This window comes from Bacillus sp. SM2101, assembly GCF_018588585.1.
GTDB lineage: Bacteria > Bacillota > Bacilli > Bacillales > SM2101 > Nanhaiella > Nanhaiella sioensis.
This window is the reverse complement of the sequence record NZ_JAEUFG010000006.1, coordinates 15,670-73,340: the sequence shown is the minus strand read 5'-3', so window position 1 is coordinate 73,340 and position 57,671 is coordinate 15,670. Positions and strand designations below refer to the sequence as shown.

Genomic DNA, 57,671 nt, shown 5'->3' with positions numbered 1-57,671 from the left:
AAGAGGTAGGCGTATTTGAGCTACCTCTTCTTATTGTCTAATTCCCTTGAGGACGCTTCGTCATCGCATCTGAAGGCAAAGAACGCCTTCGCATGCGATGACTCCAGCGCTTGTCGGGAATAACCAAGGTGCTTGCGCATTTCGCAATTGTCTAGCTCCAGGCGCCATCGGCTCGAGGTCATAAGCTAAATTGTCAAGAAGGTTAGAAAGCAACCTTCCCGCCAGCTTAACTTATGCTTGTCGCCGATAAGCAGTCGCCTTGCGCATTTCGCAATTGTCTAGCTTCAGCACCCATTCCCTCGATGACTCCAGCGCTTGTCGGGAATAACCAGGGTGCTTGCGCATTTCGCAATTGTCTAGCTCCAGGCGCCATCGGCTCGAGGTCATAAGCTAAACTGTCAAGAAGGTTAAAAAGCAACCTTCCAGCCAGCTTAACTTATGCTTGTCGCCGATAAGCAGTCACCTTGCGCATTTCGCAATTGTCTAGCTTCAGCACCCATTCCCTCGATGACTCCAGCGCTTGTCGGGAATAACCAGGGTGCTTGCGCATTTCGCAATTAAAAACACTTCGCCATTCCCCAAAGTGAGTGGGATTGTTATATGTGGAATGGGGTGTTTATGTTTTTTATGTTTGATGAGGAGGAATTATAAATGAGAGTTGATGGACGGAACGAAGATCAATTAAGAAGAATACATATTGAGTCAAATTATTTAAAGCATCCTGAAGGTTCAGTACTAATCTCTGTTGGTGATACGAAAGTTATTTGTACTGCGAGTATTGAAGATCGAGTTCCACCGTTTATGAGAGGTGAAGGTAAAGGGTGGATTACAGCAGAATACTCAATGTTACCTCGAGCGACTGATTCAAGAAACATCCGGGAATCTAGTAAAGGGAAAGTATCGGGAAGAACGATGGAGATACAACGCTTGATTGGAAGAGCATTGCGCTCAGTTGTTGATTTAGAAAAAATTGGTGAAAGAACAATCTGGATTGATTGTGATGTCATTCAAGCAGACGGTGGTACGAGAACTGCGTCCATTACAGGTGCTTTTGTTGCTGTTGTGTTAGCAGTTGGGAAACTAATGTCTGAGAAAAAATTAACAAAATCACCAATACAAGACTTTTTAGCAGCTACCTCTGTTGGGATAGATGCGAAGCTAGGGCCTATTTTAGATTTGAACTATATCGAGGATTCATCAGCACAAGTAGATATGAATGTTGTTATGACAGGGTCAGGCCAATTTGTTGAGTTACAAGGAACTGGAGAAGAAGCAACTTTTTCAAGAGATGAGCTAAACAATTTATTATCTTTAGCTGAAGAAGGGATTCATGAGATCATTCAAAAGCAGCGCGAAGCATTAGGTGAATTCGTCCAACATATTAAATCAGCTACTGATGAAAGTGGGAACTAGAGTGAACCAAGTATTAATTGCAACAAAAAATATGGGCAAAGTAAATGAATTTAAGTCCATGCTAGAGCCTAAAGGAATTGAAGTACAGTCTTTGTTCGATATTAACGAGCCGATAGATATTGAGGAAACAGGACAGACTTTTGCTGAAAATGCAATCATAAAAGCTGAAGCTGTAGCAAATCGGTTTCATACTATTGTCATTGCAGATGATTCAGGATTAGCAGTAGATGCCCTTGACGGTCGCCCTGGGGTTTATTCTGCCCGCTATGCTGGAGAACATAAAGATGATCAAGCCAATCTGGAAAAAGTATTGCAGGAGCTAGAAGGTGTACCAACTCATAAAAGGACTGGACGTTTTCATTGTGCCTTAGCTATTGCTTTTCCTAAAGGAGAAACCCATGTAGTTGAAGGCACATGTGAAGGTAGAATTACGGACACCCCTGTTGGACAAAACGGTTTTGGCTATGATCCTATTTTTTATGTAGAAGAGAAAGAAAAGACAATGGCTCAATTATCGAAACAAGAAAAAAATGAAATGAGTCATCGAGCCATTGCATTAAAAAAGCTTTCACATTTATGGTCTGAGATATTTGCTGATGAGGACAAGTAACATGAAAATTTTAGTCGTAAGTGATAGCCATGGCTTATCAGAAGAGCTTACACAAGTTGCTCGTAGACACGAAGATGATGTTCAAATGATGATTCATTGTGGAGATTCAGAGCTCCCAGCTCATGCTGAGGCAATGCAAGGATTTAACTCTGTTAGAGGAAATTGTGATTTAGACTCAGCATACCCTGATCATTTAGTCGAAAAATGTGGACAGCAACATTTATTTGTTACACATGGTCATCTATATAATGTAAAAATGACTTTAATGAATCTTTTATATCGTGCTAAGGAAGTTGATGCGAAGGTTGTTTGCTTTGGGCATTCACACATAGCAGGAACAGAAATGGCTGATGGAATTTTATTTATTAACCCGGGGAGCCTCCGACTCCCGAGAATGCGCAAAGATAAAACATATGTTATACTACATATACAAAATAGACATATCCATGTCAATTACTATAGTATTGAGGGGAAGATTATACCGTCTTTATCAAGCGAATTTATCCTTGAATAATAAAATGCATAGTTCTATATATGCTTAGTCTTGAGAGTCACCTTACTATAATATAAAAATGGTAAGGTACTCTCTAAGTAGAATAATGGGGATTATACATAATAGCAAATTTGAGTGAGGAAATTTTTTTTATTTACTCCTTAAAAATGATTGACAAACTATACTAATATTTATATAATAAATTTTGTCGTTAACAATTAATCAACTTATTTTGTCCCAGTAGCTCAGCTGGATAGAGCAACGGCCTTCTAAGCCGTCGGTCGGGAGTTCGAATCTCTCCTGGGACGCCATTACATAGCAATGTAACCCATGATGGGTTTTAACAGATAATGGATAATCATACAGTGTGAATACTGTATGATTATCCATTTTTTTATACTGCTATTGATATAAGGAAACAGATATTTTTTGAAGTAGTTATGTGGATATTTTGAAAAAGTTGATATTTTATATAGCTAGAAAAATATTGTTCTTTTTTTAATGTATACGAAAGTAAATAATAGTATATCAACTAAATGATGTTACTCCAGTAAAACCAAATATGAAAAGCTCCTCTGTTGATTAATGAAAATCAACATTAATTTTCTTCTTGGTGCCTTGGTTTTTTTTTGGCATAGTAACCTCTAGAACACCATTTTTGTATGTTGCTATCACTCCCTCAACATTTACAGTTGTTGGTAGAGTTACTGCTCTATGAAAGCTACCTGTATGTCTTTCTCTTCTGTATAAATTCTCATCTTTTACATCGTTAGTCCCATTTATAGAGCCACTAATATTTAAAACATTGTTGTCAATTTCAATATTTACATCCTCTTTTTTTTCTAATCCAGGAATGTCACACGTAGCCACAACCTCATTATTTGTCTCATAAACATCAACTCTAATCATTCCTAAGTAGTTTTGCTCATTGGTATAGTCGAAAGGGAAGTTTGAGAAGTTAGTAAATAGCCTGTCCATGTCCCTTCTCATGTTTGATAAATGTCTGAACGGGTCGTGAGGTATTAATGTCATTAGTTCTCCTCCAAATGTGTAAAATTTAAATTATATAGAAATATTCTCTGCAGTAGTTATAGAAATATGTAATATGGATAAGAAATAATTAATACTGCTTAAATATGTAAACTGATTTGAGGGAAGATCATGAATAAAAGTTATGTATTGGAAATTACTTTAATTGCATAAATTTTATATTGAATAAATGAGGTTGGATTGAAGGCTTCACATTTTCAGTTTCTCTTTCTAACTTTTTGAACCTATTTTTTAAAAAGTTTTACAAATTTAAAAACCTCATAATAACAGTGATGTAAGCGTATTCAAATTGAGTGATAAATACAAATTTTCAAATAATTCTCCAAAAGACTATTGACTCTTTAAACAAATGAGCGTAAGATAGTCCTCAAATAAAAAATTGTCACAATATTTATTAGTTTTTAAAATCTATATTTTTACATGATTTTACGTTAAAATTCCTTAGTTTTTTGTCGGTATAAATACCTAGTGTTGGTTCATTCAAAAAGGTACATTTTAGGATATTTTTTTATATCTATGTATTTATCGATTTAAAGCGTCTATATAATAAAGGGAAGGAGGATATAAGATGGGTGATCAGTGGATTTTTTTAGGTGATACTTTTGTAAAAAAAGAAGATGCAAAAATTTCAGTTTATGATCATGGCTTTTTATACGGAGATGGTGTATTCGAAGGTATTCGAGTGTATAGCGGAAACGTTTATCGGATGAAAGAACATATGGATCGTTTATATCGCTCAGCTAAATCAATTATGCTAACTATTCCTTATACAGAAGAGGAATTGACAGATCTAGTTGTTCAAGCAATCCAAAAAAATAAGTTTGAAGATGCTTATATTCGTCTTGTGGTTTCTAGGGGTGCTGGTGATTTGGGTCTAGATCCGTTTAAATGCAGTAAACCTCAAGTTGTTATTATCGTGGAGCCTCTTGCACTTTTTCCGAAAAAGCTGTATGAAACTGGCATAGAGATTATTACTGTTGCAACTAGACGAAATAGACCTGATGTTTTAAGCCCTAAAGTTAAATCGTTAAATTATTTAAACAATATTCTAGTGAAAATTGAAGCGCATTTGGCAAATGTAAGTGAAGCTTTAATGTTAAATGATCAAGGATATGTTTCAGAAGGGTCAGCGGACAATATTTTTATTGTCAAAGATAGCACCCTCTATACTCCTCCAGGTTATGTTGGAGCCCTTGAAGGGATTACGAGAAATGCAATTTTAGAAATTGCTTCTGAATTAGGTTACGAGCTCAAGGAAGAGCCATTTACTCGTCATGATGTATACACATGTGATGAAGTGTTTCTCACAGGAACAGCAGCAGAGGTCATTGCTGTAGTCAAAGTTGATGGCAGGGAAATTGGTGATGGAAAACCAGGAAAACATACTAAAAAACTGCTTGAGGAGTTTAGGAAAAAAGTCGTTTCTGATGGAGTAAAGGTTTATCAATCAAACCAAGAAGTAACGGCGGGCTAGTATATATACATCGACTTAGAATTGTAACATCTTTTGTATTTTGAAAATTTAGAAAAAAGATAAAATGTTGAAGAGGATAAGTAATCTTCGAGTTAGGAAGCTACAGAGAGCCGGAGTTGGTGGAAACCGGTGCTACTATCGAAAGGTGAACTCGCCTCTGAGTGTCAACTTGAACGTCATAGTAGGGTTGGCCGGGTGAAATTAAAAATTTACCCGTTATCAAAAGGAATAGCATTAGACTATTCATGAGATGATCTTATGATCATGAAAAAGGGTGGTACCGTGGAAAGTAAAGTCTTTTCACCCCTTACACTTACTGTTATTGTGAGTGTTTGTTGGGGGTGAAGGGGCTTTTTTTATTACAAAGGTTCAGTATACATTGTTGCTATTGTCATTAATTTAAAAATCTAGAACAGTTACTATGCAATTATTATCACGAGAAGATGCCACAATACTTGTCTTATATATTTTCTTAATGCGAAAACAGCAATTACAAAAGAGTGTTCAAAAAGGAGGAAATTACGTGGGCGCAAAGGTAAAGGTAGGTGTAAGAAATAACGTTAAATCAAAGATGAGCGGATCTTATATGCTAATAGAAGCGTTAAAGAAGGAAAACGTTGAAGTGATCTTTGGTTATCCTGGTGGTGCTGTTCTCCCAATTTACGATTCACTTTATGATTCTGGAATAGACCATGTGCTTACTAGACATGAACAAGGAGGCATACATGCAGCTGAAGGTTATGCAAGAATTTCTGGAAAGCCAGGTGTGGTTATTGCGACTTCTGGTCCAGGAGCAACGAATATCGTAACTGGCTTAACTGATGCAATGATAGATTCATTACCACTTGTTGTATTTACTGGTCAGGTAGCATCTTCAGTGATTGGAACAGATGCATTCCAAGAAGCAGATATTCTAGGAATCACTACACCAATTACGAAGCACAATTATCAAATTAGAGATGTTAAAGACGTACCCAAGGTGATAAAAGAGGCATTTCATATTGCAACGACAGGTCGTCCTGGACCGGTATTAATTGATATTCCGAAAGATATGGCAATACTTGAAGGTCATTTTGATTACGATCAAAAAATATCTCTTCCAGGGTATCAGCCTACTAGGGAGCCAAATCATCTTCAAATTCGTAAGTTAGTTGAAGCAGTCAGTCAAGCGCAAAAACCGGTTATTCTTGCCGGAGCTGGAGTTCTTCATGCAAATGCTTCAAACGAATTGAAGGCATACGCAGATCAACAAAGCATTCCAGTTATTCACACGCTATTAGGTTTAGGTGGCTTTCCAGCAGAGCATGAGTTATCCCTAGGCATGGCGGGGATGCATGGCACATATACAGCCAACATGGCTCTATATGAATGTGATTTACTCATAAGCATAGGTGCTAGGTTCGATGATCGAGTAACTGGTAATTTGAAGCATTTTGCACCAGATGCAGTTGTAGCCCACATCGATATTGACCCAGCTGAAATCGGTAAAAACGTACCGACGCAAATTCCAGTAGTTGGAGATGCAAAAGAAGCATTAAAAGAACTCATTGCTCAAAATGGTAAATGTGGACCTTCAAGTGAATGGCGCAAGAAGCTAGCGAACCGAAAACTAGAATATCCGCTAGTTTATCAAAAGAATACGAACGAACTTAAACCACAAAAAGTAATTGAATTAATCTATGAAAATACAAATGGTGAAGCAATTATTACGACTGACGTTGGGCAACACCAAATGTGGACTGCACAATACTACAAATTTAAATATCCAAATAGGTGGGTCACATCTGGAGGACTAGGTACAATGGGTTTTGGTTTACCAGCAGCTATAGGTGCCCAGCTTGCTGATAGAGAAGCAACTGTCATTTCAATTGTCGGTGACGGAGGGTTTCAAATGACCTGTCAGGAACTTTCAGTTATGCAGGAGCTTAATTTACCTGTCAAAGCTGTAATTATTAACAATCAATCATTAGGAATGGTTAGACAATGGCAACAAATATTTTATGATCAACGTTATTCCCATTCACTTATTCCAAATCAACCAGATTTTGCGAAGCTTGCAGAAGCATACGGAATTAGAGGGTTAAAAGCAACAACGGAAGCAGAAGCAAAAAAAGTGTTGCAAGAAGCTTTAGAAATTGATGGACCAGTTCTCATCGATTTTCATGTTACTTCTGACGAGAATGTTTATCCAATGGTAGCCCCAGGCAAAGGATTACATGAGATGGTGGGGGTGAAATTGTGAAACGTATTATCACATTAACTGTTAATAATCGATCTGGTGTTTTAAATCGGATTACAGGCTTATTTACAAAACGTCATTATAACATTGAGAGTATAACAGTTGGAGCAACAGAAGTAGCTGGAGTTTCTCGGATAACATGTGTTGTTCACGTTGAGGATCAGCGAGTAGCTGAGCAAATTACAAAGCAACTAAATAAGCAAATTGATGTCTTGAAGGTAATGGACATAACTGATCAAGCTATCGTAGCGAGAGAATTAGCGTTAATTAAAGTAGTTGCACCTCCAGCAACTAGGAATGAAATATATGGTTTAATCGAACCATTTCGAGCATCAATCCTTGATGTTAGTAAGGATAGCCTAGTTATACAAGTAACTGGAGAATCATCAAAGATTGAAGCACTCATTGAATTAATAAAACCTTATGGAATTAAAGAAATAGCTAGAACAGGAACAACAGCATTTGCACGTGGCATGCAAAAAGCTGTAACAAATATAAAATCACATTCAATCGTCTAAAAAGGGAGAGATTAAATCATGGTAAAAGTATATTATAACGGGGATGCAAACGATAGTTATTTAACAGGAAAAAAGGTAGCAATCATCGGGTATGGTTCTCAAGGTCATGCACATGCCCTAAATTTAAGTGAAAGTGGAGTAGATGTTGTAGTAGGTTTAAGAAAAGGTGGTTCATGGGACAAAGCAGTAGCAGATGGATTTACGGTACAATCGGTTAAAGAAGCAGCCGAACAAGCTGATATTGTCATGGTTTTATTACCTGATGAACTTCAAACGAAAGTATATAAAGAAGAAATTGAACAAGGTCTTAAACCAGGGAATGCTTTAGTATTTGCACATGGATTTAACATTCATTTCAATCAAATTGTACCACCAAGCTTTGTGGATGTATTTTTAGTAGCACCAAAAGGTCCGGGACATCTTGTTAGACGAACGTACAAAGAAGGTGCTGGAGTGCCAGCGTTATTCGCTCTATATCAGGATGTATCAGGGGAAGCAAAAGAGGTCGCTTTAGCATATGCCAAAGCAATTGGCTCAGCTCGAGCTGGGGTACTTGAAACAACGTTCCAAGAAGAAACAGAAACAGACTTATTTGGTGAACAAGCGGTTTTATGTGGAGGTTTAACATCACTTGTCAAGGCTGGATTTGAAACATTAGTAGAAGCGGGATATCAACCAGAACTTGCGTATTTTGAATGTCTACATGAGCTCAAATTAATTATCGATTTAATGTATGAAGATGGTTTAGAAGGGATGCGTTACTCAATTTCTGATACAGCACAATGGGGAGATTTTGTATCAGGACCTAGAGTAATCACTGATTCCGTTAAGCAAGAAATGAAAAAAGTATTAGAAGATATCCAAACAGGTAAATTTGCAAAAGGCTGGATCTTAGAAAATCAGGCGAATCGCCCTGAATTTACAGCGATTAATAAACGGGAAAATGAGCATCAAATTGAAGTAGTGGGACGCGAATTAAGAAAAATGATGCCATTTATTAAACAAAAGAAGGAGGCAGTTGGAACAAGTGCAGACAATTAAAATCTTTGATACAACGCTTCGAGATGGTGAACAATCTCCTGGAGTCAATTTGAACTTATCTGAAAAGATAGAAATTGCTAAACAGCTTGAACGTCTAGGTGTTGATATAATTGAAGCGGGTTTTCCGGCTGCTTCAAGCGGTGACTTACAATCAGTGAGAGAAGTTGCAGCTGTTATTAAAAATAGTTCAGTTACAGGACTTTCACGATCAGTTCAATCAGATATAGATGCAGCATGGCATGCGTTAAAAGGTGGAGCTCAGCCTCGACTTCACCTTTTTATCGCAACATCTCCAATTCATATGAAATATAAGTTAAAGCAAAGCCCAGAGCAAGTACTTGAATCAGCAGTGGAGGCTGTTAAATACGCCAAACAGTGGTTTCCTATCATTCAATGGTCAGCTGAAGATGCATGTCGATCAGAACTCCCATTTTTAGCAAAGATTGTAACAGCAGTGATTGAAGCAGGAGCAAGTGTCATTAATATTCCAGATACAGTAGGATATATAACCCCGAAGGAATACGGTGAAATATTCAGCTATCTTAAGAAAAATGTTCCGAATATTCAAAAAGTTTTATTGTCCGCTCATTGCCACGATGATTTAGGGATGGCAGTCGTTAATTCCCTTAGCGCCATTGAACACGGTGCAACACAGGTAGAAGCAACATTAAACGGGATTGGCGAGCGTGCTGGGAATGCTTCTTTAGAAGAAATCGCTGTAGCTCTTCATATTCGAAAAGATTTCTATAATGCTAAAACAAATATCCAATTAAATGAAATAAAAAGAACAAGTGACTTAGTAAGTAAACTAACAGGCATGGTAATACCACCAAATAAAGCTGTAGTTGGTAAAAATGCTTTTGCACATGAGGCAGGAATTCATCAGGATGGTGTGTTAAAAGAAAAAACAACGTATGAAATTATTTCGCCTGAACTAGTCGGTGTAAATACAAATGCAATGGTGCTTGGTAAACATTCAGGACGACATGCGTTCCGAACGCGTATCCAAGAGCTAGGGATCTCAGTGAAGGATGAAGAAATTAATTCATTGTTTAAGTTATTTAAAGATTTAGCGGATAAGAAGAAAGACATTACTGATGATGATTTAATTGCATTAGTACTAGAAGAGAGATTCGGGAAGGGAGATACACAATATGAATTAATCTCTCTACAAGTTCAATACGGTACCAACCAAGTGCCAACTGCCACTATTACCCTTAAAGGATTGGAAGGTGAAATCATTCAAGAGGCTGCAACTGGAGCAGGTAGCGTAGAGGCTATATACAATACATTGGAAAGAATGGTCCATGCTTCTGTAAAGCTATTAGATTATAAAATACAATCAGTTAGTGGAGGTAGAGATGCGTTAGCACAAGTATATGTGAATGTTCGTGTAAATGGTGAAGAGACGAGTGGAAGAGGCTTGGATCAAGACGTGTTAGAAGCTTCTGCGAAAGCATATATTAATGCGATAAATAGAGTATTTTACCTACAAAAATATAAGAATACTGATGAAGAAGTGACGATGAAATAACAGCTTAACAAGAGAAAACGATCGTATGCCCTCTAAATAAACCAATAAGTTAACAATGATAATTTGAGATTGGAGGAATAAAAAGTGAAAAAGAAAATTACCGTTTTACCCGGAGATGGAATTGGTCCAGAAGTTTCTAGAGGGGCAGTAGAAATATTAAAAGCTGTAGGAGAGCGATTTAATCATCAATTTGACTTTATATATAGCTTAATTGGTGGAGCAGCGATTGAACAAACAGGTAGCCCGTTACCAGATAAGACGTTAAATGATTGCAAACAAAGTGATGCTGTATTGTTAGGTGCTGTTGGAGGACCGCAATGGGATCAAAATCCACCTGAACTTCGTCCTGAAAAGGGCTTATTACAAATTCGTAAAGAATTGGAGTTATATGCAAATTTACGACCTGTTTCATTTAACCCTAGTTTAATTGAGTCGTCACCAATAAAAGAGAATATAATTACAGGTGTTGATTTACTCATCGTACGAGAGCTTACAGGAGGATTGTATTTTGGAAAACCAAGTGCTCGAACGATAGACAGAGGAGAAGAATCTGTCGTAGATACACTTTATTATAAACGAAAAGAAATGAAGAGAATATTAGTCACAGCATTTGAATTGGCTAAGAACCGTCGGAGCAAAGTTACTTCTGTTGATAAAGCAAATGTACTTGAGTCTAGTCGCATGTGGAGAGAAGTGGCTGAGGAGGTAGCGCAAGATTTTCCAAATGTTCAATTAGAGCATATGTTGGTCGATAACGCAGCGATGCAATTAATAAAAAATCCAACACAGTTTGATGTCATTGTAACTGAAAATATGTTTGGTGATATATTAAGTGATGAAGCATCAATGTTGACTGGGTCTTTGGGAATGCTTCCATCGGCAAGTTTGTCAACTACAGGTCCATGCCTGTATGAACCAATACATGGGTCAGCACCAGATATAGCAGGGCAAAATAAAGCGAATCCGGTAGCAATGATATTGTCTGCTGCTATGATGCTGAGAAATTCCTTTCAAATGGATGAAGAAGCAAAAGCAATTGAAAATGCTGTGAATCAAGTGCTTGCTGCTGGACATCGTACTCCTGATGTTGTACAAGAAGGAAAAAGAGCGGTTAAAACAGAGGAAATGGTTGAACGTATTAAAGCAGCTGTACTAGACCATGCTGCAATATCAAACATTATGTCAATATACGCGTAAATCATAGGCAGACATTAATAGGAAACCCTTGCACACCCACTAGATAGGTCTAAAGACCTATCTAGTGGAAACTTATATAGGGTCTTTACACGAATAATGTTTGATTAACATTTGACAATATTGAGAGGTGAATTTATTCGTGGAACCAAAAAATATTATAGAAAAAATATGGGAAAAAAATATCGTATATCAAGAAGAAGGCAAGCCTGATTTATTGTATATAGACCTTCATCTCGTTCATGAAGTTACTTCTCCACAAGCATTTGAAGGGTTACGTTTAAATAATCGGAAAGTAAGACGCCCAGATTTAACATTTGCAACGATGGATCATAATGTACCTACATTCAATCGCTACATCATCCAAGATGAAGTAGCACAAAACCAAATGACTGCTCTTGAAAAAAATTGTGAAGAATTTGGCATTTATTTGGCGGATTTAAACAGTCCTGATCAAGGTATTGTTCACGTTATAGGTCCTCAATTAGGTCTCACACAGCCTGGGAAAACAATCGTATGTGGTGATAGCCATACATCGACTCATGGAGCATTTGGAGCGTTAGCATTCGGTATTGGAACTAGTGAAGTTGAGCACGTATTGGCAACTCAAACATTATGGCAACATCGACCTAAAACATTAAAAATTAATATAAATGGTAAGTTAGCTGCTGGTGTTTCCGCTAAAGATGTCATCTTATCTATTATCGGAGAATATGGTGTAAATGTTGGTACAGGTCATATTATTGAATTTACAGGTGATACAATCCGTAATATGTCGATGGAGGAACGGATGACCATATGTAATATGTCAATAGAAGCAGGTGCAAAAGCTGGCTTAATTAGTCCAGATAGAACAACATTTTCGTATTTAAAAGGAAAGAAGCATATTCCCAACGGTGAAGAGTATAATAGACTTGTGAAAAAATGGGAAAAATTAGCAAGTGATTCAAATGCAACCTTTGATAGAGTCATTGAAATTGACGCAAGTGAAATAGCGCCAACTGTTACATGGGGAACAACACCGGGGATGAGTGTGACGATCGAGCAAGTAATACCATCACCTCTAGACTTCGATGATGAAGCAGATCAAAGGGCTGTAGATAGTGCACTACAATATATGGGCTTACAAGCTGGTACACAAATTTCTGATGTAGAAATTCAACATGTATTTATAGGTTCATGTACAAATTCAAGGATAAGCGATCTTCGCGAAGCTGCTAAAATTGCGCAAGGTAACAAGGTGTCAAATCAGGTAAGAGCGCTAGTTGTACCAGGTTCACAAGAGGTGAAGCGTCAGGCGGAAGAGGAAGGTTTAGCAGATATTTTCATTTCAGCAGGTTTTGAATGGCGTGAATCAGGATGTAGCATGTGCTTAAGTATGAATCCAGATGTTGTACCAGAGGGAGAACGCTGTGCTTCAACATCAAATCGAAATTTTGAAGGAAGACAAGGAAAAGGTGCTAGAACTCATTTAGTTAGTCCTGCGATGGCAGCAGCAGCAGCTATATATGGTAGGTTTGTAGATATTAGAAAACTACAAAAAACTATTGTGTAACGTAGTAAGTGACATAGTAGGTAGTTGGCATTACTCACATATATTAGTTGAAGTGAGCATTCCTGAAAACTTAAAGTTAAAGGAGAGATAGGGGTATGGAACCATTTCATATTCACACTGGTAAGGTAGCAGGGTTAGATCGTGTAAATGTTGATACCGACCAAATCATACCTAAGCAGTTTTTAAAAAGAATAGAGCGAACAGGATTTGGTCAATATTTATTTTATGACTGGCGGTATCTTGATAATCATACATTAAATCCTGATTTTGAATTAAATAAACAGGAGAACGCTGGTGCAACAATACTTGTAGCAAATGAAAACTTTGGATGTGGTTCTTCTCGCGAACACGCCCCGTGGGCATTACAAGACTATGGATTTAAAGTAATTATCGCTCCATCATTTGCAGATATATTTTATGGGAATTGCTTAAAAAATGGTTTGCTCCCAATTAAATTAGATAGAGAAGATGTAAAGTATATATTATATGAAGGAAATAATTCTAACTATACTTTACAAATAGATTTAGAGAATCAAACTATATCGGATGAGAAAGGCTTTAGTAAAGGATTTCTCATTGATCAATATAGAAAAGAGTTGTTAATTAAAGGTTGGGATGAAATAGACTTGACTTTTGTTTATGAAAAACACATATCACAATATGAGATATTAAATAAGTAGAAGAGGCGCCTAGGTTCGTTCCGAGGCGCTTCTTGTTTTCTGTTCACTTACTTGATAAACTTAATAACACAAAAGTACGAAAATGGCTATAGGACGGTAAAATTGATGGCAGATATCAGAAAACAAAGTGAAAATATTCTTCCCTTCCCTAATCTAAAAGAACGACTTATTGAAAAGGGGTTCGATCAACTACAGCATAAGCAATTTCAAGAAGCACTTTTGTTGTTTGGTCAAGCAGGTGAATTAGAAAGTGACCACCCTGAAATTGAATTAGGTACTGTGTTATGCCTGTTCGAATTAAATAGATTTGAGGAAGCAAAAGAAATATGTAATAGCATGCTGCAAAAAGGAATTGGCGATTATTATCAAGTATTACAAATATATACGTCTATTCTGCTCCAGCAAGGGCATTACAATGAAATCATTACAACGATTGAGGCTATACTTCAAGAGGGGAATATCCCTTCAGAATATGCTGAAAATCTATTTAAACTTCTAGACTTCAGTAGAAAAATGAATGTCAATAATGTGGAGAATAGTAATACCGATAATATTGCTGAAGGTAGCACTTTGGATCAAATGCTCAACCAAGGCGATGATATTGAAGAACACTGGACAGCAATTCAACTTCTTCGTAATCAAAATGTTCGTCGTGAGAGACAGACAATAGAGACTTATTTTGCTAACCCTAAAAAGTCACCGCTAATTAAATCTGCTTTATTACAAGTTTTAATGGAGCAAGAAGTAGATTTTGATATAAGTATCAATAAATTTAATCGAGATATAACAATAAAGCCAACCGAGCTTTTAGATAGTAGAGAGGATCCTTTTACAAAAGAAGTTTTAACAATACTGGAAAAGAATGTTTTGAATGAAAATCCGACTTTATATGAAGTAATTAAAGAGATTTGGTTTAGACATTTGTTCATTTTATTTCCTTTATACCCGGAACCAAGGGAAGCAAATCTCTGGGCTGCAGCATTACATATAATAGCTTTGGAGATGCAGGGGTTTGATCATGACCGACATAGTATAGTATCCAAGTATAATGTAAATAATGAACAATTAATGCAAGCTTGTGAAGCCATCTATAAGATAGAGGACATTTCTTCATAATAAATACACACTACCTACATAGCTGGGAATGTTTAACTGCTAATTAATTTATATAAAAAAATTAGTTTGTGTTGAAAGCAAATTATTCTGTGTTATAATGTAGTGGTTGTATTGTAGTAAATTTGAAGCTACATATAAGTGCGCAAAAAGATAATGATATAATCAATTCGTTATCTATCATATTTGATTAATGAAGCATATAAATAGATGTTGGAGGGAATTTTTATGTCTGCAAAATGGGAAAAATCAGAAGGGAACCAAGGTGTCCTAACTGTTGAAGTAGATGCAGAAAAAGTTAATGAAGGACTAGATGCTGCGTTTAATAAAGTTGTGAAACAGGTGAACGTTCCTGGTTTCCGTAAAGGTAAAATGCCAAGAAGTCTATTCGAAAAAAGGTTCGGCGTAGAGTCTTTATATCAAGATGCTTTAGATATTTTATTACCTGAGGCATACTCAGCAGCTGTAGAGGAAACTGGAATTGAACCAGTTGATCGCCCAGATGTTGATATTGAACAAATGGAAAAAGGTAAAACACTTATTTTCACAGCCAAGGTAACAGTGAAACCGGAAGTTAAATTAGGTGAATATAAAGGCTTAGAAGTTGAAGAAATTGATGCTACTGTAACTGATGAAGATGTTGATAATGAGCTTAAGCAACTTCAAGAACGCCAAGCAGAATTAACTTTAAAAGAAGAAGGTTCTGTTGAAAACGGTGATACAGTAATCATGGATTTCGAAGGTTTTGTTAATGGTGAAGCATTCGAAGGTGGAACAGCTGAAAATTATTCATTAGAAATCGGCTCAGGTACATTTATTCCTGGTTTTGAAGATCAGTTAGCTGGTTTAGAAGCAGGTGCTGAAAAAGAAGTTGAAGTAACTTTCCCTGAAGAATACCACTCTGAAGAATTAGCTGGCAAGCCAGCAACGTTTAAGGTGAAAGTTCATGAAATAAAAGCAAAAGAACTTCCTGTCTTAGATGATGAGTTTGCAAAAGATGTTGATGATGAAGTTGAATCTTTAGAAGAATTAACAACAAAAACGAGAGAAAAATTACAAGAAACTAAAAAGCGTGAAGCAGAGGATAGCCTTAGAAATTCATTAATAGAAAAAGCTGCTGAAAATGCTGAAGTAGAAATTCCAGAAGCCATGTTTAAAACTGAGACAGATAGAATGGTTCAAGAGTTTGAACAGCGTCTACAAATGCAAGGCATGAACCTTGAGCTATACACACAATTCTCTGGTCAGGATGAAGCGGCACTCAGAGAGCAGATGAAGGAAGAAGCTGAAAAACGCGTTAAAATTAACTTAACTTTAGAAGCAATTGCTGCAGCTGAGAATTTTGATGTTACAGACGAAGAAATTGAAAAAGAACTTGAAAATATGGCAGGTATGTACAACATGCCTATAGAAGAAATTAAGAAGATGTTAGGGAATTTAGATAGCATCAAAGGAGATTTAAAAATTCGTAAATCAATTGATTTTCTTGTAGAGAATCGTAAAGATGTTGCATAATAATAAGTAAGAAGTAAAACAAGGCACGAAGTACTTCGTGCCTTGTTTTATCTAATCAGAGGAATATTGCATGCGTCTTATTTTTCCATGTATTGCTAACAATAATGTTATTTTTTTTAAATGAGTATGGGTAAAGTAATTATTAATGGCTCCTTTCTAACCATGTTGCTAATGTTCATAAGTTGGAAGAGCTCGTTTTAAAAAAGGCTCTTTCGTAAATTTGTTGCTATTATCACCAAATTAGACCCATAAGATGTGGCTCTAGATGTTAGTCATCACGTTTCAGAATAAAAGGTGCCAAGAACACTAGTTGTGTACGTGTTTATTTCTCTGTAGGAAGAAAACAATGAGAAAACTGCTTATTCATAAACGATAAGTAGGTCAATGCATTCTACTGTTATTATTTATCCGTATGAGTTATAATGTTGTATTAATAAAGATGATCAGTTGTTATACATAGTGTTGAGCGCATTATTTTTGTTAGCAAGTACATTTGTGATAAAATGCAATACATAACTTTTTTAAAATCGGTAATTTTGATTGTACTATGAGGATAACAAGAACATAGAAGGATAAGGCGCTGTTGCTTTGAACATCCTCCATAAGAAAAAATGAAATAAGGGGTGAAAATATGGGATTTAAATTTAACGAAGAAAAAGGACAATTAAAATGTTCGTTTTGCGGAAAAACCCAAGATCAGGTTCGTAAATTAGTTGCCGGTCCAGGTGTATATATATGTGATGAATGTATAGAATTATGCACTGAAATAGTTGAAGAGGAATTAGGGACTGAAGAAGAAGTAGAATTCAAAGAAGTTCCGAAACCAATTGCAATTCGCGAAATCCTTGACGAGTACGTTATTGGTCAAGATGCTGCAAAGAAATCCCTTGCGGTAGCAGTGTACAATCATTACAAGCGAATTAACTCAAATAGTAAAATTGATGATGTTGAACTTTCAAAAAGTAACATCGCAATGATAGGCCCAACTGGATCAGGTAAAACTTTGCTAGCTGAAACATTAGCAAGAATTTTAAATGTACCATTTGCTATTGCTGATGCAACATCACTTACTGAGGCTGGATATGTAGGTGAAGACGTTGAAAATATTTTGCTAAAGTTAATACAAGCAGCTGATTATGATGTTGAAAAGGCTGAAAAGGGTATCATTTATATTGACGAGATAGATAAAGTTGCTCGTAAATCGGAAAACCCTTCTATTACTCGTGATGTTTCTGGAGAAGGCGTGCAACAGGCATTGCTGAAAATTTTAGAAGGCACGATTGCTAGCGTTCCTCCTCAAGGTGGAAGGAAGCACCCACATCAAGAGTTTATTCAAATTGATACAACAAATATTTTGTTTATATGTGGTGGTGCCTTTGATGGCATTGAGCCAATTATAAAACGCCGTTTAGGAAAAAAAGTGATCGGTTTTGGTTCAGACATGAAGCAAAAAGAGCATGATCAGAAGGAGCTGTTATCAAAAGTTCTACCTGAAGACTTGCTGAAGTTTGGACTAATTCCAGAGTTTATAGGTCGATTACCTGTAATTGCAAGCTTAGAACCACTTGATGAAGATGCATTAGTAAAAATTCTTACATTACCTAAAAATGCACTCGTGAAACAGTATCAGAAAATGCTTGAGCTAGATAATGTAGAGTTAGATTTTGAAGAAGATGCTCTGATTGAAATTGCCAAAAAAGCAATTGAACGTAAAACAGGGGCTCGTGGTCTACGTTCAATTATTGAAGGTATTATGCTGGATGTTATGTTCGAGCTTCCTTCTAGAGAGGACATATCAAAGTGTATTATAACAGCAGATACTGTTATGCATAATACTCCACCAAAATTAATACTTGATGATGGTTCAGAATTAAAAGATCGAAAAACATCAGCTTAAAAATTGTCTGGAAACATAACAACCTCTAAAGGATTTTACTTACCTTTAGAGGTTTTTGGGGTTTTAATCCCAATAATATTTTAGGATAGTGGGCAGCTAATTTACCGATGAATGAACGAGATGTTCAGTTGTCAGTGACTTATTTCCATTAATTTTAATGTATGAAAAAAATGTGTTTATACAAACTTCTGCACGGAGATACTATCAATTAATGATGGATTCATACGTTCAGGAGGGAATTGATATGAGTTGGACTAGCATCGCCTTACTCGTCCAGTTATTTTTTGGTGTAATTATTGGGCTATATTTTTGGAATTTATTAAGAAATCAACGCACTCAAAAAATATCAATTGATAAAGAATCACGTAAAGAAATGGAACATTTGAGAAAACTTCGTTCTATTTCATTGACTGAGCCATTAGCCGAAAAAGTTCGGCCGTCAAGTTTTCAAGAAATTGTCGGACAAATCGATGGAATTCGTTCTTTAAAGGCTGCTTTATGTGGGCCAAACCCTCAACATGTCCTTATATATGGCCCACCTGGTGTTGGAAAGACGGCTGCGGCTAGATTAGTATTAGAAGAAGCAAAAAAAAGCACTAAATCACCATTTCACCAATCTTCGGTTTTTGTTGAACTTGACGCCACTACTGCTCGTTTTGATGAAAGGGGAATTGCTGACCCATTAATTGGCTCAGTACATGATCCAATTTATCAAGGTGCGGGGGCCATGGGGCAAGCAGGTATACCGCAACCAAAGCAAGGTGCTGTGACGAATGCCCATGGTGGTGTACTCTTTATTGACGAGATTGGAGAGCTTCACCCTATTCAAATGAATAAGCTACTAAAGGTTCTTGAGGATCGAAAAGTATTTTTGGAAAGTGCTTATTATAGTGAAGAAAATTCACAAATTCCTAATCATATTCATGATATTTTTCAAAATGGTTTACCTGCAGACTTTCGGTTAATTGGAGCAACTACTAGAACACCAAGTGAAATACCACCTGCGATTCGTTCTCGATGTTTAGAAGTGTTTTTCCGAGAGTTAGATAAAGATGAAATTAAGGTTGTAGCTAGCAATGCCGCTCAGAAAGTACAAATGGAGATAGAAGATAAAGGGTTAGGGATTTTATCAAATTATGCTAGGAATGGTCGTGAAGCGGTCAATATGGTTCAAGTTGCTGCAGGGATTGCAATTTCTGAAGAAAGAGAGAGCATATATGATGAGGATATAGAGTGGGTGATTGAGTCCTCTCAGCTTGTACCACGTTATGAAAAGAAAATCTGTGCTAATTCAAAGGTAGGTCTAGTTAATGGCTTAGCTGTATTTGGGCCAAATACAGGAGCGTTACTAGAAATTGAAGTAACGATTATTCCTGCAGAAGATCAAGGTACAATTAATATTACAGGCATTGCAGAAGAGGAAAGTATTGGAGATAGGGCTAAATCAATTAGACGAAAAAGTATGGCTAAAGGGTCTATTGAAAATGTAATTACTGTTCTTCGTTCTATGGGCGTCCCTGCATCAGATTTTGATATACACGTCAATTTTCCTGGTGGATTTCCAGTTGATGGACCTTCTGCAGGGATTGCAATGGCGACTGGTATTTATTCTTCAATTAATAAAGTGAAAGTTGATAGAACTGTAGCGATGACAGGAGAAATTAGTATTCACGGTAATGTAAAACCAATTGGTGGTGTCGTTGCGAAAGTGAAAGCTGCAAGACAAGCAGGAGCAAAAAAGGTGATCATACCATCGGAAAATATGCAAAAGCTTTTAAAAGGCATAGAAGGAATTGAGATTATTCCTGTCAATCATCTAAATGAAGTATTCGATATTGCTTTAATAAAGCCAAAGATTCATCATACTGAATCAATCATATCATCTTCAGCAAAACTACAGGAAAAAGAATCAGTTTAATGATCGATAATTGAAAAGGTTGTGTCCGTTTTGTTAATTGTTGATTTCAGTATTTAGTAAATACCACCCAAACGATGTTCGTGGTAATTTTTCTTCTCTAACAAACCTTATCTTGCTTTCCATATGGCTGTTTTCGGATTGATTGTTGCTTTTCGTACTAAGAAATAAATACGTATAAACCAAGTCTTTAATATAAAGTCACTTGCATAAATTTGTATGGTGCTGTCCTAAATTTAGTATCAAGAGGAATAAATAATAAGAAAAGAGAGTCTTTCAAATTTAGTAACAATAACAGCAGGATTTTTGAAATGAGCCATAGTATAAAGTGCCTTGTAAGTTAGACTCTTTGAACTGTGGCGCTTTTCAAAAAGCAAAAAACTCACCTTCAATAAATGCAGTGATAGTTGTTTCTATTTTACAAAGGAAAAAATGTACTATACAATAGTTCAATACAAGTATTTAGTGTTTTATATAATTGGAGGTATTTTTCCGATGGGTAAGAATAAACAAATGATCGTTCCCCTCCTGCCTCTCCGAGGAGTATTAATCTATCCGACAATGGTATTGCATCTAGATGTCGGTCGTGATAAATCTGTGAAAGCGCTCGAAAAAGCAATGATGGAAGACCGACATATTTTCTTATCATCGCAAGTAGATGTTTCGATAGAAGAACCAACGATCGATGATCTGTACGAAATGGGGACATTAACCCATGTTAAGCAAATGCTTAAGTTGCCAAATGGTACAATTCGGGTTTTAGTAGAAGGGATTAGTAGAGCTGAAATCGAAAAATATTATGATGAAGGTACTTATCACTCTGCAAAAATTAATACATATGAAGATCCGCAGGTGAAAGGCAATGAAGAAGAAGCGTTGATGAGGACAATGCTACAATTATTTGAGCAATACATAAAACTATCAAAAAAAATATCGGCAGAAACGTTTATGACCGTGTCAGATATTGAAGAGCCAGGGAGAATGGCAGATATCATTGCTTCCCATTTACCGTTAAAGATTAAAGAGAAGCAAGAGATATTGGAAACAACAGATCTTAAAGAACGTCTTCATCAAGTTATTACTATCATTAATAATGAACGTGAAGTTTTAAACTTAGAGAAAAAAATAGGACAAACTGTAAAACGGTCAATGGAACGAACACAAAAAGAGTACTATCTCCGTGAGCAAATGAAAGCAATACAAAAAGAGCTAGGAGATAAAGAAGGAAAAACTGGTGAAATTGAAAAACTAAAAAGTAAAATACATGAAGCTGGGATGCCTGACCAAGTAAAAGAAACTGCTTTAAAAGAGTTAGATAGATATGAGAAAATACCTGTTAGCTCTGCTGAGAGTGGTGTAATTAGAAATTATATCGATTGGTTAATTATGTTACCTTGGTCTGTTTCTACAGAGGATAGTTTAAATGTCAAAAAAGCTGAAAAGATCTTAAACGATGAGCATTTCGGTCTTGAAAAAGTGAAAGAACGTGTTCTTGAATACTTAGCAGTGCAACAGTTAACGGAATCGTTAAAAGGCCCAATTTTATGCCTGTCCGGTCCTCCTGGGGTAGGTAAAACATCACTGGCTAAGTCTATAGCTAAATCGTTAAATAGAAATTTTGTCCGTATTTCTCTTGGTGGTGTCCGTGATGAATCAGAGATTAGGGGTCACCGAAGAACATATGTAGGGGCGATGCCAGGTAGAATTATTCAAGGTATGAAAAAAGCATCTACTATCAATCCAGTATTTCTATTGGATGAAATTGATAAAATGTCAAGTGATTTTCGTGGGGATCCATCTTCTGCGATGCTAGAAGTACTTGATCCAGAACAAAATCATTCATTTAGTGACCACTATATTGAAGAACCATATGATCTATCTAATGTAGTATTTATTGCTACTGCTAATGATTTATCTACAATTCCAGGACCGCTTCGAGATCGAATGGAAATAATAACGATTGCTGGTTATACTGAAATTGAAAAACTGCATATTGCAAAAGACCATTTATTTCCTAAGCAGTTGAAAGAACATGGTATGAAAAAAGCAGTATTACAAATTAGAGATGATGGCTTACAGAGTGTTATAAGGTATTACACACGTGAAGCAGGCGTCCGTGGATTAGAACGTCAGCTTGCAACAATATGTAGAAAAGCAGCTAAGTTAATTGTTGCAGAAGAACGTAAAAGAGTAATCATTACTGATAAGAATATTGAAGAATTTTTAGGGAAAAAAATATTTCGTTACGGTCAAGCTGAAATAGATGACCAAGTTGGTGTGGCAACTGGGCTTGCATATACTCCTGTTGGAGGAGATACGTTATCAATAGAAGTTTCACTTTCTCCAGGTAAGGGGAAGCTTGTTTTAACAGGGAAACTTGGTGATGTAATGAAAGAATCAGCACAAGCTGCATTCAGTTACATACGATCTAGAGCAGAAGAGCTTCATATTGATCCAAATTTCCATGAAGAGAATGATATCCACATCCATGTCCCTGAAGGTGCAGTACCTAAAGATGGTCCATCAGCAGGAATTACAATGGCAACAGCACTTATTTCTGCTTTAACGGATTATCCTGTTAGTAAAGAAGTAGGTATGACTGGAGAAATTACACTTCGTGGGAGAGTGCTTCCTATAGGAGGACTAAAAGAAAAAACGTTAAGTGCTCATCGAGCTGGCTTAAGGAAAATTATTGTTCCTAAAGATAATGAAAAAGATATTGATGATATTCCAGAAAGTGTGAGAAATGATTTAACCTTCATACTCGTTTCTCATTTGGATGAAGTCTTGGAACATGCGATTTTAGGAGATACTATATGAAAGTTACAGATGCAGAAATAGTTATTAGTGCGGTGAAGCCAGAACAGTATCCAAATGCAGAGAGGTTTCCAGAATTCGCCTTAGCAGGAAGGTCAAATGTTGGTAAATCTTCCTTTATAAATAAAATGATCCATCGTAAAAATTTAGCTAGAACATCATCAAAACCAGGTAAGACACAAACCTTAAACTTTTATTTACTTAATGAGTCACTATATTTTGTTGACGTACCCGGTTATGGCTATGCAAAAGTGTCTAAGAAGGAACGGGAAGCCTGGGGTAAAATGATCGAGAAGTATCTTACTACACGTGAGCCTTTACGTGCGGTAATTTTATTGATAGATCTTCGTCATCCACCTTCAAACGATGATGTGATTATGTATGACTTTTTAAAACATTATGAAATTCCTACTATTGTAATTGCAACAAAGGCAGATAAAATACCAAAGGGTAAATGGGAAAAACACGCTAAAGTTATTCGTCAGGACCTACAACTCGACCCTAACGATCAGTTAATACTATTTTCATCTGAAACAGGCAAAGGAAAAGTAGAGGCATGGTCAGCTTTAAATAAGTTTATGTAATGATAGATAGTTGCAGTAAGCAGGGGAATATTATACTCTGCTTACTTTTTTGTGTTTAATAATGGTGTGCAATATATTGAGAAGTAAGAACGAGACAACTAGAATTTCATGGCGTCTTTACTGGTAGGAAGTGTTGAAAATAATAAAACCATTGTTAGCACAACAATGGTTACGAAGAGCGTCTGAATATATTAGCGTGTTAAATTCGAATTGCATATGCTTGAGGGAAAAAGAGACTCCTGTACTTTTCTAGTTGTCAGCACAAGGCTTCAAGGTCGTTTCGCCCTTTCACTCTAAAAGCAACAAGTGCCAAAGTGAAAGAAACTTCGCGTTTGTTCGAAGAGTCAGCATGAAGACAGACATTTGGAATTTGTGTAACATGATTGGGCATTCGCCAGCATTTTTCTAATTGTCTAGCCTTAGCCCTTTTGGAAAAATAGAATATATAAACCGATAGCAATAAGAATGAATGGCCAAAAACTTGATATACTTGATGTAGTATTTTCGAGATTGCCAATCCAATTCATAATTTCGTTATTAAATAGAAACAATAGAGCTATAAACAATAATAGTAACCCTTGAATCAAGCCTGTTTTTAATTTTGTATACTGTAATAATAATCCTATGGATATAATAAATAATAACATGACAGGATTATCTGGCCAAAAGGGTAAACTAAAGAAATTTTGAAAATGTATACCAAAGCCAAATAAAATAATTCCAGGTAATATATTGTTATATTGCTTAGTTATGTATGCGTGAGCTAGCAAGGCGGTTCCGATGATTAACAGCCAAGTAGGCCATGTGTAAAAACCTGGAGTTATTTTGATGTTTAGTTGTTGAATGAGCAAATAAATCCCAAATCCGATCAGGATTATACTAGAAAAAATGCTCTGTTTCTTCATGAAAACCTCCTTGAATTTATTAGAGCTTACTTGATAAACAAAGCTGTTTTTGATATTCTACACAATGTAGTACGTATTTAATTAATCTTAACATATGTTCATATTGTGTTCACATTTAAAAAAATGACAATATTTCATACATGTTATAATAGATATAGTTTTATGTATATGGGAGAATAGGCATATTAGGGGGTGCAAAGTTACAGTGCATATCATCGTTGTTGGGGTAAATTATAAAACAGCACCTGTCGAAATTCGTGAAAAATTGACTTTTGATGCAAATAGATTACATGAGGCAATGAAAGCTTTGCAAAAGCAAAAGAGTATTTTAGAGAATGTTATTATTTCAACATGTAATCGAACTGAAGTCTATGCTGTTGTTGATCAATTGCATACAGGTCGATACTATATAAAAGCTTTTTTAGCAGATTGGTTTAATTTAGATAAAGATGAGGTATCGCCGTATTTAACGATATTTGAAAGTGATGGTGCGATTGAACACCTATTTAATGTCGCATGTGGCCTAAAGTCGATGGTTTTAGGTGAGACACAAATATTAGGTCAGGTTCGATCAAGTTTTTTATTAGCTCAGGAGGCGCAAACGACTGGTACAATCTTCAACCAGTTATTTAAACAAGTAATCACATTAGCAAAACGTGCGCATTCGGAAACTGAAATTTCTTCAAATGCAATGTCGATCAGCTATGCTGCAGTTGAGCTTGCAAAGAAGATTTTTGGTCAGTTAACAAATAAACATGTGTTAATTTTAGGTGCAGGTAAGATGGGAGAACTAGCTGTCGAAAATCTTCATGGCAATGGTGTAAAACAAGTTACGGTTGTTAATAGAACGATGGAAAAAGCTGAATCCCTAGCCAAGCGCTTTTCAGGACAAGCTAAGTCAATGGAAGATATTCAACAAGCTTTAGTAGAAGCTGATATAATGATAAGTTCGACCGGAGCGAAGGACTATGTTATAAACAAAGCTATGATGGAACAAGTAAAAAAAATGAGAAAAGGTAGACCTATATTTATGGTCGATATTGCTGTTCCGCGAGATTTAGATCCACAGCTTGCAGCGCTTGATAATGTATTTCTATATGATATTGATGATTTAGAGGATATAGTACAAGCTAATTTAGCGGAGCGACAAAAGGCTTCAATACAAATTGAGTTAATGATTGAGTCAGAAATAGTGATGTTTAAACAATGGCTTAATACATTAGGGGTTGTACCTGTTATCTCTGCACTTAGACAACGTGCACTTGAAGTCCAAGCTGAAACGATGAGAAGCATCGATCGTAAACTACCGAACCTTTCAGAACGAGAAAGAAAAGTTATTAATAAACATACAAAGAGCATTGTTAATCAATTGCTAAAAGATCCAATCTTGGGAGCAAAAGAAATAGCTGCGGAAGATAATGCTGAAGAGTCATTACAGCTCTTTATGAAAATATTTAATATTGAAGAAGCGGTAAAGGTTGAGCTAGACAAGCAGCAGGTTCAACAACTTGCGACTGCAAAACAGCTATCTCTTCATAGTTCATAAGTGAGGAGACGAAAATGATAGATATATATATGACAAGGCTATACGAGTTTACCGTATGTATTTATGCTGTAAGTGTACTGCTATATTTTGTTGACTTTCTTCATAATAACCGGAAGGCTAATAGAGTTGCCTTCTGGTTACTTTCTATTGTTTGGTGTTTACAAACAATTTTTTTGTTTCTGAGAATGATGGAAACAGGGCGCTTTCCCATTTTGACGCTTTTTGAAGGACTCTATTTTTATGCATGGGTATTGATTACGTTATCACTTGTAATTAATCGTCTGTTACGAGTGGACTTTATTGTTTTTTTTACGAACGTTCTAGGCTTTTTTGTAATGGCCTTACATACATTCGCACCTAATCATGAAAAATCTGTCGCAGGCGCCGAGCAACTCATGTCAGAATTATTAGTGATTCATATTACAATGACCATATTGTCATATGGAGCATTTACATTATCTTTTATCTTTACAACACTGTATTTGATTCAATATAATTTGCTAAAACAAAAGAGATGGGGAAAACGCTTGCTTCGTATAGAAGACCTCACTAAATTGGATCATATGTCTTATGTGTTAAATGTAATTGGAGTACCAATGTTACTACTAGGGTTAATTTTAGGCTTGATATGGGCTTATATCCAAATTCCTAATTTTCATTGGTATGATGTGAAAGTCCTTGGCTCTTTTACGGTTTTAATTGTATACGGGGTTTATCTATATATGCGTGTGGGTAGGAATTTACAAGGGAAAACGCTTGCGACATGGAATGTGGCTTCATTTTTAGTACTTCTTATTAATTTTTTTCTATTTGGAAGTCTATCTAGATTTCATTAATAGTACTGCATTTTAAATAAAACGATAGTGGTTGCTGGAAATATAAATAACCACCTCCACTTTGCTAATGATTTAGGAGGAAATCATGCGAAAAATAATTGTAGGTTCTCGTAAAAGTAAATTAGCGTTAACTCAAACTAATTGGGTAATAGATACTTTAAAGCAATTAGGCGTTCCATTTGAGTTTGAAGTGAAAGAAATTGTTACTAAAGGTGATAAAATTCTTGATGTGACCTTATCAAAGGTTGGCGGAAAAGGGTTGTTTGTTAAAGAAATCGAACAAGCTATGCTTAATAAAGAAATTGATATGGCCGTTCATAGTATGAAGGATATGCCAGCTGTTTTACCAGAACATTTAACGATTGGCTGTATTCCAAAACGTGAGGACCCTAGAGATGTCATAATTTCAAAAGGTCACATTCCTTTTGAACAGCTTCCGAGTGGAGCAATAATTGGAACAAGTAGTTTACGAAGGGCAGCACAGCTGCTAGCACTTCGCTCCGATATAGAGATTAAATGGATTCGAGGTAATATTGATACTCGCTTAAGGAAATTAGAAAATAACGAATATGATGCAATTGTCTTAGCAGCAGCTGGGTTAGCACGTATGGGGTGGAAAGATGATGTAGTAACTGAATATCTTGAGCCAATAAGTTGTTTACCTGCTGTCGGTCAGGGCGCACTTGGAATTGAGTGTCGCATTGATGATACGGACCTTTTGAATGAACTGGCAAAATTAAATGATAAAGAAACTTCCCGAACTACTGAAGCAGAACGTACATTTCTTGATAAGATGGAAGGTGGCTGTCAAGTTCCAATTGCGGGGTATGCTCAAATTAACCAACATGATGAAATTGTATTACATGCACTCGTAGCATCACCTGATGGCGAAACAATTTTTAAAGAAACGATTACCGGAACAAACCCAGAGGAAGTAGGTATATTAGCTGCTATGAAGCTTACAAAAATGGGTGCCAAAAACCTCATTGATCAAGTGAAAGAGGAGCTTAATCAATAATGGATAATATGTTACCTCTACATAACAAAAGAATAGTTGTGACAAGAGGTAAACAGCAGGCAAAAGGCTTTGCTGAGAAAATTGTAGAACTTGGAGGTATCCCGGTAGAAATTCCGCTAATTTCTATCATCCCTGCAAATTATACACATGAAAACAAGATGGTTGTGAATAAGCTACATGAATATCAATGGCTTATTTTCTCAAGCGCAAATGGCGTACATTTCTTTTTTCAACATTTTCAGGAGCAGCTGGATTGTAACGTATTATTTCCGAAGATTGCTGTAGTAGGAAAAAGAACTTTAGAAGCATTACAACAGTATGGACACGAAGCGTCAGTTGTACCAAAACAGTTTGTACAAGAAAGTTTATTAGAGGCATTATATCCATATTTGAATTCGAGAAATCGAATTTTAAACGTTAGAGGGAATCTTTCACGTGATACGATAAAGTCTCAGTTAATTAATAGCGGATATGATGTAACGGATTTGGTCGTTTATCAAACAATTGAGAACAGCGAGAGTAAACATAAATTATATAGAATGCTCACAAATGATGACATAGATGTCATCACATTTGCGAGTTCCTCAGCTGTCAAAAACTTTGTATCATTATTAAGTGGGCATTCAATAGCCCACTACATCCGAGGCTGTATAGTCGCTTGTATCGGCCCTATAACGAAAGAAACAGCAACTAATCTTGGTATAACCGTGCATATATGTCCAAAAGAGTATACGCTTGATAGTATGCTGCAAGAGCTTGTTCGGTATTATAACCGAGTGTCAAATTAATAGGCTGTTTTCGCATTAATTGTTGCTTTTCGTACTAAGAGCCAAACACGTACACAACTAGAGTTAGTGGCATCTTTTCTTCTGTACAACAATGACTAACCATGTTAAACCACTTTTTGGTATTAATTGGATAACAATAGCAACAAAGTTTACGAAAAGAGCCTTAGAATAACATCTATAAGTGATAAGCAAATTTATTTAACTCGGACTTTTGTGAAAATCATGTGAGTATATGAAAGGAAGGATTTGTTACATGAAAGATATTAATTTTTCCCGTTATCGTAGGCTACGTCAAACAGCTAATGTCCGAAGAATGGTACGTGAAACACATTTACACGTTGAAGATTTCATTTATCCTCTATTTGTGGTAGAAGGGGAAAACCAAAAAAACCCTGTTTCATCGATGCCTGGAGTTTATCAATATTCACTTGATCGTCTTAATGAAGAAGTGGCAGAAGTTGTTGAACTTGGGATACCATCTGTCATTGTCTTCGGGGTACCTAATGAGAAAGATGATGTTGGCTCTCAAGCATATCATGACCATGGAATTGTTCAAGATGCTATACGACAACTTAAAGCATCTTTTCCTGAGCTTGTCGTTATTGCTGATACATGTCTCTGTCAATATACAGATCATGGGCATTGTGGAATTATTCAAGGTGGACAAGTTTTGAATGACCCGTCATTAAATTTACTCGTGAAAACAGCGATAAGCCAGGCAAAAGCTGGGGCTGATATTATTGCTCCTTCAAATATGATGGATGGTTTTGTAGCAGCAATTCGTCAAGGCTTAGATGAAGCGGGCTATGAGTATATTCCAATGATGTCTTATGGTGTAAAGTATGCATCTGCTTTCTATGGCCCTTTTAGAGATGCAGCTCATGGTGCGCCACAGTTTGGGGATCGTAAAACATATCAAATGGACCCAGCAAACCGTTTGGAAGCACTTCGTGAAGCTCAATCTGACGTAGAAGAAGGAGCAGACTTTCTCATAGTCAAACCAGCTCTTTCATATTTAGACATTATCAGAGATATGCAAAACAATATTAACATCCCAATTGTAGCTTATAACGTTAGCGGCGAGTATTCGATGATTAAAGCAGCAGCACAAAATGGTTGGTTGAATGAACAAGAAGTTGTTTTAGAAAAACTGACTAGTATGAAGCGAGCTGGAGTTGATCTAATCATAACTTACTTTGCTAAAGATGCAGCCCGTTGGTTAACTGAGAAGTAAACATGTTGAGAAACACTTATACGTCAGGGAATGTAGATACTTTATTACCCCTGAGTAACACCCTTGATTATTTATAGGAAGGTGTCTAATTATGCGAAGCTATCAAAAGTCAATTGAAGCGTTTGAAAAAGCACAACAACTTATGCCAGGTGGAGTGAATAGTCCTGTTCGTGCATTTAAATCTGTTGATATGAACCCGATCTTTATGAAAAAGGGGAAAGGATCAAAAATATACGATATCGACGGAAATGAATATATAGATTATGTTTTGTCATGGGGACCACTTATTCATGGACATGCAAATGAAAGAGTCGTAGAAGCAATTAAAAAAGTAACTGAAGATGGCACAAGCTTTGGAGCACCTTCATTAATTGAAAATGATCTTGCCCAGCTTGTTATTGATCGCGTACCATCCATTGAAGTAATTAGAATGGTTAGCTCAGGTACAGAGGCAACAATGAGTGCTCTTCGTTTAGCCCGAGGTTATACTTCTCGCAATAAAATAATGAAGTTTGAAGGTTGTTATCATGGACACGGAGATTCATTATTAATTAAGGCTGGATCAGGAGTTGCAACACTCGGCTTACCTGACAGTCCTGGTGTGCCAGAGGGTATTGCAAAAAATACTATTACAGTTCCTTATAACGATCTTAATAGTGTCAAATATGCTTTTGAGCAATTTGGTGATGATATTGCTGGTGTTATCGTTGAACCTGTTGCTGGTAATATGGGGGTTGTACCACCTCAGGAGGGCTTTCTAGAAGGATTAAGGGAAATTACTGAAGAGTATGGTTCATTATTAATCTTTGATGAAGTTATGTCAGGATTTAGAGTTGCGTATCATTGTGCACAAGGGTATTTTGGTGTTATCCCAGATATTACATGCCTAGGAAAAGTTATTGGCGGTGGCCTTCCAGTAGGTGCATACGGTGGAAAAGCGGAAATAATGAACCAAATCGCTCCGAGTGGACCGATTTATCAAGCTGGTACACTGTCCGGTAACCCACTTGCAATGACAGCTGGTTATGAAACATTGATCCAATTAACACCAGAATCATATGCACAATTTGAACAAAAAGCAGATCTTTTAGAGGAAGGTCTTTCAGCAGCAGCACGTAAATATGAAATTCCACATACAATCAATCGTGCTGGTTCAATGATCGGCTTCTTCTTTACAGATGAAGAAGTAACAAATTATGAAATGGCAAAAAAATCTAATTTAGCATATTTTGCAACATTTTATCAAGCTATGTCTGAACAAGGTGTCTTTTTGCCACCATCTCAGTTTGAAGGACTATTTTTATCAACAGCTCATTCACATGAAGATATTCAACATACAATTCACAGTGCGGAAAAAGCTTTTTCAAAGCTTAAATCTTAAGTAAATGAACATAGAAAAAGAAGGTGTAGATAAAGTGTACCATCAACTTTATCTACACCTTTTTCATGTTTTATCAACGTTTTATACATAAATGATCAATTTCATTCATAAATCTGTAATGTCATAGTAAAAATGGTACTTGTTTGAAAGGAGGAGTAAGGTGACACAAGAAGAGCAATCGTCGCTGCGATTTTCAATTGAAGAGTCGGTATGGTTTCAAAAGGGACAGGAAGTCTCTGAACTTTTATCAATTTCTTTAGATCCTGATATTATGATCGAAGAGCATGATCAATATATTACAATTCGTGGTTCGCTTCAGCTATCAGGTGAATACAGAATAGATGAAAATGCTGTACATGAAGACGTCAGAGAGTTTCCTGGAAGGGTTGTTAATACTATTATTACACGAGAAGATGGTGTAAGTGAGCTAAAGCATGTTTTTCCTGTTGATATAACAATTCCGAAGACTCGAATTGATCGTATGGATGACGTGTATATTTCAATCAATTCATTTGACTATGAAATTCCTCAAACAAGGTGTTTAGAAGTGTTTGCAGATCTTTCTATAAGTGGAATATATGATCATCACCAATCTGAGGTTATAAGAGAAGGTGAGTATTATGAGGAAATCATTGAGCATGAAGAGGGACAGGAAGGGACCGAACGAGTAGAAGTAAATGATGTCGATTCAATGGGAAATTTAAAAGATGGAGAAGATGTGGTGCATGTTGGAATTGAAGAAGACTTGTATGATCCATTCGAAGTTGAAGTCAGAAAACAAGTAGAAGAAGATGTTTTAGATTCAGCAAAAAGTGCTGAAAGTAATGTACCAAATGTAGATGTATATAGTCCTCAGGTTGAATTAAAAGGTAGAGAAGAAACTGATTTAGTATTGAACTTTGAAAGGCACAGTGAAGAACGTAATGAGGTTCAAACAAAGGAAATAAAGGTCAGAGAAGAAGCGATGATAGGGGACGAATCAGAAGCAAAACGTGATGAGAATGCACTATATTTAACCAAGATATTTGGCAAAGAGGAGCATGAAAGCGATTTTTCACAAGTGAAAATGTGTTTTGTTCAACAAGGTGATTCCGTACAATCCATATCAGAAAGATATGATGTATCTGTTCAACAGCTTTTACGAGTAAATCATCTCGAACAAGAACATGACATTTATGAAGGTCAAATATTATATATACCTATCTACATCGATAGCAAAGTTTAGTAATTAACATGACTACGAAAAATGAGGGTCATGATAAAACAGCAACAGTATTAAATTATCATAGTCCTATCCTAGCTAAATATGGAATAATACCCGATCAGGTTGAGCAGATTGGAAAGAAGCTTGTCAAAGCACATTCCAAGTCAGGAACGTTCGCATTGAAGAGATTGGATGGTAAATATAAAGACGGTTCATTTATTAAGACAATGCAATCTTTATTCGAACGTGGATTTACGAATATTATTCCTATTTATCGAACTAACAATGGAAACTTTCTTGTACACTTCGACAATAATTGTTTTTATTTAATGCCATGGTTTCAACATGAAAATCGTCAAGGTTTCTTTCAGCAAATGATGCGAGAATTAGCGAGACTTCATTATATGACATCGAAGGACATAGTGTATACGAATAATCAAATAGCAAAATCATATAATGATATAAAAGCATCATGGAGAACTCAAAGGGTCTTTTTGGAAAGGTATATGGAAGTGTGTGAAAGTAAATGGTATATGTCACCATTTGAATTGCAGTTTGTTACGTATTTTCACGAAATCATGCAAGCTATTCATTTTGCTGAACGAAATCTAGATCAATGGTTTGAAAGGACCAAACAAAAAAAGCATTCTCGAGTTTCAATCGTACACGGGAATGTTTCACCTGAACACGTCGTAAGCAACGATAAAGGAAAAGGTTATTTTATTAACTTTGAAAGGTCATCTATCGCTTCTCCTGTATATGATCTAGTTACATTAATACACCGGACATTAAAAACGTACCCAGTGAATAACCATGAATGTGTCGAGTGGATTCAGCATTATCAACAATTTAACTCATTAAAGGAAGAAGAACGTTTTTTGCTATACAGTTACGGTTCATATCCTCAACAATTATATAATATTGTTCGAAAACATTTAGCAAGTTCAACAAATAACAATGAGCTTCAGAGTACTGAACAATTACTACGGGCATATTGGCAAATGAAAAACATTGAGTTTGTTATAATGCAGTTAATTGACGGAGAAAAAATGACTAGTGACGAATAAAAAGAATCCCATATATAACATATCATATGTTGTATATGGGATTTTTTATATCCAATTGAATTCAAATGCTACTGCAATAACGACTAACAAAGCAAGTATAAACACATCAAACGTAGTTGGAAAAAAGATGGTACGAAGTAATTGAAAGACCGCAATAGGAATGATCATTTGTCCACAAATATCGCGAAGCTGACGCGCCCATGGTGGAAGTGAAAAAGGTGTGTATTTCCGTCTCATCGTTAGCCTCCTTACATTTAAATAAGCTAGTGATTTTCACAGCTACACTTTTCTTATGGCTGTTTTCGAATTTTTAGTTGTTTTTCGTGCTAACATATAACTATGCAAACAACTAGGATTTAATGGACATATTAGTATTGTAAATCACAAGAGTATTTCGGAAATTTCAACAAAGTTTATGAAAAGAGCCTTTCGTATAGATTAGGTTTTAGGGAATTGTATCGGTTTAAAGAGGAGAAAACACTTGGAGCAATCAGTAGTATAATTTAAGTCCATGATCACCTCAACTGAAAACAGCCTTTACAATAAATACTCGTAAATAAACATATATTAAAGTATGCCATCATCAATGAAATAGTGCATTCACCCATCTAATTTGCTAACTAATGAATAACTTTAAAAAAAATTGGTTAAGATGATTGACGACAAAAACAATTTTTCGGTAGTATATAGAATATAAATATGATACTATTGACAAACATATAAGAGATGCGTTCATGTTCATTGAACAATATCTAAATGCGTAGACAGGGAAGAGTACAATAGGTAGCTCCTTCAGAGAGAGAAATTTATAGCTGAGAAATTTCTTAGGATCGCTATTATTCGAAAGTCACCCTTAAGCTGCTTCTTTGAAAGATCGATGTGTCAATTAGAAGAAGCCGGATGCAACCGTTATTTGTTTAAGCGCTTAAACTTCATTGTGTAATAATGTAGTTTAAGAATTAAGGTGGAACCGCGGAAAATAAACTCCTTTCGTCCTTTTTTGGATGGAGGAGTTTTTATTTTTTAGTTAGGTTTTGCTTTTCGCAATTGATTGGCGTTTTTCGAACGTTGCTATTTTAATTTTCTTAAGTTATTAGTCAGGAGGAACTAACATGGAAACAAATGAACAAATGCTATCGACAAAATACGATCCAAATAAAGTTGAAAAAAATCGATATAAGTTTTGGCTTGAAGGAAAATATTTTGAGGCAACTGGAGATAGTGAAAAAGAACCTTATACAATTGTAATACCTCCACCAAATGTAACAGGCAAGCTACATTTAGGTCATGCTTGGGATACAACATTACAAGATATATTGACGCGTATGAAACGCATGCAAGGGTTGGATGTTCTTTGGTTACCTGGAATGGATCACGCTGGTATTGCTACTCAAGCAAAGGTCGAAGCAAAGCTACGTGAACAAGGAACATCTAGATATGATTTAGGAAGAGAAAAATTTGTTGAGGAAACGTGGAAGTGGAAAGAGGAGTACGCTAGTCATATTCGTCAGCAGTGGTCAAAGCTTGGCTTGGGTCTAGATTATTCACGCGAGCGTTTTACACTTGATGAAGGGCTTTCTAAAGCTGTTCGTGAAGTTTTCGTAACATTGTACAAAAAAGGTCTTATTTACCGTGGAGAGTATATCATTAACTGGGACCCACAAACGAAGACAGCCCTGTCAGACATTGAAGTGATTCATAAAGATGTGCAAGGTGCATTTTATCATATGCGTTATCCATTAACGGACGGTTCAGGGCATATCGAAATTGCTACAACACGACCTGAGACGATGCTTGGAGATACTGCTATTGCAGTTCATCCAAAGGATGAGCGCTATAAGCATTTGATTGGAAAAACAGCTAAACTACCAATAATCGGAAGAGAGCTAAAGATCGTAGGTGACGACTATGTTGATATGGAGTTCGGATCTGGAGCAGTAAAAATTACTCCAGCCCATGATCCAAATGACTTCGAAATTGGTAACCGTCATAATCTTGAAAGAGTTCTTGTTATGAATGAAGACGGAACGATGAATAACAATGCTGGTAAATACCAAGGGATGGATCGCTTTGAATGTCGTAAGCAAATTGTGAAAGATTTAGAAGAGCAAGGAGTACTCTTTAAGATTGAGGAGCATATGCATTCAGTAGGTCATAGTGAACGAAGTGGAGCTGTTGTGGAGCCATATTTGTCAACACAATGGTTTGTAAAAATGCAGCCATTAGCTGATGAAGCGATCAAGTTACAGCAAACAGGTGATAAGGTGAATTTTGTTCCTGATCGCTTTGAAAAAACGTATTTACGTTGGATGGAAAATATTCGTGATTGGTGTATTTCTCGTCAATTGTGGTGGGGACACCGTATTCCTGCTTGGTACCATAAGGAGACAGGTGAAGTGTATGTAGATCATGAACCACCAACTGACGTTGAAAATTGGGAACAAGACACTGATGTATTAGATACTTGGTTCAGTTCAGCGCTTTGGCCATTTTCAACGATGGGATGGCCTGAAGAATCTTCATTGGATTACAATCGTTATTATCCATCGAATGTTCTCGTTACTGGTTATGATATTATTTTCTTCTGGGTGTCAAGAATGATATTCCAAGCTCTCGAGTTTACTGAGAAACGTCCTTTTGATGATGTATTAATACATGGACTTGTACGTGCTTCGGATGGAAGAAAAATGAGTAAATCTTTAGGAAATGGTGTAGATCCAATGGATGTCATCGACCAATATGGTGCTGATTCCTTACGTTACTTCCTGGCAACAGGTAGCTCTCCAGGTCAAGATTTACGTTATAGCACGGAGAAGGTTGAAGCTACTTGGAACTTTGCTAATAAAATATGGAATGCATCGCGATTCGTAATAATGAATTTAGATGGCCTTAAGTATGAAGAAATAGACTTAACAGGAGAGAAGTCAGTAGCAGATCAATGGATATTAACAAGACTTAATGAGACAATTGAAAAGGTTACTACTTTAGCAGATAAATATGAATTTGGTGAAGTTGGTCGTGTGTTATACAACTTCATTTGGGATGATTTCTGTGATTGGTATATAGAAATGGCTAAGCTCCCATTATATGGGGATGATGTCAAGGCAAAGAAATCGACACGAAGTGTATTGGCATATGTGTTAGATAATACTCTACGCTTATTACATCCGTTTATGCCTTTTATTACCGAGGAAATTTGGCAAAATCTACCTCATGAAGGTGACTCAATAACAGTTGCTAAGTGGCCGCAGGTTCGTTCAGAACTTTCAAACGAACAAGCTGCAAATGATATGCACTTACTCGTTGATATTATTCGATCAGTCCGCAATGTTCGAGCTGAAGTGAATACACCAATGAGTAAGAAGATTAAGCTCCACATTAATGCAAAAGATGAGAATGTAGCTACTCGTCTAGAAGACAATCGTTCATATATCGATAGATTCTGTAATCCAAGTGAATTAATGATCGGTGTAGGATTACAACCACCTGCAAAGTCTATGACAGCGGTAGTAACGGGTGCAGAATTAATTCTACCACTTGAAGGCTTAATTAATATTGAAGAAGAAGTACAACGTCTGCAAAAAGAATTGGAAAAGCTGAATAAAGAAGTAGACCGTGTACAAAAGAAATTAAGTAATGAAGGTTTCGTCAACAAAGCTCCAGAAAAAGTAATTGCTGAAGAACGTGCAAAGGAACAGGATTATGTTGAAAAACGTGAAACAGTTCGTGCTCGTATCGCGGAACTGAAAGGATAATACATTAATAAAGAGCGGATTCATGTGAAAGGCATGATGAATGAGGAGCATTTTCTAAAGATTATTCAAAATTCATTTGTAGACAAATGAATGATGGATAGACTAAAATATAACACGAACCTGAGAGGGTTCGTGTTTTTTGAATATAACAAAGCTGCAGTGTTTGCGACGGATAGTCAAAGAGCTGCACTTTTCTATAATCTAGATCCTTTAGTCCTAGATATGATTTCGGCATTAAAATAAGCTTTTAATAGATCACACAGAGCTTTAGATTGGCAGGGAATATTAGAGGGGCAAGAGCTTCACGTTAATTGTTACTAAGGAGGAGTTTTTATGGTAGTTACATATAAGGAAGCTATAGATTGGATTCATTCACGACTTCGTTTAGGTATGAAGCCAGGACTAAAAAGAATGGAGTGGATGATGGAGCGTTTGGCTCATCCTGAACAACATATTAAAACAATTCATGTTGCTGGGACAAATGGTAAAGGTTCGACGGTATGTTATTTGCGAACAATTTTACAAGAGGCAAGCTACAACATAGGTACTTTTACATCACCTTACATTGAACAATTTAATGAACGTATTAGCATCAATGGTGTTCCAATTCATGATGAGGAAATCGTAAGTTTAGTTAATGAGATTAAACCGTTAGCAGAACAGTTAGAACATACTGAGTTAGGTTCGCCTACCGAATTTGAAGTAATCACTGCGATGGCATTAGTTTATTTTGCAAAAACAAAGCAAGTTGACCTCGTAATCTTTGAAACAGGCCTAGGAGGTAGGTTAGATTCTACGAATGTTATTGACCCATTGTTTTCCATTATTACGAACATCGGGTTTGATCATACTGCTATTCTTGGCGAGACAGTTGAAGAAATTGCATATGAAAAAAGTGGAATTATAAAGCCAGACTCACCAGTGATTACTTCGGTTGAACAGGAAGAAGCCTTACAAGTCATTTTAGCAAAAGCACAGTCTACAAATTCTCAAGTATATCAATATAACCTCGATTTTACTATTGCTAATTATCAATCAACAAAAAGCGGTGAATCATTCTCAATTAAGACTCCTTTTTTAACAATAAATGATCTCAACTCTAAGATGAAAGGTGCTCATCAAGTGAAAAATGCGGCTCTAGCAATTATGGCAGCCGTATATTTGAAAACACATTTTTCAATGACCATAGAAGAAGTCCATATTCGCGATGGAATAAAGGCCGCATTTTGGGCTGGTCGTTTTGAAACGCTAATGGCAGAACCGATGGTTATCATTGATGGTGCACATAACCCAGAGGGAGTTCAAGCCTTATGTAAAACGCTTAACGATCACTTTAACGATAAGAAGATACATATCATATTTTCTGCATTAGCAGATAAACACATTGGAGATATGCTTAACCCTTTAGCTGATATTGCTGAACGACTTACATGTACTTCGTTCGATTTTCCTAGGTCTTTATCAGCAAGAGAATTGTATGATCAATGTAGTAGAAGTAATAAGGATTACGAGGAAGATTGGAAAGTAGTTATAAATGAAAAGCTTAACTCCATCCCTAAAGATGACGTTCTTATTATCACAGGTTCACTATATTTTATATCAGAAGTACGATTACATATATTAGGATGTTTGTCGTAGTATTTTCATATTACATATGACTTTTGTCTGAAAATTTGGTAAAATATAGACGATAAAAGATTAAATATGAAATATGTGGTAGAGGAGGACGATATTTGAAATCTAAAAACATATTATGGGTATATTGGGCTATATATACACCTTTAGTTTTATACTTAGTATTTTCAAATACGAGTCCTTTATTATATGAGAATGCTCAGGATATTCTTTTATTTTTAATATTAATGATTATTGTTTGCTTTTTTCCTATTATTGTTAATGAAACGCCGATATTTTTTGGCCAAGCTGTGTTATTAGCTGTGTTTTTATCGTTTGGGTTATTTGTTGAGATGGTATTAATGCAGCTTTCTATCGTCGTACTTCTATTAAGGTTACGTATTAGCAAGAGCGAATTATATCGTTACCCATTAAATTCAATCATGTTCGTATCAATTTCTATCATAGGAGGCCTAGTATATTATAGCCTAGGAGGCGCTCATGGTGCTGAAATAGTCAATTTAACTCAGTCAGCCATACCAATAATAGGTTATTTGGTAACTATTTTTATTTCAAACCAACTGTTTTTAGCAATAATTGATTATGTAAAATTCAAAAGAAAAATGAAAAAGTCACTGTTAAGTCGAGACATGCTATGGGAAGTTATAACCACTTGTATTCTTATCCCTTTTGGACTTATTTTATTTTTATTATATGAACAACTAGGTATCCATGCATTAATTTATACAGGCTTACCATTTATATGTATCGTAACTATGATTCAACTCTATAATTCAAGTCGAAAAGTCAATGATTATTTACAACGTGCTAGTGAAATAGGTCATCAACTGGCAGAACAGCTAAAAGTAAAACAAGTAATAGATTTATTTTTAGAGAAGCTCACCATGATGTTTCCTGTAGATTTAGCATATATTTTAGATGTGGTAAATGATGATACTCTCTATTTAATTAGGTATTTTGAATGTTCTGAGGAAAAAAAGCTCACAATCCCTCCATTACAAAAATATGAAGGGATTGCTGGAGAGGTTTGGGCTTCTAAGAAACCAGTTATCTATCATTCTCGTAACAGTTGGAAATCGGTTATGAATGGCTGTTTACCACCAACGGTAGAAAGTGTTATGGCTGTCCCTGTTGTGCGAAACCAAACTGTTGTTTCTGTCATTGTTTTAGCCTCCCATAAGAAGCGGGCATATAAAAAATATCAGTTAATGCTAGTAGATTTATTAGGATCTTATTTGGCTGTAGCGATTGAAAATGCGCGTCATTACGAAGAAGCTAAGCATAAAAGTGAACATGATGGTTTAACAAAAATATATAACTATCAATATTTTGAAGTCTTATTAAGTCAAGAAATGGATGTATTATCAAAAAAAGATTGGTACAAATCGCTATCCATCATCTTAATTGATATAGACCATTTTAAAGCGGTGAACGATACTTATGGTCATCAAAGCGGAAATGAAATTCTTCGTGATACTGCTATGCTGTTAACAGAGATTGTAGGGAATGAAGGAACTGTTGCACGCTATGGAGGAGAAGAATTCATTATTCTATTACCTCTCTACGACCGTCAATCAGCGTTTTCTTTGGCGGAGGACATTCGGAAAAAGATCGCATCAAGACCATTTTATATTACTGGGAATTTATCTGATAAGAAAGTCCAACAAGTTAAAATTACTGCAAGTATAGGAATTGCTACCTCTCCTTACGATGGAGAAAATCCAATAGAGCTCATTCGTACAGCTGATAGAGCGATGTATACAGGAGCGAAGCAAGCAGGAAGAAATAAAGTAGCCGTGCTTGCACAATAATTTTCATTATAAAGGAAAATTCCATAATCGATTACTTTGTTGATTGGTGTTTATTTTAAAAATAGTAATCCTGATATTATTTCATCTATCAAATGAAGATAGTAATAAAAAAACTAGTTGTTGTACTCAGGTTTATCGGAAAATAACAACAAAGTAAACATAGAGAACCCTCCAGCCACTGTAATTAATGAGTTGTAGCTTAGCATATGAGTTCAGAAGAAACTGGTCAAAATATATGTAGATGGAGCTAATCATATGGTATATGTGTATCTATATATTTTTTTATTATCACTAATTCTCGGCTCTTTTTTCAATGTTATTGGCCTACGTGTTCCAAAGGGGGAGTCGATTGTTGCTCCTCGCTCTGCTTGTCTTAACTGCAAGAGACAGCTTACATCACTTGAGCTTATCCCTGTCTTCTCATTTATCATTCAAGGAGGGAAATGTCGTAAATGTAAATCACCTATTTCCCCTCTTTACCCTTTTGTTGAATTAATGACTGCAATTCTTATAACAATTTCCCCATTGATATTAGGTTGGTCGATGGAATTATTAGTTTGTTGGACAATGATTTCGATGTTGATGATCCTCTTTGTTTCAGATATTACTTTCATGCTAATACCAAACAAAGTCTTGTTATTTTTCACAGTTGTGTTTGTGATTGAACGCATTTTCCTTCCGTTAACACCGTGGTGGGATGCCATCATAGGCGCGCTTATTGCGTTTTGTTTACTAAGCCTTATTTCAATAATAAGCAGAGGAGGAATAGGTGGTGGAGATATTAAACTGTTTAGTCTTCTAGGGGTCGTCCTTGGCTCTAAAGGGGTGTTGTTAGCATTTTTTTGTTCAACATTATTTGGTGCTTTGTATGGGTTATTGGGGATGTTGTTAAGCAGGCTAAATCGGAAAATTCCCATTCCATTTGTCCCGTTTATTTTGCTTGGAACAATCATTAGTTATTATTTTAGTGAAATAATAATATCGTGGTATGTTAACAAGATGATTGTTATTTAATATTTATGCTCCTTTCGTGATCTTTGTTGCTATGGTTATCATGGTTTTAGAATGTAAGTCATCATTATAAAGAAGAAAGGATGCCCCGAATTCTAGTTGTGTACGTGTTAATTCCTAAATACGAAAAACAACAATCAATGTGAAAACGGGCAATATTAAATTAGAGCCAAAAAAGCAACTAAGAAATTTGACGAAAACCTTTAATATTAAGACGACAAAAGTCTTGTGTTTTTTTTGAAGCCCTATGCTACCATTGGAGCAAGCTAAGAAATGTGACACTAGGTGGTGAAAGTGTGGACGAGCAAAAAGAACAGATATCAATTAAAATTAACGGAAAAGAGCAAAATGGGGTTCAAAGAAAAAAAAAGAACCTGTCTGTCGGGAAGAAACAAGTAGCTACAACAAAAGATCAAGGTGAAGAGGAATTTTTGTGGGTATTACCTGATAAACAACAAAACAATATTGAGCATAAAGATATAGTGTCAATCGAAGACTTGCGTCATAAAGGAAATAGCGATACATCGAGGCGTAAATTAAGATTCCCTAAAATAAACCATAAATTTCCGTATTCATCAAAAAACTTTTTGATGTCCATACTATTGGCAATTGTCATTGGAATTGGGTTAGGCTTATTAATGTTACAATTAATTTCTGACGAGCAGCCAAAACAGGCACTAGAAGAAAATATGCCGTTGGAAGACTCAGTTGATTTATCAGATGCTACCAATTCGAACCAGGCTTCTAGTACTACTCAAATAGATATTTTTGAACCTCTCGTTGTACAAGTTGTTCAAGGAGGAGCTTTTTCTCAAGAATCTTCTGGACAGGAATATCAACAGCAATTATCAAGTAATGGAATCCCATCGATCCTAATAAAAAGCGCGGGCAATTATTCTTTGTTTATTGGGCTTAGCAATACACAGGCATCTATTGACTCTCTTAGTCAACTTTTTACTGATAGAGGATTAGAGACGTATAACAAGCAATTTGTCATTGAGGGTGGAACAATTACTACTAGTAATGATGAAGAAAAGAATTATATTGGACTAAGCAGACAGTTTTATGAAAGTCTTATTGAGTCATCAGCTATATTACTTTCTGGAAAGTCATTAAATGAAGAAGTGTGGAATAGTTTAGAGCAAAACTATTTGATGATTTCTCAGCTAGATTTGAATACATTGTCAACCTTAATACAGCAGCATGCTAAGGAACTAACCACAGCAGTTCAACAACTGAAAACCTATAGGCAAAACGGTGACCGTACATCCATAATGAATAGTCAGCAAGCTTTACTGAATATTCTCGTATTATACGATGAGATGATTGTGAAAAGCAGCAATTAATGCGAAAGCAGTCATCATAAAAAATAAAGTTCATATGGCTGTTAGCTAAAAGGGAATTGAGCAAAGGTCAATTACCCTTTTCAGATTTCCATCCTATGTGCTTTGTTTTCTCACTTTTGAATTTTAGGTTTTATGCTTCAGTTTATTACTTACAATTGTTTTATTATTTTTCATTCTAGCTGATAAGAGGCATATTTTTATTTTTACAAGGTCCGTTTATATGTATAAAGTAAGTGTACTTTGACTTCATGGTCCGGTATGAGCCTTCATTGCATTTCTCCTTAAGTGTTAAATCTTTATATTTATATGGAACGTTGATCGTTCACTTCCAATGATTCATAGGCAATGAGTCTACTGATTGTTGAATATATACCCTTTTTTGGACAACATTGCTCTCTAAAAGGACAAACCACACAATCCTTTGTACAGCTGCATATACTTTATATAGTTGTATATGACCATCTTGCGACCCTTTCTATTATCTATTTCCTACCTAAAAAACTGTGGAGATTAATTTCTATACTAATTAAGGAAATCCTAATTTAGTTGTCAACAGCTTTTGAAGCCACGGGCATTATTTATTCTACTTAAGATTAACTTTGTATTTCAGTGTTTAAAGTATGCTCATTTACATAATCTAAACTTGAATAAAGCACGGTGTTCAAGTTTACTAGAAAAAACACGTAGTAATTAAGAGCAGCTGAGTCGTTTTTCCTTTAATAATGATTCTAATCAAGTGATTTTTTACTGTTTTAGAGCAATTTAGTGTAATAAATAAGGGTAAATAATAAATATGATCTAAAATATACTAATATGAATTGTTAATGAGCCAATAATTTGTTACGATACTGTTGTATCTTCCAAACTGTACGAAATAAAATAAAGGGTGATAGTATGAATAACCTCATTTTAGCCTCTGGATCTCCTCGTAGAAAAGAACTTTTAGAAAACCTTCGCATACCATTTACTGTCTCTGTAAGTAATATTGAAGAAATTATTGATGCTCATTTACCACCTGAAGATGTCGTCATGTCACTTGCATACCAAAAAGCAAAGAATATCTCAAACTACAATCCAAATTCATATGTAATTGGGGCTGACACAATTGTTATAAGTAACGGTGAGTTATTAGGCAAACCACAAAATAGAGATGATGCGTTTAATACATTAACAAAACTATCTGGTTCCAAGCATCAAGTGCTAACAGGAGTAGCACTCATTTCTCCTCAATTGGAAAAGACGTTTTTTGAATCCACAGAGGTAACCTTTTGGGAATTAACTGAACAAGAAATGACTGAGTATATTGATAGTGGTGAACCATTTGATAAAGCAGGATCCTACGGTATACAGGGATTAGGTGCACTATTAGTAAAAGAGCTTAAAGGTGATTACTTTTCAGTTGTAGGTTTACCGGTAGCTAGAACTGTTCGCGAGCTAAAAAAAATCGGCTATTACCCAAAGATAACTAAATAATAATGCGTATTCTATACTAAGGGGGGGAAATATGAATGTAAGCGAAGTGATGATACGTGACTTCCCAAAAGACGAGCGCCCTAGAGAACGACTTATCACTGAAGGACCAAATTGTCTCTCTAATCATGAACTGCTAGCAATCATTTTAAGAACTGGAACGAAAAATGAATCTGTTCTTCAATTATCGAATCGGCTATTAACACACTTTGAAGGACTTCGTTTATTAAAGGACGCTTCTATAGAAGAAATTACAGAAATTAAAGGAATCGGTGTCGCAAAGGCTGTACAAATTATGGCTTCTGTGGAATTAGGCATGCGTATTGGAAGACTGCAATTTGAAGAAAGGTATGTCATTAAATCACCTAAGGACGCTGCAAGTTACGTCATGGATGACATGCGTTTTCTTACACAAGAGCATTTTGTCGTTTTATATTTAAACACTAAAAATCAAGTGATGCATAGGCAAACAGTTTTCATTGGTAGCTTAAATGCATCAATTGTCCATCCTAGAGAAGTGTTTAAAGAAGCTTTTCGCCGTTCAGCAGCTTCAATCATTTGTTCACATAATCATCCGTCCGGAGACCCGGCACCTAGTCGTGAGGATATTGAAGTAACTAAGCGACTATCAGAGTGTAGTAAGATTATAGGAATCGACTTATTAGACCATATTATAATAGGTGATAATAAATTCGTAAGCTTAAAGGAAAAAGGATATTTGTAGCACTGTTATTTTAATCGGTGGTACGATATAATATTATTTATGAGTTTTTTACTAACTCTTTTTCGTAAACTTTGTAAATAATGTTATCAAATTAGATCAACTAGTGACTATTCTACTTGATGGTCATCTCATGAAATAAGAGAAGATGGCACTTACTCTAGTTGTATATTTATTAATATGAAAACAGCAAGTTTTTTGCTGAAAGTGGCTATACAAATCACTTTTAAATGGACAAGCAAAAGTTTACTACAATAATTATATGTATTTCGTAGCAGAAAGGAAGATACAATTAATGTTTGGCATTGGTACTAGAGACCTTGGAATAGATTTAGGAACAGCAAATACAGTTGTGTATGTAAAAGGAAAAGGTATACTCGTGAGGGAACCTTCAGTAGTGGCTTTTCAAAAAGACTCTAAGCAAATAGTGGCTGTTGGTAATGAAGCTAAAAATATGATTGGACGTACACCTGGAAATGTTGTGGCAAGACGCCCGATGAAGGATGGGGTTATTGCAGATTATGAAACAACAGCAACGATGATGAAATATTATATTAAGCAAGCATTGAAAAATAAAAGTGTTTTTGCGCGTAAACCGAATGTTATGGTATGTATACCTTCTGGTGTAACTGCAGTTGAAAAGCGGGCTGTTAAGGATGCTACAAAGCAGGCTGGTGCCCGTGAAGCATACACGATTGAAGAGCCATTTGCAGCAGCTATCGGTGCAAATTTACCGGTGTGGGAGCCTACTGGTAGCATGGTTGTCGATATTGGTGGAGGTACGACGGAGGTTGCGATAATTTCTTTAGGAGGGATTGTTACTAAGCAATCCATACGTGTTGCTGGTGATGAGATGGATGAAGCGATCATTCAATATATTCGTAAATCGTTTAACTTATTAATTGGTGAGCGTACCGCAGAATTAATAAAAGTAGAGATTGGATCAGCAAGTATATCAGATGATGTCGAAGGCATGGAAATAAGAGGTCGTGACTTAGTTACAGGGTTGCCAAAAACGATAGAAATTTCTGCAGACGAAATCACTCAAGCAATGCGTGATACAGTATTTTCTATTGTAGAATCAGTAAAGAATACGTTGGAAAATACGCCTCCTGAATTAGCCGCAGATATTATGGATAGAGGAATTGTTTTGACTGGTGGAGGCGCGTTGTTAAGAAATTTAGATAAGGTTATTAGTGAAGAAACGAAAATGCCAGTTCTTATTGCAGAAAATCCACTTGATTGTGTTGCAATAGGTACTGGAAAAGCATTAGATCACATTCATTTATTCAAAAACCAAGTTAATGACTAATATGATTAACTTAAGAGGGTGCAAATCATGCCACAATTCTTCTTAAATAAACGATTAATAATATTATTAATATGTGTAATTATTTTAGTGGCATTGATTGGGTTTTCATTAAGAGACCGTGAGCAGGTAACATGGCCAGAACAGTTTATCAAAGACACCGTTGGTTGGGTACAATCCATCGTTCATCAGCCCGCACAATATGTTGCGGGCTTCTTTGAAAATGTGAATGACTTAAAAAATACATACGAAGAGAACAAAATGTTAAAGGCCAGGCTGGAAGAATACGTTGCGTTAAAAGACAAGTATCAAATTCTTGAACAAGATTATGAAGAGCTTAGTGCTATATTAGAAAAAACAACAAGTCTTACAGATTATACTCCAATTCAAGCGACGGTTATTGGTAGAAATCCTGATCAATGGTATCAGAATATATATATAAATAAAGGTGAAAAACACGGTGTGAAAGTCGATATGGCAGTCATTACCTCAAAAGGCTTAATAGGAAAAGTGAAGCAGACTTCACAATTTAAATCAACCATTCAACTGTTAAGTGATACGAATCAAAATAGAATAAATCGGGTTGCTGCAGTTGTTCTAGGTGAGGATGAAGAAAGCAATGTAGATGGTGTTATTGAAGGCTATGATGATGAACGTGAGGCACTATTATTAAAACTTAAGAAAGCTACGAATATCGAAGTGAAGGTGGACCAAGACGTCATTACATCTGGGTTAGGTGGCGTTTTTCCTAGTGGGTTGCCAATCGGTAAAGTAATAGATGTAGTGCCAGATGAATCTGGGTTATTACAATTAGCGTATGTTAAACCAGAAGCGAATTTTTCAGCAATCGATCACGTCATCGTACTAGAACGGACTATGACACCAGTAGATATCGAGGGGGAAGAATAATGCGACGTTTTTACCTTCCTCTTTTCGCTACTTTCTTATTTATTGCTGAAAGTACGATCATAGACATATTTCCACCTGAACGGTTTTTTAAAGATTTCATTTATGTTCCAAGGTTTTCGTTAATTATGTTTATCTTTATTACAGTTTATCGTGATAAATTAATCGGTATTATATATGCAGCAATATTTGGATTGTTATATGATGTAGTATATACAGAAGTGATTGGAATATATATGTTTTCGTATCCTGTTGCTGCATATTTAGTTTTTAAGCTTATGAAGTTTCTCCAATCTAATTTAGTTATTGTATCAGTTATATGTCTTTTTATGATTTCTTTCATAGAATATTATGTATATGGACTATATGCACTAATTACAAGTACACAAATGTCAATAAATGATTTTAGTATGAATCGATTATATCCGACTATCGTGTTAAATAGTATATTTCTAGTTATTTTTTCTTATCCTTTAAAAAGACACTTAACAAAAGTGTCAGAAGATGGTAGAAAGGGCTAGCCTTAGCTAAATACATATGTTAATTAACTGATTTTTTGACAATCATCTTAGAGGAAATATTCAACCTTTGTCGAAATATATATTCATTGAGGTGAACGACGTGAATAAGCATAAACAACAATTGGTTACGATAAAAGGAACGAAAGAAGGATTGACGTTACATCTCGATGATACATGCTCATTCCAAAGCTTGTTACAAGAGCTAGAAGAAAAGCTATCGCTAACATTTCAAGGGGATGAGGAAGGTCCTTTCATAGCTGTTCATTTGCAGATTGGTAATCGTTTTCTAACAAATGAACAAGAAGAACAAATTCGTGTGCTCATTCGTTCAAAGAAGCAACTTGTTGTAGATTCAATAGAGGGGAATGTAATTTCCAAAGAGGAAGCATTAACGTGGAAACGAGAAACAGAGGTTGTTCCTGTATGTAAAATAATACGTTCAGGACAAGTATTGCATGTACAAGGTGATTTACTACTTATTGGTGACGTGAATCCGGGTGGGAAGGTTGTAGCTGGCGGTAATATTTTTGTTTTAGGTGCTCTGCGTGGAGTTGCCCATGCGGGTGCGAATAACGATAAACAATCCGTAATTGCTGCATCAGTAATGAAACCTTCACAATTGAAAATCTGTAATATTATTAGCCGAGCACCGGAATATGATGATGATAGTTCACATGGTATGGAATGTGCTTATATAAATGATGATAACAAAATAATAGTAGATCGTTTACAACTGCTAACTCATATTAGACCTATATTAACGCGGTTGGAAAGGGGAATGTGACAGTGGGAGATGCTATAGTCATAACATCAGGAAAAGGTGGAGTAGGCAAAACAACAACATCTGCTAATCTAGGAACCGCTTTAGCGCTAGCAGGAAAACGTGTGTGTTTAGTAGATACAGATATTGGCCTTAGAAATTTAGATGTCGTAATGGGTCTAGAAAATCGAATTATATTTGATTTAGTAGATGTAGTAGAAGGTCGTTGTACAAAGATTAATCAAGCCTTAGTAAAAGATAAGCGGTTTGATGATAATTTATACTTACTTCCTGCAGCACAAACAAGTGATAAAACGGCTGTAACCCCTGATCAAATGAAAAAACTAGTTTCCGAAATTAGACAGGATTTTGATTATGTACTTATCGATTGCCCCGCAGGGATCGAACAAGGATACAGAAATGCTGTCGCGGGAGCGAATAAGGCAATTGTCGTAACAACACCAGAGAAATCAGCTGTTCGAGATGCGGATCGTATTATAGGTTTACTTGAAAAAGAAGAGGACATAGAACCACCAAAACTAATAATTAATAGAATACGTAATAAAATGGTAAAAGACGGGGATATGCTAGACGTGGATGATGTTGTAGCTCATCTTTCAATTGATTTGATCGGTATCGTAGCAGACGATGATGAGGTAATTAAAGCATCCAACGAAGGTGAGCCGATTGCTATGAATCCAAAGAATATAGCTGGTGTTGCTTATAGAAATATTGCACGAAGGGTGTTAGGCGAATCTGTTCCTCTCCAATCTTTAGACATTGGGGAGAAGGGTATGTTTTCAAAAATTAAAAAATTCTTTGGCGTGAAAGTATAAATAGGATAGAGCAGGTTTGTATCATTTCTCAATCAAGTATATATAATATGGCTTCTGATTAGTTTCCTATTAATCAGAGGTCTTTTTCTTATGGGTCTTTTCATAAATTTAGTTGCTACTAACTTTGAATAAACAATCGATCCAAAAACACCAGTCTTATTATGGAAGTTTAGCAATCTCTCGATTATATGATTTGTTGTATAGTGATTATATATATTTAGGCTCTTTTCAAAAAATTGTAACTGCATTTCAAAATTTGAAGTGATTAGGCTGTTTTATATGAACTTGATAATCATTAGAAAAGAGAACATGCAGTAACGGTTGTGTCATTCGTGTTTAGCTCCTAGTTTGAAAAATAACAATTAATAAAAAAATCCTTTAGTTTCTAACATTGTAGCCGACCACTTCTATCTGTGTAGTATTTTTAAATGAGGTTGAATAGAAGACACACGATCCAAATAAATAAATAAATATAGTTACAACGACTTTTTTCACCATCTCCTAATGGATTTTTTGTTCTAATCAATCCGGACAAGTCATAAAATGGTACAAACAATTGATTAAAGAGATCGTTCAAAAAGTTTGGGATGAAGGACTGTAGAATTAACTTGAACAGGGTGTTCTTAATCCGTATGCTCCATAGAACATTGCGGGTTTATGTGGGGATCCAATACATTTGCTGTAGTGTAAATGGCATTACGGATGCCTCGATGCTTCCGAGATTTGTTTCAGAGAAGTTAATTCCTTGATACGAAGCAGCAGAATTTTTTCTCAGTGCAGTAGTTTCATTCCGGTGCTCGTAGCTAAGCCGTCTTGTTATTCTTCGCTCTTTTTGAACATGCTCTTAAAGGGGAATGGTGTGAGATAAATGGGACATCATCGTGCTGATGAAATTAGAAAACGTATTGCAAAAAGAAAAAAAGATAGAGGGATACGCCCACCTCGCGATCAACCCTCAACGGAAATGTTTCGTGATGAACATCATAAAGTACCAATGCCCAACTCTTCATTTCAAAATGAATCTAATGATATTCATCCACTATTTCAAAAAGAAAAATTTATGTTTAAAGTATTATTTTCTATATGTCTAGTGTTAATTGTAGCAATTATGTTTAAAAACGAATCAGATACATTTAAATCGGGTAGGGATTTTGTTACCCGAACATTTCAGCAAGAATTTCAATTTGCTTCTGTCTCAGCATGGTATGAAGATATATTCGGAAAACCGATTGCTCTCCTTCCTGAACGCAATATTGCAGGAGAGGATAAAACTGAATTTTCCGATTTTGAGTATGCAGTCCCTGCATCAGGAAAAGTACTACAAGGTTTTGAGACGGATGGACAGGGTATTGTTATTGAGACAGTAAGCAAAACAGAAGTTGAGTCGATGGACGATGGGTGGGTATCCTTCGCTGGAAAGAAGGAAGGTCTTGGTAAAACAGTGATCGTACAACATGCAAATAAAACAGAAACGTGGTATGGAAATTTGCAGTCAATCTCAACTGAAATGTTTAAATTTATTGAAAAAGGTGAAGTGATTGGTGATGTGATGGAAGATAGTGATCAAACAAAGGGAACATATTATTTTGCAATTAAAAAAGGTACCGAATTTATTGATCCGATACAGGTGATCTCATTTGAATAACATTATTGTATTGTTATCAAAAGTATACATTCACCCATTGCTTTGGTTTTTGATAGGGATCGGCATTATAACCGGACATGTAAGGGAACTTATCATGCTCTTTCTTATCGTTTTTGTTCACGAAATGGGTCATGTGCTTGCGGCTCATTTTTTTTCATGGCGTATTAAACGCATTGCTTTGTTGCCTTTTGGTGGAGTAGCTGAGGTAGATGAACATGGGAACCGACCAATAAAGCAAGAGTTAATTGTGATTTTAGCAGGACCACTTCAACATATATGGCTATTGGGAGTTGGCTATCTCCTATACACTACGTCGTTGTTGTCAGAAGACAGCTTTCAATTATTTGTAAATCAAAATTTAGTGATCTTGTCTTTAAATTTACTTCCTATTTGGCCGCTAGATGGGGGGAAATTATTATTTGTAATACTATCTTTAAAACAACCTTTTAGCAATGCACATAAGAGGACACTCTCCTGCTCGTTCATACTAATTCTTGTAATGGTCGTAATATTTCTAATTATCTATCCGTTTCAATTAAATCTATGGATGATCATTGGCTTCTTAGCTTACTCTCTCATTATTGAATGGCGCCAACGTCATTATGTGTTTATGAGATTTTTGCTAGAGAGATATTATGGCAAACAAGATTCTGTTCAGCAGTTAAAGTCTATAATTGTTGATGATGTAGAACAAATTCATCATGTTTTACTAAAGTTTCAAAGGGGTTATAAACATTCTATTATTGTTCAACGTGGAGAGAAGGAAAATGCTTCTCTAGATGAGAACGAATTATTACATGCGTATTTTTCTGAAAAGCTAGTGACACAACCAATTGGTGATTTGCTGTATGAGTACTAATTATAATTTATGGGAATTATTTTTGGCACGCTAGGCTTTTTAGCATCTAAAATCTTCTAACGATGTTCTCGTAACATTCTTTTTTTTTTGCCCAAATCATGTTTTAAATGTTTGTCATGGAATAAAGAAGAAAAGATCATCGTTTTAACCTGTAGTACTATAGCCTATTTTTAATAGCAAAAAAAGCGAAGATGATCATTGAAACTTTGTTGCTAATGAGATTAATTTAGAACAGCAATAACTAAATTTTATGCAATTGACCTCATTTTAAATGAGAAAAGATGCCACGAATCCTTAAGTTTATGCTTATTTTATTTCTTAGTATGAAGAGCAATAATCAATGCTAAAGGAGCCAAGATAGTCTTCATTCACTCTCTGGATTGGTCGGAGCTTGCACTTATCTTGTGTGTGGCGGTAAAATATAAAAATATCGATCGTTCACGAAATGAGGCATTGAATATTGGAAAAAAAAGTGATTATTAACGCAACGAGCTTACAAAAAAGAATGGCGATAGTTGAAGATAATAAGCTCGTTGAATATCATATTGAGCAACCTAATAATCATGAGGTTGTAGGGAATATCTACCTAGGTCGAGTTACTGATGTTCATCCTGGTATACAAGCAGCTTTTGTAGATTATGGAGCTGAGAAGAAAGGGTTTATACACCGAGATCAACTGTTAAGCTATCATTTGTCGCCTTTATCAGTAAAGGAAAAACAACAAAAATCGATATCAAGTTTTATCCATCAAGGTGAAACAATACTCGTCCAAGGAATTAAAGAAGAAATCGGTAATAAAGGTGCGAAGTTAAGCGGTATCATTGAGATACCTGGTCGTTACGTTATATATTTACCATTTGGTAATTATGTTGCAGTTTCGAAAAAAATTGATGATAATATAAAGCGAACTTATTTACAAAGCTTAGGTGAAGATTGGTGCGAAGAAAATGAAGGAGTTATTTTTAGAACAGCTTCTATAGAGATTGATGAAGAGGTTATCATTCAAGAGTTAATGTTTTTAAAGGAACGTTTTCAGCAACTTCAACGTAGACAGCAAATGGCTAAGGCACCTTATCTTTTACATCATGGTAATCATTTTGTTGATAAGATATTTAGAGAAATTCCTCAATCAACAATTAAAGAAGTCATCGTAGATGAACTGAACTATTATAAGGAAATAAAAACAAGATTTAACGGTAGTAAAAAAGAAGCTACACCAAGCGTTTCATTGTATACGAATAAAATAAATATTTTTTCTGCTTTCCATATAGACCATGAAATAGACAAATTGCTAAAAAAAATTGTTTGGTTAGATAATGGAGGGTATATCATTATTGAGCAAACAGAAGCATTAACAGTAATTGATGTGAATTCTGGTAAATATTTAGGGAAATCTGCGATTCGTGATACTATTGTACGTATAAATAAGTTAGCTGCAATAGAAATAGCAAGACAACTTCGATTACGTGATATCGGAGGAATTATTTTAATTGATTTTATTGATATGAAAACCGAAGAAGATAAAAGACAAGTTAGTCATGTACTTACAAAAGAAATGGCTAAAGATAGGACAAGAACTAACATCTTTGGATATACACGTTTAGGTATTCTAGAAATGTCACGTAAAAAAGTACGAGATAGTATACCAATACAATTAACAGCATCTTGTGAGAAATGTGATGGTATAGGTAGGGTGCTTTCAAATGAAGAAATTGCATATAAACTTGATCGTGAAATGATGGAATTTCGTCAAACAGATGTTGAAGCAATATGGATAGAGACAACAGAAAGCATTAAAAAGATATTTTGCGGTCATAATGATGAGCATCTTACTAGGTTAGAAACGATGTTACGGCTATCTATCTTTTTAACAACAACATCTAAGAAAACAGACGCATTTTATGAAATAAAGCAAATGGGTACATATGCAGATATTCTTGAAAAAGTAAATAAGTCGAAAGTAGAAAACACTTATTGACAGTAAACATTTTTCTATGCTATCATTTTATTTGTGTTTGTTTGTAGCACCGTGCTACAACCGCTCAGATCAGGTACATAAATAAGTGTTCGATGCTTTCGAAACGCCTGAATACTGGCGAGTCTTAGTTTATTAAGGAGGTGCAAGTATGTACGCAATTATTGAAACTGGTGGAAAACAACTTAAAGTTGAAGAAGGTCAAGAGCTTTATATTGAAAAGCTAAACGTGGCTGATGGTGAAACTGTTACTTTTGATAAGGTTTTATTCGTAGGTGGAGACAATGTTAAAGTTGGAAGTCCTACTGTAGCTGGTGCAACTGTAACAGCAAAAGTTGAAAAACATGGCCGTCAAAAGAAAATTGTCATTTTCAAATATAAACCTAAGAAAAACGTGCGTAAAAAGCAAGGTCATCGTCAACCTTATACAAAAATTGTTATTGAAAAAATCAACGCATAATCTAGGTGTACTATGATAAATGTTAAGATTGACCGCGCAAATGATGGGACGATACAATCATTTACGATGAGTGGTCATGCGTATCAAGCTGCGCATGGTAAAGATATTGTTTGTGCTGGTGCCTCAGCTGTTTCAATTGGTACTATTAATGCTATTTATGCATTAACAAATACCGAGCCAATCATTCAACAACAAGATGGCTACCTTTACTGTGAAGTACCATCTAACATTGACAAAGTTGTAGCTGATAAAATTCAGTTGTTGCTTGAAGGAATGCTCGTTTCTTTGAAATCCATTGAACAAGAGTATGGGGATTACATCAAAATTACTAAACAATAATAATTAAAATCAAATAGGAGGTGAATATCATGTTAAGATTAGACCTTCAATTTTTTGCATCTAAAAAAGGTGTAGGTAGTACAAAAAACGGACGTGATTCAATCTCGAAACGTTTAGGTGCTAAACGTGCTGATGGTCAAACAGTTACAGGTGGATCAATTTTATATCGTCAACGCGGTACAAAAATTTATCCAGGTGTCAACGTTGGCCGTGGCGGGGATGATACATTATACGCAAAAGTTGACGGCGTGGTACGTTTTGAACGGTTAGGTCGTGACCGCAAACAAGTTAGTGTGTACCCTGTTGCTCAAGAAGCGTAACATTTAAACAAACTCTAACCATTATGGTTAGAGTTTTCTTCATTTTTATATATTAACCACTATTTTGTGTCATTAGGAGTGGAAATATGAAAAAACAGTTGGATATCGTTGAGTTATTGCGACACTCGCGTCATGATTGGCTGAATAAGCTACAATTAATAAAAGGAAATATAGAACTAAATAACCTTGATAGAGTAAAAGAAATTATTGAAGAAATGGTGTTTGAAGCTGAGTATGAAGCCAAGCTTTCTAACTTAAAATTACCTTCCTTAGCAGCATATTTAATGACTTATAATTGGGAAAGCCATAAAGTATTCATTGAATATGAGGTGCTTGGGGAAGTCCAAGATTTATCAAAATACGATCGAAGTATGATAAATTGGACAAAAAGTTTGATAGAGCTTTTAGAAAATTCAGTTCACCCAAATGGAAATCACCATTTAAATATTTCAATCGATATACGTAACAACGATGTCCGTTTCTTTTTTGACTTTCGTGGCATAATATCAGAAACAGATAAAATAACTTTGTGGGTAAAAAATAACAATAGTGAAGAACAAATATCTATTACTGATTACGATTTACATACCACTGAAATGTCGCTAGAAGTATCTTTACTTTGATGTGACCTAAGATTTTTTGAATATATAGCTTTAGCGTCAATCTCCTCGCTTCTATTCGTCATACGATCTTGAAGGCAAAAAACGTCTTCATTGACTTTAGTGGATGTTGAGGATGATAAGGCGCATCCGCTTTTCTAAATGCTAGCTCCAGGTGCTTCTGCCCGAGATCGGGGTGTGCCCAGAAGGTAAATGACAACCTTTCGACTGAACGGTTATACATGTTGCCGATAGGCCAGCGCCTTGCGCTTTTCTTAATTACTAAGATCGGAGGAAGAGATATGTTTGTCGATCAAGTCAAAATATATGTTAAAGGTGGCGATGGTGGAAATGGAATGGTCGCCTTTCGACGTGAAAAATATGTACCAAAAGGCGGTCCAGCAGGTGGTGATGGAGGCAAAGGTGCTGACGTAATATTTCAGGTAGATGAGGGTCTAAGAACTTTGATGGATTTCCGCTACAAAAGACATTTTAAAGCATCCCGTGGAGAACACGGAATGTCAAAGAGTATGCACGGTAAAAACGCTGATTCACTAGTTGTTAAAGTGCCTCCAGGAACTGTTGTACTCGACGATGATACCAAAGAGGTATTAGCTGATTTAACAATCCATGAGCAAAGCGCTGTCATTGCGAAAGGTGGACGTGGTGGAAGAGGGAATATACGTTTTGCAACACCTGCCAATCCTGCACCAGAAATTGCTGAAAATGGTGAACCAGGTCAAGAACGCTATGTTACGATGGAGTTGAAAGTACTAGCTGATGTAGGATTAGTAGGTTTTCCAAGCGTTGGTAAGTCAACATTGCTTTCAACAGTTTCTGCAGCGAAGCCAAAAATAGCTGAATACCATTTCACAACGATTGTTCCAAATTTAGGTGTGGTAGAAACTGAAGATAGTCGTAGCTTTGTGATGGCAGATTTACCAGGGCTTATTGAAGGAGCACATCAAGGTGTTGGACTAGGTCATCAATTTTTACGTCACATTGAAAGAACAAAAGTAATTGTTCATGTTATAGATATGTCTGGTATGGAAGGCCGAGATCCATTTGATGATTATCAGGTCATTAATGAAGAATTACGTGAATATAACTTACGTTTAACAGAACGACCACAAATCATCGTTGCAAATAAAATGGATATGCCTGATGCAGAAGAAAACTTACAGCAGTTTAAAGACAAGCTTATGAGTGACGATGTGAAAATTTTTCCTGTATCTGCAGTAACAAGACAAGGCTTGCGTGACCTATTGTTTGAAATTGCTGATTTGGTTGAAAAAACACCAGAGTTTCTTTTATATGATGAAAGTGATGATCAAGAAGAAAGTCAAAGCGTTCTGTATAAACATATTAAAGAAACACCTAACTTCCAAATATCGCGTGAAAGTGATGGTTCGTTTGTAGTATATGGTAATAATGTAGAAAAATTATTTAAAATGACTGATTTCTCTAGAGATGAATCTGTACGACGTTTTTCTCGTCAGCTACGAGGTATGGGGATTGACGATGCACTACGCCAACAGGGAGCAAAGGATGGAGACCTTGTTAAGATACTTGAATTCGAGTTTGAATTTATAGATTAAATCTAAATAAATTATATGATCAATTTATAAATCTAACCGCTTTGAAACCTTTGAGGACTTTAGAAAAATATAAATTGAGGGGGGCTTGGGGCAAAGTGGGAGATAAGTTTTATTTAGTTCGAGAAGATGCACTGCCAGAGTCAATGAAAAAAGTACTCGAGGCGAAAGAACTAA

At 35.8% G+C, this 57,671-nt stretch carries 51 protein-coding genes, 1 tRNA gene and 3 other annotated features; of the genes, 46 read left to right on the top strand and 6 right to left on the bottom strand.

Translation table 11 applies throughout. From position 1 onward, the window contains the following. Positions 1-60 precede the first annotated feature (60 nt). Genes JM172_RS07430 through JM172_RS25125 form a run of 3 tightly spaced genes read right to left on the bottom strand, consistent with a single transcriptional unit; the run spans position 61 to position 557 of the window. The gene (locus JM172_RS07430; RefSeq protein ID WP_214481529.1) at positions 61-213 is read right to left on the bottom strand and encodes a hypothetical protein; all 153 of its coding nucleotides are present in this window, start codon (positions 211-213) and stop codon (positions 61-63) included. A 13-nt stretch (positions 214-226) separates the two neighbouring features. After that, positions 227-418, bottom strand: coding sequence for a hypothetical protein (locus tag JM172_RS07425; protein WP_214481528.1), 192 nt, complete (start codon positions 416-418; stop codon positions 227-229). Positions 419-431: 13 nt separating this feature from the next. Next, a complete protein-coding gene (locus JM172_RS25125) occupies positions 432-557 on the bottom strand; it encodes a hypothetical protein (RefSeq protein WP_284730441.1) in 126 nt (41 codons plus the stop codon). A gap of 94 nt (positions 558-651) precedes the next feature. On the opposite strand from JM172_RS25125, the gene rph reads away from it, so the two are divergent. From rph to JM172_RS07405, 4 genes are all read left to right on the top strand, one after another. After that, complete coding sequence (gene rph, locus JM172_RS07420) at positions 652-1,413, top strand: ribonuclease PH (RefSeq protein ID WP_214481527.1); 762 nt, start codon at positions 652-654, stop codon at positions 1,411-1,413. Between the two features lies 1 nt (position 1,414). Next, entirely contained in the window at positions 1,415-2,023 is a 609-nt protein-coding gene (locus JM172_RS07415; RefSeq protein ID WP_214481688.1) for an XTP/dITP diphosphatase, read from the top strand. Between the two features lies 1 nt (position 2,024). Further along, positions 2,025-2,537, top strand: coding sequence for a metallophosphoesterase family protein (locus tag JM172_RS07410; protein ID WP_214481526.1), 513 nt, complete (start codon positions 2,025-2,027; stop codon positions 2,535-2,537). Positions 2,538-2,750: 213 nt separating this feature from the next. Then, a tRNA-Arg gene (locus tag JM172_RS07405) sits at positions 2,751-2,827 on the top strand. 271 nt (positions 2,828-3,098) lie between these two features. Here the strand turns inward: JM172_RS07405 and JM172_RS07400 are convergent. Continuing rightward, complete coding sequence (locus JM172_RS07400; RefSeq protein WP_214481524.1) at positions 3,099-3,548, bottom strand: Hsp20/alpha crystallin family protein; 450 nt, start codon at positions 3,546-3,548, stop codon at positions 3,099-3,101. A gap of 586 nt (positions 3,549-4,134) precedes the next feature. Here JM172_RS07400 and ilvE point away from each other — a divergent pair. The 14 genes from ilvE (at position 4,135) to yihA (ending at position 23,642) form a co-directional block, all read left to right on the top strand. Continuing rightward, complete coding sequence (gene ilvE / locus JM172_RS07395; RefSeq protein WP_214481522.1) at positions 4,135-5,040, top strand: branched-chain-amino-acid transaminase; 906 nt, start codon at positions 4,135-4,137, stop codon at positions 5,038-5,040. 58 nt (positions 5,041-5,098) lie between these two features. After that, positions 5,099-5,351, top strand: a binding site (T-box leader). Positions 5,352-5,611: 260 nt separating this feature from the next. Next, the gene (gene ilvB, locus JM172_RS07390; RefSeq protein ID WP_250886566.1) at positions 5,612-7,282 is read left to right on the top strand and encodes an acetolactate synthase large subunit; all 1,671 of its coding nucleotides are present in this window, start codon (positions 5,612-5,614) and stop codon (positions 7,280-7,282) included. Further along, entirely contained in the window at positions 7,279-7,797 is a 519-nt protein-coding gene (gene ilvN / locus JM172_RS07385; RefSeq protein WP_214481520.1) for an acetolactate synthase small subunit, read from the top strand. Before ilvB ends, ilvN begins: the two co-directional genes overlap by 4 nt. A gap of 18 nt (positions 7,798-7,815) precedes the next feature. Continuing rightward, positions 7,816-8,838, top strand: coding sequence for a ketol-acid reductoisomerase (gene ilvC / locus JM172_RS07380; RefSeq protein WP_214481516.1), 1,023 nt, complete (start codon positions 7,816-7,818; stop codon positions 8,836-8,838). Next, complete coding sequence (locus JM172_RS07375; RefSeq protein ID WP_352223085.1) at positions 8,825-10,372, top strand: 2-isopropylmalate synthase; 1,548 nt, start codon at positions 8,825-8,827, stop codon at positions 10,370-10,372. Before ilvC ends, JM172_RS07375 begins: the two co-directional genes overlap by 14 nt. Before the next feature lie 84 nt (positions 10,373-10,456). After that, positions 10,457-11,569 carry a 3-isopropylmalate dehydrogenase gene (leuB, locus tag JM172_RS07370; protein WP_214481514.1) on the top strand — a complete coding sequence of 371 codons (1,113 nt, stop codon included), beginning with the start codon at positions 10,457-10,459 and terminating at the stop codon, positions 11,567-11,569. 139 nt (positions 11,570-11,708) lie between these two features. Next, positions 11,709-13,121: a 3-isopropylmalate dehydratase large subunit gene (leuC, locus tag JM172_RS07365; protein ID WP_214481513.1), complete on the top strand. Its 1,413-nt coding sequence runs from the start codon at positions 11,709-11,711 to the stop codon at positions 13,119-13,121. Between the two features lie 95 nt (positions 13,122-13,216). Beyond that, a complete protein-coding gene (gene leuD, locus JM172_RS07360; protein ID WP_214481509.1) occupies positions 13,217-13,801 on the top strand; it encodes a 3-isopropylmalate dehydratase small subunit in 585 nt (194 codons plus the stop codon). A gap of 105 nt (positions 13,802-13,906) precedes the next feature. After that, a complete protein-coding gene (locus JM172_RS07355; protein ID WP_214481507.1) occupies positions 13,907-14,917 on the top strand; it encodes a tetratricopeptide repeat protein in 1,011 nt (336 codons plus the stop codon). Positions 14,918-15,142: 225 nt separating this feature from the next. Further along, entirely contained in the window at positions 15,143-16,429 is a 1,287-nt protein-coding gene (gene tig, locus JM172_RS07350) for a trigger factor (RefSeq protein ID WP_214481503.1), read from the top strand. A 631-nt stretch (positions 16,430-17,060) separates the two neighbouring features. After that, entirely contained in the window at positions 17,061-18,326 is a 1,266-nt protein-coding gene (gene clpX / locus JM172_RS07345; RefSeq protein WP_214481502.1) for an ATP-dependent protease ATP-binding subunit ClpX, read from the top strand. 244 nt (positions 18,327-18,570) lie between these two features. After that, positions 18,571-20,244 (top strand): ATP-dependent protease LonB, encoded by a 1,674-nt coding sequence (gene lonB / locus JM172_RS07340; protein WP_214481501.1) that lies wholly within the window; start codon positions 18,571-18,573, stop codon positions 20,242-20,244. Positions 20,245-20,736: 492 nt separating this feature from the next. Further along, positions 20,737-23,061, top strand: coding sequence for an endopeptidase La (gene lon, locus JM172_RS07335; protein ID WP_214481500.1), 2,325 nt, complete (start codon positions 20,737-20,739; stop codon positions 23,059-23,061). Continuing rightward, a complete protein-coding gene (yihA, locus tag JM172_RS07330) occupies positions 23,058-23,642 on the top strand; it encodes a ribosome biogenesis GTP-binding protein YihA/YsxC (RefSeq protein ID WP_214481498.1) in 585 nt (194 codons plus the stop codon). Before lon ends, yihA begins: the two co-directional genes overlap by 4 nt. A 419-nt stretch (positions 23,643-24,061) precedes the next feature. Here the strand turns inward: yihA and JM172_RS07325 are convergent, their stop codons facing one another. Then, positions 24,062-24,547 carry a LiaI-LiaF-like domain-containing protein gene (locus tag JM172_RS07325; RefSeq protein ID WP_214481497.1) on the bottom strand — a complete coding sequence of 162 codons (486 nt, stop codon included), beginning with the start codon at positions 24,545-24,547 and terminating at the stop codon, positions 24,062-24,064. 205 nt (positions 24,548-24,752) lie between these two features. Here JM172_RS07325 and hemA point away from each other — a divergent pair, with 205 nt between their 5' ends. From hemA to ysxE, 8 genes are all read left to right on the top strand, one after another. Then, positions 24,753-26,093: a glutamyl-tRNA reductase gene (gene hemA / locus JM172_RS07320; protein WP_214481495.1), complete on the top strand. Its 1,341-nt coding sequence runs from the start codon at positions 24,753-24,755 to the stop codon at positions 26,091-26,093. Positions 26,094-26,107: 14 nt separating this feature from the next. Further along, positions 26,108-26,929, top strand: coding sequence for a cytochrome C assembly family protein (locus tag JM172_RS07315; RefSeq protein ID WP_214481493.1), 822 nt, complete (start codon positions 26,108-26,110; stop codon positions 26,927-26,929). Between the two features lie 85 nt (positions 26,930-27,014). After that, entirely contained in the window at positions 27,015-27,947 is a 933-nt protein-coding gene (hemC, locus tag JM172_RS07310; protein ID WP_214481491.1) for a hydroxymethylbilane synthase, read from the top strand. After that, positions 27,947-28,735, top strand: a complete 789-nt coding sequence (locus JM172_RS07305; RefSeq protein WP_214481489.1) for a uroporphyrinogen-III synthase — start codon at positions 27,947-27,949, stop codon at positions 28,733-28,735. The genes hemC and JM172_RS07305 overlap by 1 nt, the downstream gene beginning before the upstream one ends. 253 nt (positions 28,736-28,988) lie before the next feature. Beyond that, positions 28,989-29,969, top strand: coding sequence for a porphobilinogen synthase (hemB, locus tag JM172_RS07300; RefSeq protein WP_214481487.1), 981 nt, complete (start codon positions 28,989-28,991; stop codon positions 29,967-29,969). Positions 29,970-30,060: 91 nt separating this feature from the next. Continuing rightward, positions 30,061-31,350, top strand: coding sequence for a glutamate-1-semialdehyde 2,1-aminomutase (gene hemL / locus JM172_RS07295; protein ID WP_214481486.1), 1,290 nt, complete (start codon positions 30,061-30,063; stop codon positions 31,348-31,350). A gap of 160 nt (positions 31,351-31,510) precedes the next feature. Next, positions 31,511-32,575 carry a stage VI sporulation protein D gene (gene spoVID / locus JM172_RS07290; RefSeq protein ID WP_214481485.1) on the top strand — a complete coding sequence of 355 codons (1,065 nt, stop codon included), beginning with the start codon at positions 31,511-31,513 and terminating at the stop codon, positions 32,573-32,575. Between the two features lie 8 nt (positions 32,576-32,583). Continuing rightward, entirely contained in the window at positions 32,584-33,621 is a 1,038-nt protein-coding gene (gene ysxE / locus JM172_RS07285; protein ID WP_214481484.1) for a spore coat protein YsxE, read from the top strand. Between the two features lie 45 nt (positions 33,622-33,666). Here ysxE and JM172_RS07280 read toward each other — a convergent pair whose 3' ends face one another. Beyond that, positions 33,667-33,858, bottom strand: a complete 192-nt coding sequence (locus JM172_RS07280) for a hypothetical protein (RefSeq protein ID WP_214481483.1) — start codon at positions 33,856-33,858, stop codon at positions 33,667-33,669. A gap of 515 nt (positions 33,859-34,373) precedes the next feature. After that, positions 34,374-34,622 (top strand) — a binding site (T-box leader). Between the two features lie 111 nt (positions 34,623-34,733). Between JM172_RS07280 and JM172_RS07275 the strand changes: the two genes are divergently transcribed. The 20 genes from JM172_RS07275 to obgE all read left to right on the top strand — a co-directional run bounded on the left by JM172_RS07275 (position 34,734) and on the right by obgE (position 57,497). Further along, positions 34,734-37,376 (top strand): valine--tRNA ligase, encoded by a 2,643-nt coding sequence (locus JM172_RS07275; RefSeq protein WP_214481482.1) that lies wholly within the window; start codon positions 34,734-34,736, stop codon positions 37,374-37,376. Positions 37,377-37,709: 333 nt separating this feature from the next. Continuing rightward, a complete protein-coding gene (locus tag JM172_RS07270) occupies positions 37,710-39,014 on the top strand; it encodes a bifunctional folylpolyglutamate synthase/dihydrofolate synthase (RefSeq protein WP_214481481.1) in 1,305 nt (434 codons plus the stop codon). A 95-nt stretch (positions 39,015-39,109) separates the two neighbouring features. Further along, the gene (locus JM172_RS07265; RefSeq protein WP_214481479.1) at positions 39,110-40,822 is read left to right on the top strand and encodes a sensor domain-containing diguanylate cyclase; all 1,713 of its coding nucleotides are present in this window, start codon (positions 39,110-39,112) and stop codon (positions 40,820-40,822) included. A 255-nt stretch (positions 40,823-41,077) separates the two neighbouring features. Next, positions 41,078-41,836 (top strand): prepilin peptidase, encoded by a 759-nt coding sequence (locus JM172_RS07260; RefSeq protein ID WP_214481477.1) that lies wholly within the window; start codon positions 41,078-41,080, stop codon positions 41,834-41,836. A gap of 293 nt (positions 41,837-42,129) precedes the next feature. Next, positions 42,130-43,179 carry a hypothetical protein gene (locus JM172_RS07255; protein ID WP_214481475.1) on the top strand — a complete coding sequence of 350 codons (1,050 nt, stop codon included), beginning with the start codon at positions 42,130-42,132 and terminating at the stop codon, positions 43,177-43,179. Between the two features lie 894 nt (positions 43,180-44,073). Continuing rightward, positions 44,074-44,652, top strand: coding sequence for a Maf family protein (locus JM172_RS07250; protein WP_214481473.1), 579 nt, complete (start codon positions 44,074-44,076; stop codon positions 44,650-44,652). 31 nt (positions 44,653-44,683) lie between these two features. After that, complete coding sequence (radC, locus tag JM172_RS07245; RefSeq protein ID WP_214481471.1) at positions 44,684-45,373, top strand: RadC family protein; 690 nt, start codon at positions 44,684-44,686, stop codon at positions 45,371-45,373. Positions 45,374-45,665: 292 nt separating this feature from the next. Beyond that, positions 45,666-46,682, top strand: coding sequence for a rod shape-determining protein (locus JM172_RS07240; protein WP_214481470.1), 1,017 nt, complete (start codon positions 45,666-45,668; stop codon positions 46,680-46,682). A gap of 27 nt (positions 46,683-46,709) precedes the next feature. Beyond that, positions 46,710-47,588: a rod shape-determining protein MreC gene (mreC, locus tag JM172_RS07235; protein WP_214481468.1), complete on the top strand. Its 879-nt coding sequence runs from the start codon at positions 46,710-46,712 to the stop codon at positions 47,586-47,588. Continuing rightward, a complete protein-coding gene (mreD, locus tag JM172_RS07230) occupies positions 47,588-48,106 on the top strand; it encodes a rod shape-determining protein MreD (protein ID WP_214481466.1) in 519 nt (172 codons plus the stop codon). Before mreC ends, mreD begins: the two co-directional genes overlap by 1 nt. Before the next feature lie 91 nt (positions 48,107-48,197). After that, complete coding sequence (gene minC / locus JM172_RS07225; protein ID WP_320257142.1) at positions 48,198-48,890, top strand: septum site-determining protein MinC; 693 nt, start codon at positions 48,198-48,200, stop codon at positions 48,888-48,890. Between the two features lie 2 nt (positions 48,891-48,892). Next, a complete protein-coding gene (gene minD / locus JM172_RS07220; RefSeq protein WP_214481463.1) occupies positions 48,893-49,702 on the top strand; it encodes a septum site-determining protein MinD in 810 nt (269 codons plus the stop codon). Between the two features lie 868 nt (positions 49,703-50,570). Next, positions 50,571-51,347, top strand: a complete 777-nt coding sequence (locus JM172_RS07215) for a M23 family metallopeptidase (protein ID WP_214481462.1) — start codon at positions 50,571-50,573, stop codon at positions 51,345-51,347. Beyond that, on the top strand, positions 51,340-52,206 hold the full coding sequence (locus JM172_RS07210) for a M50 family metallopeptidase (protein ID WP_214481461.1): 867 nt from the start codon (positions 51,340-51,342) through the stop codon (positions 52,204-52,206). The genes JM172_RS07215 and JM172_RS07210 overlap by 8 nt, the downstream gene beginning before the upstream one ends. Before the next feature lie 460 nt (positions 52,207-52,666). Beyond that, positions 52,667-54,184: an Rne/Rng family ribonuclease gene (locus JM172_RS07205; RefSeq protein WP_214481460.1), complete on the top strand. Its 1,518-nt coding sequence runs from the start codon at positions 52,667-52,669 to the stop codon at positions 54,182-54,184. A gap of 48 nt (positions 54,185-54,232) precedes the next feature. Further along, positions 54,233-54,319 (top strand) — a sequence feature (ribosomal protein L21 leader region). A 13-nt stretch (positions 54,320-54,332) separates the two neighbouring features. Then, complete coding sequence (gene rplU / locus JM172_RS07200) at positions 54,333-54,641, top strand: 50S ribosomal protein L21 (RefSeq protein WP_214481459.1); 309 nt, start codon at positions 54,333-54,335, stop codon at positions 54,639-54,641. Positions 54,642-54,653: 12 nt separating this feature from the next. Next, on the top strand, positions 54,654-54,980 hold the full coding sequence (locus tag JM172_RS07195) for a ribosomal-processing cysteine protease Prp (protein WP_214481458.1): 327 nt from the start codon (positions 54,654-54,656) through the stop codon (positions 54,978-54,980). A 29-nt stretch (positions 54,981-55,009) separates the two neighbouring features. Further along, a complete protein-coding gene (rpmA, locus tag JM172_RS07190; protein ID WP_214481457.1) occupies positions 55,010-55,300 on the top strand; it encodes a 50S ribosomal protein L27 in 291 nt (96 codons plus the stop codon). An 86-nt stretch (positions 55,301-55,386) separates the two neighbouring features. Next, positions 55,387-55,923 (top strand): Spo0B C-terminal domain-containing protein, encoded by a 537-nt coding sequence (locus JM172_RS07185; protein ID WP_214481456.1) that lies wholly within the window; start codon positions 55,387-55,389, stop codon positions 55,921-55,923. A gap of 278 nt (positions 55,924-56,201) precedes the next feature. Next, positions 56,202-57,497, top strand: a complete 1,296-nt coding sequence (obgE, locus tag JM172_RS07180; protein WP_214481686.1) for a GTPase ObgE — start codon at positions 56,202-56,204, stop codon at positions 57,495-57,497. The last annotated feature ends 174 nt before the right edge of the window (positions 57,498-57,671 follow it).

Bases quoted from the DNA above. Each gene is read 5' to 3' on its own strand.
- JM172_RS07400 (WP_214481524.1), bottom strand. From the start codon at position 3,548: ATGACATTAATACCTCACGACCCGTTCAGACATTTATCAAACATGAGA.
- clpX (WP_214481502.1), top strand. From the start codon at position 17,061: ATGGGATTTAAATTTAACGAAGAAAAAGGACAATTAAAATGTTCGTTT.
- lon (WP_214481500.1), top strand. From the start codon at position 20,737: ATGGGTAAGAATAAACAAATGATCGTTCCCCTCCTGCCTCTCCGAGGA.
- ysxE (WP_214481484.1), top strand. From the start codon at position 32,584: ATGACTACGAAAAATGAGGGTCATGATAAAACAGCAACAGTATTAAAT.
- JM172_RS07185 (WP_214481456.1), top strand. From the start codon at position 55,387: ATGAAAAAACAGTTGGATATCGTTGAGTTATTGCGACACTCGCGTCAT.
- rplU (WP_214481459.1), top strand. From the start codon at position 54,333: ATGTACGCAATTATTGAAACTGGTGGAAAACAACTTAAAGTTGAAGAA.
- hemC (WP_214481491.1), top strand. From the start codon at position 27,015: ATGCGAAAAATAATTGTAGGTTCTCGTAAAAGTAAATTAGCGTTAACT.
- ilvC (WP_214481516.1), top strand. From the start codon at position 7,816: ATGGTAAAAGTATATTATAACGGGGATGCAAACGATAGTTATTTAACA.
- JM172_RS07195 (WP_214481458.1), top strand. From the start codon at position 54,654: ATGATAAATGTTAAGATTGACCGCGCAAATGATGGGACGATACAATCA.
- ilvB (WP_250886566.1), top strand. From the start codon at position 5,612: ATGAGCGGATCTTATATGCTAATAGAAGCGTTAAAGAAGGAAAACGTT.
- hemB (WP_214481487.1), top strand. From the start codon at position 28,989: ATGAAAGATATTAATTTTTCCCGTTATCGTAGGCTACGTCAAACAGCT.
- JM172_RS07240 (WP_214481470.1), top strand. From the start codon at position 45,666: ATGTTTGGCATTGGTACTAGAGACCTTGGAATAGATTTAGGAACAGCA.
- JM172_RS07275 (WP_214481482.1), top strand. From the start codon at position 34,734: ATGGAAACAAATGAACAAATGCTATCGACAAAATACGATCCAAATAAA.
- obgE (WP_214481686.1), top strand. From the start codon at position 56,202: ATGTTTGTCGATCAAGTCAAAATATATGTTAAAGGTGGCGATGGTGGA.
- JM172_RS07410 (WP_214481526.1), top strand. From the start codon at position 2,025: ATGAAAATTTTAGTCGTAAGTGATAGCCATGGCTTATCAGAAGAGCTT.
- JM172_RS07325 (WP_214481497.1), bottom strand. From the start codon at position 24,547: ATGAAGAAACAGAGCATTTTTTCTAGTATAATCCTGATCGGATTTGGG.
- mreC (WP_214481468.1), top strand. From the start codon at position 46,710: ATGCCACAATTCTTCTTAAATAAACGATTAATAATATTATTAATATGT.
- mreD (WP_214481466.1), top strand. From the start codon at position 47,588: ATGCGACGTTTTTACCTTCCTCTTTTCGCTACTTTCTTATTTATTGCT.
- lonB (WP_214481501.1), top strand. From the start codon at position 18,571: ATGAGTTGGACTAGCATCGCCTTACTCGTCCAGTTATTTTTTGGTGTA.
- leuD (WP_214481509.1), top strand. From the start codon at position 13,217: ATGGAACCATTTCATATTCACACTGGTAAGGTAGCAGGGTTAGATCGT.
- JM172_RS07260 (WP_214481477.1), top strand. From the start codon at position 41,078: ATGGTATATGTGTATCTATATATTTTTTTATTATCACTAATTCTCGGC.
- hemL (WP_214481486.1), top strand. From the start codon at position 30,061: ATGCGAAGCTATCAAAAGTCAATTGAAGCGTTTGAAAAAGCACAACAA.
- JM172_RS07305 (WP_214481489.1), top strand. From the start codon at position 27,947: ATGGATAATATGTTACCTCTACATAACAAAAGAATAGTTGTGACAAGA.
- JM172_RS07270 (WP_214481481.1), top strand. From the start codon at position 37,710: ATGGTAGTTACATATAAGGAAGCTATAGATTGGATTCATTCACGACTT.
- rpmA (WP_214481457.1), top strand. From the start codon at position 55,010: ATGTTAAGATTAGACCTTCAATTTTTTGCATCTAAAAAAGGTGTAGGT.
- JM172_RS07315 (WP_214481493.1), top strand. From the start codon at position 26,108: ATGATAGATATATATATGACAAGGCTATACGAGTTTACCGTATGTATT.
- JM172_RS07355 (WP_214481507.1), top strand. From the start codon at position 13,907: ATGGCAGATATCAGAAAACAAAGTGAAAATATTCTTCCCTTCCCTAAT.
- tig (WP_214481503.1), top strand. From the start codon at position 15,143: ATGTCTGCAAAATGGGAAAAATCAGAAGGGAACCAAGGTGTCCTAACT.
- rph (WP_214481527.1), top strand. From the start codon at position 652: ATGAGAGTTGATGGACGGAACGAAGATCAATTAAGAAGAATACATATT.
- ilvE (WP_214481522.1), top strand. From the start codon at position 4,135: ATGGGTGATCAGTGGATTTTTTTAGGTGATACTTTTGTAAAAAAAGAA.
- yihA (WP_214481498.1), top strand. From the start codon at position 23,058: ATGAAAGTTACAGATGCAGAAATAGTTATTAGTGCGGTGAAGCCAGAA.
- JM172_RS07215 (WP_214481462.1), top strand. From the start codon at position 50,571: ATGGGACATCATCGTGCTGATGAAATTAGAAAACGTATTGCAAAAAGA.
- JM172_RS07280 (WP_214481483.1), bottom strand. From the start codon at position 33,858: ATGAGACGGAAATACACACCTTTTTCACTTCCACCATGGGCGCGTCAG.
- radC (WP_214481471.1), top strand. From the start codon at position 44,684: ATGAATGTAAGCGAAGTGATGATACGTGACTTCCCAAAAGACGAGCGC.
- JM172_RS07250 (WP_214481473.1), top strand. From the start codon at position 44,074: ATGAATAACCTCATTTTAGCCTCTGGATCTCCTCGTAGAAAAGAACTT.